Origin of the sequence: Promicromonospora sp. NPDC052451 (genome assembly GCF_044547525.1) — a bacterium.
Classification (GTDB): domain Bacteria; phylum Actinomycetota; class Actinomycetes; order Actinomycetales; family Cellulomonadaceae; genus Promicromonospora.
On record NZ_JBIUAP010000015.1, the window covers coordinates 1 to 55350 of the forward strand.

Consider the following 55350-nt stretch of genomic DNA (forward strand, 5'->3'; position numbering starts at 1 on the left):
GCACACTGTTGAGTTCTCAAACAACCGACGCACACCGTCAGAGCCACAATCTTCCGACCGTTTCCCTGCCCGGGGCAGTTCCTCTAACCTACCAGATTCTTTCGGCCGATCAAATTCGCTTCCGTTCTCAGAACTGGAAGGAATTGCACCTGCCTGCCGAATTCGGCGACTCACCGAATGAGGGGAACACAAAGTTCCTTGATCCTGCTCGGTGGGTTTCAGCCCCGGCGCGGCCACTCGGTCCCTTGCGGGCCCCGTGTCCGTCTGCCCGTCGGGCTGACCTGGAGAACATTACACACGATCCTGCGTACGCGCCAACTCGGCTGTGGTGGCCTGCGGCACACTGCGTTTCCGCAGGTCAACGGCCCTTTGAACAGTCCATGGGCCGCGCTGGGAGAGTGCATGTGACCGGGGCCACTGGCGGCATCCTGCACGCACGGCCCGCGCACCTCCCCCAGGCTGTTGGTTGCCCGGCGCCCCACCCGCATTTTCCGGTCCACCGCACCGCGCCGTCCCGCAGGCCGGGTGTCAGAGCCTCGTACTACGTTCGTGTCGTGACATCTGAGCCCGCCCCCACCTCCCCGGCCCCGGCGTCCGGCGACGGACGACAGGCGGCACCGCCCGGCGTCGTCCGCCGCGCGACCGTCGACGACGCGGCCGAGGCCGCGTGGCTCGCTGCGCTCACGTTCCCGCTCGCGTGCCCGCCGGGGACCACGCCGTCGGACACGGCCGCGCACATCGCTCGCAAGCTCACTCCTGCGCACTTCCGTGCGTGGGCGGGCAGCGATCGCCACGCGCTGCTGGTGCACGACGACGGCACCCGGCTGCTCGGTTACGTGCTCCTGGTGCTCGGTACGCCGGACGGGGCGGCGGAGGCCCGGGTGGTCCGCGCCGCGACCGGGCAGGAGGCGCCGTACGTCGAGCTGTCCAAGATCTACGTCCACCCCGACGTCCTCGGCGGCGGTGTCGCGAGCGCGCTCATGCGGGGTGCCGTGGCGGCCGCCGCGCAGCTCGGGCCCGGGCTGCCGCTCTGGCTCGGCACCAACGCGCTGAACCAGCGCGCGCAGGCCTTCTACCGCAAGAGCGGCTTCGAGGTGGTCGGCAGGCGCACCTACGTGGTGGGCGGCGTGGAGCACGACGACGTCGTGCTCGTGCGCGCCGGGTCCTGACCCGGGCCCGCCGCGGTGCGGTGTGGTGTGGCCGGCGCCGCAGGGCGCCGGCCACACCGCTCTCATGTCGTCCGGTCCGGCTCAGCAGTCCTTCGCGCGCAGCGAGCGGATCTCGACGTACGACCGCTCGGCGTTGCCGAACGAGTCGACCGGGTAGCCGGGCGCGGCCACCGTGGCGGCGTTGTCCTGCTCCCAGATGCCGTGCCGTCGGCCGGAGCCCGCGAGCGCCGACAGGAACTCGGTGTAGGGCAGGTCGCCGGCGCCGAACTCCACGATGTCGTAGCCCCCGGTGTTGGCCGGGTTCGCGTCCCCGTCCTTGAGGTGCAGGAGCGGGTAGCGGTGCGGGTTGCGCTTGACGTAGTCCACCGGCTCGAAGCCCGGGTAGCGGTGCTGCCCCACGAACGCCCAGTAGACGTCCATCTCGAGGAAGACCTTCCTCGGGTCGGTGTTGTCGTAGAAGACGTCGTAGAGGCGCACGTCGGGGTTGTCGGTGGCGAAGCCGAACTCACCGTCGTGGTTGTGCTGGTAGAACTTCAGGCCGCGGGCGGCAGCGGCCTCCCCGAAGCCGTTGAACTGCTCGGCCGCGGCGAGGTAGCCCGCGACCGTGCGGTTGCTGGTCGGCGCCTGGGCGGTGCCGACGTGCTCCATGCCGAGGATCTCGGCGATGTCGAGCTCGCGCTCCATGTTGTTCGCGAAGTCGGCGATGCCGCGGTGCGACCCGACGGCCCGCAGGCCGTTGTCGTCCAGGAGCTGCCTGATCTCCTCGGGCGTGATCGCGCCGACCTGTCCCTGGGTGTACCCGGCGAACTCGATCTCCGCGTACCCCATGTCGGCCAGCCGCTCGAACACGGTACGGAAGCCGAGCGAGGACACCTTGTCCCTGATCGAGTACAGCTGGATGCCGATGTGACCGGCGGGCACGAGCACCCGGCCGCGGCGGGCGGTCTCCGTCGCGGCCGCCGTCGTGGGGGCGAGGGTCGAGGCGGCGGCGCTGCCTGCGAGGCCGGCTCCGGCCAGCGTCGCCGCACCCACGGCCACGGTGCCGCCGGCCAGCCTCAGGAAGTTCCTGCGGTTGACGTCAGTGCGTGATTCCATCACTGCTCTCCTTCGGTCCGAGCGGCCCCGGTCGGGCCGGTCGAGTCTTGTGCGGCGGCCGGCGGCGTCCCGACGCCCTCACCCACCATGGTGATGGCGTCGAGGTCGAGGCTGCCGGTCGCGGTGACGTAGAGCGTCCCCGTGGCGGACCGGTCGCCGAACGACAGGCCGAGGTCACGCCACGTGCCCGCGGTCACCTTCGCGGTCGCGAACGGCTTGGCCGTGGGCGAGTCCCAGCGGAGCTGGAGCGTGCCCTTGCCGCGCACCGTCGCGGTCGCGCTGTCGATGCCGGCCAGGCTGACGCGGTCGAGGGCGACGGAGTCCCGCTTGCCCAGGCCGGCCACGTACGCGCCGGCCGAGGCCGCCTCGTCCTGGACCACCTCGGCGCCGGTGACCTCACCGTGCTCGGCCTCCTGCAGCTTCGGGTTCAGGCGCAGCGTGGCCTCACCGGCGGCCGGCGGCAGGCCGTTGGCCCCGTTGTCGGTGTAGGTGATGACGACGGCGCCGTACAGGTGCGCGCCCTCACCGTGCTCCGGGGAGTTGGGGTCGGTCGGGAACACGCCGGTGCAGCCCGTGCCGGAGACCTCGGGGTGGGCGTGCTCGTCGTGGCCGAGCCCGTAGGACCAGGCGACTCGCTCGCAGACGGTCTCGGTGCCGTCCTCGGCGTCGTCGGTGGTCACCTGGAAGGCGACCTCGTCGCCCCAGTCGAAGAACCCGCCGTCGGCCGGGAAGTCGACGGTCACCTCGGGCGCCTCGTTGCCGACGCTGATCGACGTCGAGGTGAGCGTGCGCTTGCCGCTGCCGTCGGTGACCCGCAGGCGTGCGGTGTAGACGCCGAGCTCGGTGTAGGTGTGCGTGACCTCCGGCCCGGTCAGGTCGAAGGTGCCGTCGCCGTCGACGTCCCACTCGTAGGTGAGCGCGTCGCCGTCCGGGTCGCTGGAGCCCGACGCGTCGAACGTGACCTCGACGGGCGCGGACGCGGACGACTCCGGCGTGGCCGTGAACTGCGCCTGCGGCGCCTTGTTGCCCTCGGCGTAGTCGATCCGGTAGAGCCCGGAGTCCGGGTTCTGGCGGAAGAACCCGTCGCCGTACTCCAGGACGTACAGCGAGCCGTCCGGGCCGAACTCCAGGTCGATCGGGTTGTCGTTGATCTGCATGCCCGCGGCGGTGAGCGCCGAGTTGGGGAAGAAGTCCTCGATCTCCCCCACCTCGAAGGTGGACCAGTCCACGCTGAACGCGGCGTAGTAGTCCTGGGAGAACTCGCCGAAGAAGGCCTTGCCGTCCCAGTACTCCGGGAGCTTGCCGGGCGCCGTGCTGTCGGCGTCGTAGTGGTAGACCGGACCGCCCATCGGCGCCTGGCCGCTGCCGGAGCCGAAGCTGACGAGCTCGTCGCGCGGCTGCTGGCCAGGCTGGTCGCCGTAGTACAGGGTGGCCGCCCGCGACGGGGGCAGGTTCGTCAGGCCCGTGTTCCACCGGGAGTTGTTGACGGGTGCCGCGCAGTCGAAGAACTCACGCGGCGTCGCCGTCTCGAAGTTCCACTCGTTGTAGGCGGCGTTCGGCCCGTGGCAGTACGGCCAGCCCGCGTTGTGCGGGTCGTCGAGCCCCACCGCGTTCCACTCCACGTAGCCCATGGGGCCGCGGTCCGCGTTCGCCGCACCGGCGTCTGGCCCGTAGTCGCCCCAGGTCAGGGAGTTGGTCTCCGGGTCCACCTCGATACGGAACGGGTTGCGCACGCCCATCACGAAGATCTCGGGACGCGTGCCCTCGGTGCCGGGGGCGAACAGGTTGCCCGCGGGGATGTCGTAGGTGCTGCCCTCGCCCGGCGCGGTGCCGGCGGGGATCTCGTCCTTCACGTCGATCCGCAGGATCTTGCCCCGCAGGTCGTTCGTGTTGCCCGCGCCGCGCCGCGAGTCGAAGCCCGGGTTCATGTTCGGGGCGTCGTTGTTCGGGGCGTAGCCGTTGGCGCCCGGCGTGCCGGCCGGGGCGTTGTCACCGGTCGACAGGTAGAGGTTGCCCTCGCCGTCGAAGTCGATGTCGGCGCCGACGTGGCAGCACTGGCCGCGCTGCACCTCGATGTCGAGGATCGGCTGCTCCGAGTCGAGGTCGAGCGCGTCGCCGGTCCAGGTGTAGCGGGCCAGGCGGTTCACGCCCACCCACTGGTCCCAGTAGCTCTCGTCCTCGCCCGCGGGGAGCGTGTTGGGCGCGTTGCCGGCCGGGGTGTCCGCCGCGCCGTCGCCGTCGGCGTCCCGCGGCGCGTACACGAGGTAGACCTGGTTGCTCTCCTCGAAGTCGGGGGCCAGGGCGATGCCCTGCAGGCCGTCCTCCGAGTTGGCGTACACGTCCAGGGTGTTGACGACCCGCGTGACGCCCGTGGCCGGGTCGGTCAGGCGGACGTCGCCGTTCCGGGCGGTGTGCAGCACACGCTGGTCGGGCAGCACCGCCATGTCGATCGGCTCACCGACGTCCTTGGTGAGCAGGATCTTCTCGTAGTTCCCCCAGTCGGTGTCCGCCGCCGTGGCGGCCGTGTCCTCGTGCCCGTCGTGGGCGGACGCCGGGGTGGCCAGCAGAGCCGTGCCGACCAGGGCGGTCGCGGCGAACGCCGCGAACGTCTTTCGCCGCGCACGCGCGCGAGCCTGGATAGTCTTCATACGTGATGCAGCTCCTCGTCGAGTTCGTCACGCCGGCCGGGCCTCGTGCGCATCCCATTCGTCCGGGGCCCGGTCTTCATGCGGGGTCGGCGTCGCGCGGCGACGCCGGGTGGTGCTGGTTGGTTCCCTGACGTACCTCCCTGTCAGCGGCCCGTGGCCGTCAGCGGGTCGAGAAGGCGGCGTCGAACGCGGAGTCCGGCGCGTCGTACGCGTGGGAGCGCACGAACTGGAGGGCCTCCGGCGCACCGACCAGGCGGTCCATGCCGGCGTCCTCCCACTCCACGGAGATCGGGCCGTCGTAGCCGATCGTGTTGAGCATGCGGAAGGCGTCCTCCCACGGGACGTCGCCGTGCCCGGTCGACACGAAGTCCCAGCCGCGGCGGGGGTCCGCCCACGGCAGGTGGGAGCCCATGCGGCCGTTGCGGCCGTTCGTCATGCGCTTCTTCGTGTCCTTGCAGTCCACGTGGTAGATCCGGTCCTTGAAGTCCCACAGGAAGCTGACCGGGTCCAGGTCCTGCCACACCATGTGGCTGGGGTCCCAGTTCAGGCCGAAGGCCTCCCGGTGGCCGATCGCCTCGAGCGTGCGGACGGTGGTCCAGTAGTCGTAGGCGATCTCGCTGGGGTGCACCTCGTGGGCGAACTTGACCCCCACCTCGTCGAAGACGTCGAGGATCGGGTTCCAGCGGTCGGCGAAGTCCTGGTACCCGGCCTCGATCGCGGCGTCGGAGACCGGCGGGAACATCGCCACGTACTTCCAGATCGCGGACCCGGTGAACCCGATGACGGTCTTGACGCCGAGCTTGGCGGCCAGGCGGGCGGTGTTCTTCATCTCCTCGGCGGCGCGCTGCCGCACGCCCTCGGGGTCGCCGTCGCCCCAGACGCGGTCCGAGACGATGTCCCGGTGGCGCTGGTCGATCGGGTCGTCGCAGACGGCCTGGCCCTTGAGGTGGTTCGAGATCGCCCACACCTTCAGGCCGTGCCGCTCCAGCAGCTCGAGGCGACCGGCGACGTACTCGTCGTCGTCCCACCGCCAGGGGTCCAGGTGGTCGCCCCAGCAGGCGAGCTCCAGGCCGTCGTAGCCCCACTCGGACGCGAGACGTGCCACCTCCTCGAGCGGCAGGTCGGCCCACTGGCCGGTGAACAGGGTGATCGGTCGTGCCATCTTTTCCTCCGTCGTTGGTACCAGGTCCCGTGGTGGGGGGGGGGGGGGGCCCCCCCCCCCCCCCCCCCCCCCACGACGGCGGGCGTGGCCGCCGTGGCGGGCGCACGATGAGTGCATGGACGCCGACAACCAGAGCATCACCCCGATGACCGAGGACGAGTGCTGGGAGTTCCTCGCCATGCAGCCCATCGGCCGCCTGGCCACCGCGGTGGGCGGCGAGCCGGAGATCTTCCCGCTGAACTTCGCCGTCGCGGACCGGAACCTGTACTTCCACACGATCCCGGGCACCAAGGTCGCCGAGGTGGCGATCAACGGGAAGGTGGCCTTCGAGGTGGACCAGTGGGGTCCCGAGATCGCGTACAGCGTGGTGGTCAAGGGCACGGCGGAGATCCTCGAGACGGACGCCGACATCGCGTCCGCCGAGGCCACCAACCTCATCAGCTATCTGGAGGAGACCCGGGACACGTGGGTGCGGATCACGCCCTCGCACGTGACCGGTCGCCGGCTGCGCCGCTGACCCGAGGCCGCGGCAGGTCGATGTCGGTGGCCGCGGTTAGTGTTGCGGCGTGAACGCACCGGGCTACTTCATCTCCTTCGAGGGCGGCGAGGGTGTCGGCAAGTCGACCCAGTCCCGCCTCCTCGGCGACTGGCTGGCCGGCCTGACCGGCCGTGAGGTCGTGCTGACGCGCGAGCCCGGAGGCACCGCGCTCGGCCAGGAGCTGCGGGCCGCCGTCATGCACGGGCAGGACATGGGGCCGCGCGCCGAGGCGCTCATCTACGCGGCCGACCGCGCCCACCACGTCGACACCGTGGTGCGGCCCGCGCTGGAGCGCGGCGGGGTCGTGATCACCGACCGCTACATCGACTCGTCGGTGGCGTACCAGTCGGGCGGGCGGGACCTGCCCGGCCACGAGGTGGAGCACATCTCGCTGTGGGCCACCCGCGGCCTGCGCCCGGACGTCACGGTGCTGCTGGACCTCGAACCCGGGGCGGCCGCCGAGCGGCGGGCCGCCGCCGAGGGCAAGGGTGCGCTCGACCGGCTGGAGCGTGCGGGCCTGGAGTTCCACACGCGCGTCCGGGACACCTTCCTCCAGCGCGCGGCGGCCGACCCGGACCACTGGGTGGTCATCGACGCGGCCGCGCCGATCGACGACATCCAGGCGCAGATCCGCGTGGACGTCGCCGCCCGGCTGGGGCTCACGCCGGTCGTCGTCGAGGCCACCGGCATCCACGGCCTGGGCAGCGAGGATCCCTCCGGGGACCGTGACGGCGAGGGCGCGTCATGACGGTGTGGGACGACGTCGTCGGGCAGGAGACCGCCGTGGCCACGCTCCAGGGCGCCGTGGCCAACCCGGCCGCGATGACGCACGCGTGGCTGGTGACGGGGCCGCCGGGCTCGGGCCGGTCGGTCGCCGCGCGCGCCTTCGCCGCGGCCCTCCAGTGCCCGCAGGGCGGGTGCGGCGTCTGCCAGGCCTGCACCACCACCATGGCGGGCACCCATCCCGACGTGACGCTGCTGGCCACCGAGAAGGTGGTCATCACGATCGACGAGGTGCGCGACCTCATCATGACGGCGTCGCGGTCGCCGTCCGGCGGCCGGTGGCGCGTGATCATCATCGAGGACGCCGACCGCATGGCCGAGCGCACCACCAACGTGCTGCTGAAGACCATCGAGGAGCCGCCGCCGCACACGGTGTGGGTGCTGTGCGCGCCGTCGGTCCAGGACGTGCTGCCGACCATCCGCTCGCGGTGCCGCGGCGTGGTGCTGCGCGTGCCGCCGCCGCAGGCCGTGGCCGACCTGCTGGTCCGCCGGGACGGCGCCGACCCGGCGACCGCGCTGAGCGCCGCCCGCGCCGCGCAGAGCCACGTCGGGCTCGCCAAGCGCCTGGCCCGTGACGCCGGCGCGCGCGAGCGACGCACGGCGGTCCTGAGCATCGCGCGCCGCATCCGGGGCGTCGGCGACGCCGTGCTCGCCGCGGGTGAGCTCGTCGACGTGGCCAAGGCGGAGGCCACCTCGGCCACCCAGGAGCGCGACGCCGCCGAGAAGGCCGAGCTGCTGCGCACCCTGGGCGTGGCCGACGGCGAGACGCTGCCCCCGCGCCTGCGCTCGCAGCTCAAGCAGCTCGAGGACGACCAGAAGCGGCGCGCCACGCGGCACCAGCGCGACGTGCTCGACCGGGCGATGGTCGACCTGCTGTCCCTGTACCGCGACGTGCTGGTGGTCCAGCTCGGCGCGGACGTCGAGCTGGTCAACGCCGAGCTCGCCGAGACGGTGCGCTCCCTGGCCGCCGACTCCACCCCGGAGCAGACCGTGCGGCGCATGGACGCGATCGGCGTGGCCCGCACGCGTCTGGGCGGCAACGTGGCGCCGCTCCTCGCGCTGGAGGCGATGGCGATCGCGCTGCGCCCGCAGGGATGACCCGTGGTCCTGTGAAGATTTGGCGCGGGTGACGCCGAACCACCGAGGCGCATTGTCCTGATTGCCGTCCCTGGTTAGAGTGCGGGGCGCCCCCAGAGCCTTTCCGTGCGACAAGGAGTCCACCGTCCGATGAGGATCCTCCTGCTGGTTTCTGCCTTCAACGGTCTTACCCAGCGGGTGTGGTGCTCCCTGCGGGAACAGGGCCACGACGTGGGCGTCGAGCTCGCCCCGACCTTCGAGTCGGGCGCCGCCATGACCCGCGCCGTGGAGCGGGCCGACCCGGACCTGATCCTGTGCCCGTTCCTCAAGCACCGGGTGCCCGACACGATCTACGACCGGTGGCCGACCGTCATCGTGCACCCGGGCCCGGTGGGCGACCGCGGCCCGTCGTCCCTGGACCACGCGATCCGGGACGGCCGCGACCGGTGGGGCGTCACCGCGCTGTCGGCGGTCGAGGAGCTGGACGCGGGTCCCGTGTGGGCCACCGCCGTCTTCGACATGCCGGACGAGCCCATCACCAAGAGCGCGCTCTACAACAGCCGCGTCGCGGACGCGGCCATGGCCTGTATCGGCGAGGTGGTCCGCAAGGTCGCCGACGGCGAGCGGCCCATCCCGGCGGAGGCCTGCCTGCGGATCGTGCCGGTCGACGGTGAGCTGCCCCTGCTGCGCCGCGAGGACTTCCGCGTGGACTGGAACCGCCCCGCGACCGAGCTGGAACGCCTCGTGGCCGCGGCCGACGGCGCCCCCGGCGCCCCCGCGACCGTGAACGGCCGCTCGGTCTGCGTGTTCGACGCCGTCGCTTCGCCCGAGCACACCGGCGCCCAGCCCGGCACCGTGGTGGGCCGCAACCTCGACGCCGTGGCGATCGCCTGCGGCGTGGGCACGCTCTGGGTCGGGTACGCCGCCGAGCTGAGCGGCCGTCGCGGCCCGAAGCTCCCGGCCGCGCAGGTCATCGACGCGAGCCACGCGCCCTTCCGCCGCGTCCCCGACGCCCTGGCGGAGACCACCTACGTGCGCGACGGCGCCGTCGGGTACCTGACGATCCGCTCCTACAACGGGGCGATGTACACCGAGCAGTGCCGTCGCCTGACGAGCGCCGTGGAGAAGGCCCTCACCGAGGACACCCGGGTGCTGGTGATCAAGGGCACCGAGCACGCGTTCTCCAACGGGATCCACCTCGGCACGGTCGACGCGTCGCCCGACCCGGCCGCCGAGGCCTGGGACAACATCTGCGCCATCGACGAGCTGTGCCTCGCCATCGCGACCGCGGAGCAGCTCACGGTGGCCGCGTTCACGGCCAACGCGGGCGCGGGCGGCGTGATGGCGGGCCTGTGCGCCGACGTCACCCTCGCCCGCGAGGGCGTCGTCCTGAACCCCTACTACGACATGGGGATCTACGGGTCGGAGCTGCACTCCTGGAGCGTCCCGGCACGGGTGGGCGAGCACCGCGCCTCGCTGCTGCTGAACCGCAAGCTGCCGATCTCGGTGGCGGAGGCGGCCCGCATCGGGCTGATCAGCGCCGTCGGGCCGCGGGAGTGGGGCGAGTTCAACTCCTGGCTGGCCTCGGCCGCCCAGGGCTACGAGGAGCCCGCGACGCTCGGCTGGATGCTCGCCGCCCGCGCGGAGCGCCGGGCCACGGACCGCCCGCTGTCGTACTACCAGACCATCGAGCTGGCCGAGATGGCGCGCGACTTCTTCGACGACCGCAACGCCTTCTCCGTCCACCGCCGGGCCTTCCTCCGCAAGACGCCCGCGGACGCCACCCCGGAGAAGCTGCGCTTCTCGACGGCGCGCGTGTGAGCCGCTGACCACCGGACGCCTCCGACCGCACGTGCAAGGAGTGCGGGCGTCGCCACACGAGGAGGGTGGGGGCACAGCCCCGACCAGCGAGTCTCAGTGGCGAGTGGAAGGATCTGGGCATGACGATCAGGCGGATGCAGTGGTCCGGTGGCACGGCGGGGAGCACCACACGAGCCCTGGTGGCCGTTCTCGGTCTTGGGATGACGGCGGCGCTCACCCTGTCCGGGTGCGCGCAGTCCGACGTCGGCGGGGCCGGCGGGAGCACCTCCGACGCGAGCGCGTCCGAGACGCCCCAGGAGAGTGACACGCCCAGTCCGAGCCCCTCGGAGAGCGACGGCGGGGGCACCCTCCCCGACGCGGCCGAGATGGACACCACGCCGGGGACGTCCGGCCGTGGCCTGCCGCCGGGGCTCGAGGGCAGCACCGACTCGACGGTCGGGGTGGCCTGGTCGCCGGAGGAGGGCCTGCTGTACGTCGTGACCAACGGGTCCAGCTCGTGCCCCACCCTCGCCGAGCCGGAGGCGACCTTCGGCGCGGGCGCCAAGTCCGACGCCGTGGCCGCCGCCGACGGCGTGCTGTCGGTGCAGCTCGTGCCGGCGGAGGACGGCATCTGCACCATGGACTTCGTGCCCACCACGACGGTGGTCCAGGTGCCGGCCGAGGCGGACACCGGCGAGGAGATCCCGGTCATGCTGGGTGACAAGGGCAAGGTCGAGCTGATGCCGCGACCTGCGGCGGGAGAGCCCGGACCGGTCGCGTGGCTCGAGTCGTGAGGGTCGCGTGTCGGTTCGCCGACGGGTAAGAAATCTACCCAGCACTACCGATAGGTTGTCCGGGTGATTCGCCCCGCCCGCCGTCGTCAGCCTGCGGCCGTCGTCGCCACGTTGCTCACCACAGCTCTTCTCCTCGCTGCCTGCGGCGCGCCGCCGAAGGTGCAGACGGCGCTGGAGGACGTGGGCCGGTCGGACGGTTCGGCGACGGAGGGCGCGCCCGAAGGTTTCGAGGACTACTACGGTCAGTCGCTCGAGTGGACCGAGTGCGGCGAGGGCTTCCAGTGCGCGACGGCGTCCGCACCGCTCTCCTGGCACGACGCCGGGTCGGGCAGCATCGAGATCGCCCTCAAGCGCATCCCCGCCGAGGGGCAGAAGGTGGGCTCGCTGCTGGTCAACCCGGGCGGGCCGGGCGGCTCCGGCGTGGACTTCGTGGGGGACCCGGCGCGGTTCGGCCAGTCGCTGCGCTCGTCGTTCGACATCGTCGGCTTCGACCCACGCGGGGTGGGGCAGTCGACGCCGGTGAAGTGCTACGACGACGCGGGCAAGGACGAGTTCCTCAGCACCGACTACCCGTACACGCCGGCCGGGCTGGCGGCCCGCCAGGACTCCGTCCGGGCCTGGGGCCAGGCCTGCGCCGAGAACACGGGCCCGCTGCTCGGCAACGTGGACACGCAGTCGGCAGCCCGTGACATGGACATGCTCCGGGCCGCCCTCGGCGACGACGAGCTCCACTACCTCGGCTTCTCCTACGGCACCCAGCTCGGCGCCACCTACGCCGGGCTGTTCCCGGACCGTTCCGGCCGCCTGGTGCTGGACGGCGCGCTCGACCCGACGCTGAGCTCGGACGAGGTGGCCCTCCAGCAGGCCGAGGGGTTCGAGAGCGCGCTGCGCGCCTACGTGACCGACTGCCAGGCGGGCGACGACTGTCCGCTCACCGGCGACGTCACCAGCGGCCTCCAGCAGATCCAGGCGATCGTCGAGGACGCCGAGCCCAACCCGATCCCGACGTCGTCGGGGCGGCCCGTGACCAAGAAGCTCGCCTTCTACGGCGTGGCGGTCACGATGTACGACGAGGCGTCCTGGTCGTTCCTGACCCAGGCCCTGCAGGAGGTCCTGTGGGAAGGCACGGGCGACGACCTGCTCTACCTCGCGGACGTCTACAACGACCGGAACGAGGACGGCACCTTCAAGTCCAACAGCGAGGAGGCGTTCCGCGCGATCAACTGCGCCGACGCCCGCGCCGAGGAGGACATGGGCACGATGCAGGAGCTCGCCACCCAGATCCAGGAGGCGGCACCGACGCTGGGCGAGTCGTTCGGCTACTCGGGCATCGAGTGCACCGACTGGCCGTACCCGGCGGCGGAGCAGGAGTTCGACCCGGCTGCCAAGGGCGCACCGCCGATCCTCGTGATCGGCACCACCAACGACCCGGCCACGCCGTACCGCTGGGCCGAGTCGCTGGCGAAGACGCTCTCCTCGGGCGTGCTGGTCACCTACGAGGGCGAGGGCCACACGGCCTACGGGCGGTCGAACACGTGCGTGGCCGGGGCCGTCGAGGACTACCTGGTGGAGGGCACCGTGCCCGAGGACGGGCTCACCTGCTGACCCCGATCGGGCGCTGTTCGGGCGCCGTTCGGGCGGATCGAGCACGTCACACGGTTTCGCTTTGGAACCTGGGTCGTGCATTGGGTACAGTTAGGGCCGCTCACCCATCCGGTCGTGGCCGGTGCGTGGTGTCAGCGCCGCCTTAGCTCAGTCGGCAGAGCGTCTCACTCGTAATGAGAAGGTCGTGGGTTCGATTCCCACAGGCGGCTCAGACAGGCCCGGAATCTCAACGATTCCGGGCCTTGCTGTTTCTGCTCCACGGTGCGGGCCCAGCGATAACCCCGGCGCAATCACCAGGGAACACCGACACACAGCTGTCGCCTCGTCGACCGACAGTGGGTGCATGACCGACACCACGAACCCGACGATCACGCCCAGCTCCACCGCCCGGCACGCGCTCGACGTGTGGCTGACGATGTGGAACACGGACGGCGACATCGCACGACAGATCTGCGCGGACGACTTCCGCATCCACTTCGCCGTGACGGAGCCCGACGGGTCGACACCCGCGGACGACATCCGCACCGCCGAGGACTTCGTGCGATATCTCGACTGGTGGCACGGGCAGAACCCGGGCGTCGTCTTCACGAGGATCGCCGATGCCATCGACGGCGACCATGGCCGGCTGCTGTGGGATGTCGACGCGAACGGCCAGCAGGCAGGCGGCGTGGACGTCTTCGACTTCGACGAGGACGGTCGGGTCACTCGCGTCTGGTCCGTGGGCGGGCAGCGCAGCATGCGCAGCTGACCTGCCCCGTCCGGCTCCTCTCGCCCTGGGAGAATGGGAAGCATGAAGCGAGCCGAGCGGCAGTACGCCCTGGTCGACCTGCTTCGCGGCGCACGGCGCCCCTGGTCCGCCGCTCGGCTCGCCCGCGAGTTCGGTGTGTCCGCACGGACGATCGAACGAGACATCGGCTCGCTCCAGGTGGCCGGCGTCCCCATCTATGCGGACCACGGGGCCGCGGGCGGCTACTCGATCCTCCGGGAGTACTCCCTGCCGCCCCTCAACCTCTCCGCCGCCGAGTCGTTGGCGGTGCTCGCCGGACTCGGGCTGCTCGAGTCCTCGCCCTACCAGGGCGCTGCGCGCCGCGCGAGCGCCAAGATCACTGCGGTCATGGACGAGGCGCACCGCGCGCCCGTGCGGGAGCTGCTCGGGACGATGCACGTCATCGACGCCGCCCCCGCCACGGGCGGCGCCGTGCCGCTCGGGATCCTCTCCGACGCGATCGCCGCACGTCGCGTGGTGCGGCTCACCTACGTCGGCGAGGGCGTCGACGGCAGCCCGGACCACTCCGCCACGACCGTCCGCGAGGTCGAGACCATGGGTCTTCTGCGCGCCGCCGACACGTGGCTGCTCTCCGGCTGGTGCCGGCTGCGTGACGCGATCCGTGGGTTCCGCATCGAGCGGATCACGCGACTCGAGATCCTCGACGAGGTGCCGCCGCGGCGCGACCCGGCGCTCCTTGAGGCGGACCTGGCCCGGTGGTCGGCGCGGCGGCTCCTGTCCGGACCGGGGTAGCCGGTGGGGCAGCAGGCCCTGGCCCTGTCAGACTGCCCGGATGTCGTTCAGCAGGATCTCCTTGGACGGTCGGCTCACGGTGATCGCCGGCCCGCGACCGCCGTCGGGCGACGGCTTCTGCTCGGACCGGCTCCAGGTGCTGCACTGGCGCGTCGACGAGCCGTACGGCGACGACGGCACCCACCTTCATCGCGCGAGTGACGAGGTCTACGTGGTGCTGGAGGGTGCGATCGACCTGGAGGTCGACGGGTCGCGGGTCACGGTGGAGGCCGGGGAGGCGGTCACGGTCGGTGCCGGCGTCCCGCATGCGCTCGTCGCCGTCCGGTATCCGGCCCGGGGCCTGACTGTCCGGGGGCCCGCGGTCGACGACAAGGTGATCACCGACCGGCGTGCTCCGTGAGACGGACGGCTCGCGCGCGGGCGAGCGCACCGGCCGCAGCGGCCAGCACCCAGCCCAGCGCCGCCCCCACCGCGTAGAACGGCAGGTCCGGTGCGTTGAAGGTCGTGCCGAGCACCAGGCGGGCGAGGGCGCTGTGGGCGCCCAGCGCGGCGGGTACGCCGGTGAGCTGGAAGAGCTCGACGGCCGTGCTCATCGCGAGGGCCACCGCCGCCGCCACCGGCCTGCGGGTGTGCGGCGCCACCACGAGCACGAGCCAGAAGATCAGCAGCGCGTAGAGCGTGTCCCCGGCGTACTTGCCCGCGGCGCCGTCGAGCACCGACCGCACGGACAGGCCGGCGGCCACCGTGAGCAGGGCCGCCAGGGCAGGGGCGGTCCGTCGTCGGACGGCCTGCCGAGCCGTCTCGCGGGAAGCGCCGATCGCCCGCCGGGACCTCACCCGCGTCCCGTCCGCCCGGCGGGCGCTGGCCGGCCGCTCCCGAGCTGGTGCAGCCGGCTGACCGCGCGGGCCAGGTCGGGCGGCGCCGGACGCCCCGGGGGCACCGAGAGCACCGCGTCCAGCGGGCCTGGCGCCGTCAGCACGAGCGGCAGGTCGCGGTCGTAGAGCACGTCCACGAGGCTGACGAACCGCTGCTGGGTGTTCACGTGGCAGTCGGCGAACGGCACGACGTCGGACAGCACCCACCGGTCGAACCGTTCCGCCAGCGACAGCATGTCCAGCGCGGACACCGGCGCCGCGCACAGCCCGGCGAAGTCGAACCAGACGGCGCCGTCGGCGGCGCGGAGAGCGCGGATGCTCCGGCCGCCGCTCAGCGGCACGTCGGTCGCCTCGTGCGGTGCGGGCCGGTCCGGGAGGCCCGTGCGCACCAGCGCGGCGCCGTCCCGCCACCGGGGAGCGGACGGCGCCTCCGGCACGGCGGTCCCGTGCACCGGGCGGAGCGTGCGGTAGTCCACCGGGCCGGCCACCTCCAGCACGTCCAGCGACGACTCCAGCAGCGCGATGAGCGGCTCCGCGAGCTCGTGGAACAGCGGGTCGGGCAGCAGGCCCTGCGGCGGGTAGTTGGACGTCGCCACGAGCGTGACCCGTCGGCCCAGCAGCGTGCGCAGCGCGCGGGAGAGCAGCATCGCGTCCCCGGCGTCGTGCAGGTGGAGCTCGTCGAAGCACAGCACGCGGGCGTCGCCGAGCAGGGCGTCCAGGGCACGGTCCATCGCGTCCGGGGTGCCGGTCCGTGCCCACACCTCGGCGTGCAGCGCACGGTAGAACTCGTGGAAGTGGAAGCGCGGGCCGCCGGACTGCTCGTGGAAGCGGTCCAGGAGCCAGGTCTTGCCGCGGCCCACCGGGCCCCAGAGATAGACGCCGCGCCCGGCCTCGCCCTCGCGGTCCAGGATGTCGAGGGCCCGTGGGCGCCCCGTCGTGCCCAGCAACGCTTCCAGCCGTCCCGCCGCGGCCCGCTGGGCGTCGTCGAGCACGTACCCCGCCGTGCGCGCCGCGTCACGGATCGGGGTGGGGTGCATGCGTCGAAGGTACCCTCTGTCCCATGGCATGGACCCGTCCCCGGCGGCGCAAGCCCGTCACCTTCCTGCTCGGCGAGCCGGTCGAGGAGTACCCCGCGATCGCCCCTGAGGTGGAGCGCGGCCGTGTGCTGCGCATCACCGAGATCGGCGAGCCGGTGCTGCACAGCCCGGCGCGCACCGTCGAGGAGTTCTCCACCCCGGAGCTGGCCCGGCTGATCGACGACCTGTTCGCCACCATGGAGTCGGCGCAGGGCGTCGGCCTGGCGGCGCCCCAGGTGGGCGTGGACCTGCGGGTGTTCGTGTACGACCTGACGGACTCGGCGGGCGACCGGCACGTCGGCCACGTGGTGAACCCGGTGCTCGAGATGGACCTCGACGCCGAGCCGGAGACGGAGGAGGAAGGCTGCCTGTCCGTACCGGGCGCCTACGAGCCGCTGGAGCGTCCGGGCCGGGCGACCGTGAAGGGCGTCGACCAGCACGGTGCGCCGGTCCAGCTCTCGGGCGCCGGCTACCTGGCGCGGTGCTTCATCCACGAGTCGCAGCACCTCGACGGCACCCTCTACTGGGACCACCTCAGTGCCGACCTCCAGACCGACGCGCTGAAGCAGCGCGACGAGGAGCGCGCGCACATCGTCGCGGAGCGCCGCGAGATCGCGATCGAGCTGGACAAGACCCCGCCCGAGTACCCGGAGAAGCCGGCGGGCGGGCGCTGACCGTCCGGCAGCGTCAGAGGGTCGCGACCCAGGCCGCCACGGCCTCGGCCACGGCCTTCTCGCGCCCGACGCCGCGCATGTCGTGCGCGCCGGACAGCGTCACCGAGGTGACCGGTCCCGGGATCGCCGCGACGTGCTCGGCGAGCTCCTCGGGGGTGCCGAACTGGTCCTTGTCGCCGGACACGAACAGCGTGGGCACCCGGATCCCGCCGAAGTGCTCCACGCGGAGCTTGTCCGGCCTGCCGGGCGGGTGCAGCGGGTAGCTGAGCAGCACCAGCCCCGCCGCCGGCAGACCCTCCGCCACGGCCATCGAGCACATCCGCCCGCCGTAGGACCGGCCGCCGAGCAGCAGGCGGTCCGTGGGCACACCGAGCTCGTCCGCCCAGGCCGTGGCCACGGCCCGCAGGTGCGCGACGGCGACCGGCGGCCGGTCCGGCATGCGCCGCCCCTCCAGGCGGTACGGGAAGTCGGCGCGCCGCGTGGGTACCGGCGGATCGGCGTCCGCCAGGGTGCGCTCCACCGCGACGAGCGCCGGGCTCTCCCGGTTCGCGCCCGCGCCGGGCGTCAGGAGCAGGCCTGCGGGAGTGGTCACGGGGCCAGTCTGCCGTGCGCGGACGACGCCGCACGCCGGAGCCCGGCCGACGCCGCACGCCGGGGCCCGGCCGATCGTCAGGTGAGGCGGCGCCAGAGCATGAGCAGGCCGCCCGCCGTGAGGGCCGCGCCGGTGGCGAGCACGGCCACCCAGCCGAGCGGCGTGACGACCTCCTGCTCCTGGCCCGCGTCGACGCGTGCCCGGACCGGAGACTGCGGCGGGATGCTCGGCATGAGCGCCCCGCTCAGCGCCGTCGGGGAGGGCGACGGGCTCGGTGACGCCGAGGCGGACGGTGACGCCGACGGGCTGGGCGACGGCGACGCGGACGGCGTGGGTGCCGGGCTGGACGGCTCGGCCTCGGCCGGGTCGCTGGTGACCGGCGTCGGCGTGGATCCCGGCTGACCGGCTCCGGGCCTGGGGGTGGCCGCCTGGGTGGGCCGGGTCTTCGTCGCCGTCGGCGTGGGGGTGGACGTGGGCTCGGTGCTCTCGGCCGGCTCCGTGGCGCTGCACACGGCCTGCTCGTCCGACTCGTGCCAGCTGCTCGCGTCCTCGACCTCGACCCACACCACGCAGTAGCCGTCCGGGAAGGACCGGCGGGCCTCCGTGAACGCGGCCCAGCCGCTGCGCTGCTCGTCCCGGGTCAGGTCACGGTCGTACGCCTGCCCGCCGTAGCGGGAACCGACGGGCCGCACGACGTACGCCAGCTCGTCGCTCTCCCGGCCGGGCTCGAAGGCGACACCGTCCACGCTCACCCAGATCTCGTCGCCCGAGACCTCGGCCGTCGCGGTGGTCCCGCCCACGGCGGTACCGGCGAGGGCCAGCAGTGCCGTCAGCAGGAGCGACAGGGTGCCGGCACGCCGGGTCCGGGCGCTGCGCGCCGTCGGCCGCGAGGGCGCGACGGGGGCGGTGGCACGGATCACAGCGGCGATCCTACCGCCGTACCGCCCGGGTTCCGGGGCCTTGCGCGGGTGAGGTGCGGGTCAGAACCGCGGCCCTTCCTCCCCGTGGAGCAGGTTGCGGATGGGCCGGGTGACGACGTCGACCCGGTCCACCAGGTCGGCGGGGCCGGTCACGACCACCGCCCGGTCGGCCGCCGGGGAGTACACGGCGGTCACGTTGCGCACCGTCACGCGCATGCAGCGCTTGGTCTCCCCGTCGACCCGGAACTGGCGCGTCTCGCACGGCACGTCGTCGACCTCGGCGACGATCGCGCGCATCGCGCTGCGATAGTCCTGGTAGGACTCCGCGAGGTCCGCGACGTCGGTGATCTCCGGCGGTGCCGCCGGGTCGACGTCGGCGTGCAGGGGCGCGACGAGCGCCCCGCTGCAGGCGGCGCGGACGATGTCCTCGATCTGGGCCGGGGTGGCCGGCACGCGCAGCGTCTCGACCTCGACGGTCTCGCCGGAGAACGTGCGGTAGGACCGCAGGAAGCGTTCCTCGGTGGGGTCGGCGCTGTCGGAGACACCGGTGACCTCCTCCTCGACGAGGTCCAGTCCCCACGTCAGCGGGTCGTCCACTTCGCCGACGACGCCGGAGAACCGGGCGAATCGCGCGACGATCTGTTCCCAGGACTCGGGGGTCGGGCTCGGTTCGTCCGCCATGTGGCCTCCCCGGGGCGGGTTCGCGTAGACACGAGACTGCCGGGTAGCGGGTGAGGCGTCAACGACCGCGGCCAGAATCGGCACGTAATCGGGGAAGAATCGGCCCGGACTCGCCGTCGGACCGCTGCGCCCGGGCGTGTCGCGCCGGGGCGGGACGTCCTGTGCCGCCCGCACACCCTCCATCGTCACGCCCCTGGCGAACATGGGCATCAACCGGTAGGTCGCCGCGTTGGGAGCGCATAGAGTCGTTGCGGTCAGGCCTGGTACCGCCGGTGCAGGTGCCCGCCGCCCGCGTGAGGAGCAGCACATGTTCGAGAGATTTACGGATCGCGCCCGTCGCGTCGTCGTCCTCGCCCAGGAAGAGGCGCGGATGCTGAACCACAACTACATCGGCACGGAGCACATCCTGCTCGGCCTCATCCACGAGGGTGAGGGCGTTGCCGCCAAGGCGCTGGAGTCGCTCGGGATCTCGCTCGACGGCGTCCGCACGCAGGTCACCGAGATCATCGGTGAGGGGCAGCAGGCGCCGAGCGGGCACATCCCGTTCACGCCGCGCGCCAAGAAGGTGCTGGAGCTGTCGCTGCGCGAGGCGCTGCAGCTCGGCCACAACTACATCGGCACGGAGCACATCCTGCTCGGTCTCATCCGCGAGGGTGAGGGCGTGGCGGCGCAGGTGCTCACCAAGATGGGTGCCGACCTCAACAAGGTGCGCCAGCAGGTCATCCAGCTGCTGAGCGGCTACCAGGGCAAGGAGCCCGTCTCCGCCGGTGGTCCTCAGGAGGGTCAGCCCGCGGGCTCGGCCGTGCTCGACCAGTTCGGTCGCAACCTGACCCAGGCTGCGCGCGAGGGCAAGCTCGACCCGGTCATCGGGCGCACGCAGGAGATCGAGCGGGTCATGCAGGTGCTGTCCCGCCGCACCAAGAACAACCCGGTCCTGATCGGCGAGCCGGGCGTCGGCAAGACGGCCGTCGTCGAGGGTCTCGCGCAGGACATCGTGAAGGGCGACGTCCCCGAGACGCTCAAGGACAAGCAGCTCTACACGCTTGACCTGGGCGCCCTGGTGGCCGGCTCGCGCTACCGCGGTGACTTCGAGGAGCGCCTCAAGAAGGTGCTCAAGGAGATCCGCACCCGCGGCGACATCATCCTGTTCATCGACGAGATCCACACCCTGGTGGGTGCGGGTGCCGCCGAGGGCGCGATCGACGCCGCCTCCATCCTGAAGCCCATGCTGGCGCGCGGTGAGCTCCAGACCATCGGCGCCACCACCCTCGACGAGTACCGCAAGTACGTCGAGAAGGACCCGGCCCTGGAGCGCCGCTTCCAGCCGATCCAGGTGTCGGAGCCGTCGCTCGAGCACGCCATCGAGATCCTCAAGGGTCTGCGCGACCGCTACGAGGCGCACCACCGCGTGTCCATCACGGACTCCGCTCTGGTCTCCGCCGCGACGCTGGCGGACCGGTACATCAACGACCGGTTCCTGCCGGACAAGGCGATCGACCTGATCGACGAGGCCGGTGCCCGGCTGCGCATCCGTCGGATGACGGCGCCGCCGGAGCTCAAGGAGCTCGACGAGTCCATCGCCGAGGCGCGCCGCGAGAAGGAGTCGGCGATCGACGAGCAGGACTTCGAGAAGGCCGCCGGTCTGCGTGACAAGGAGAAGCAGCTCACGCAGGTCCGTGCGGACAAGGAGAAGGCCTGGAAGTCGGGCGACCTCGACACGGTCGCAGAGGTCGACGACGAGCTGATCGCCGAGGTGCTGGCGATGTCCACGGGCATCCCGGTCGTCAAGCTCACCGAGGAGGAGTCCAGCCGGCTGCTCCACATGGAGGACGAGCTGCACAAGCGGGTCGTCGGCCAGGAGGCCGCGATCAAGGCTCTGTCGCAGGCGATCCGCCGTACGCGGGCCGGCCTCAAGGACCCGAAGCGTCCCGGTGGCTCGTTCATCTTCGCCGGCCCCACGGGTGTCGGTAAGACCGAGCTCGCCAAGGCGCTCGCCGAGTTCCTGTTCGGCGACGAGGACGCGCTCATCCAGCTCGACATGTCCGAGTTCTCGGAGAAGCACACGGTCTCGCGACTGTTCGGTTCCCCGCCCGGATACGTCGGCTACGACGAGGGTGGCCAGCTGACCGAGAAGGTGCGGCGCAAGCCGTTCTCCGTGGTCCTGTTCGACGAGGTGGAGAAGGCGCACGCCGACATCTTCAACTCGCTGCTGCAGGTGCTCGAGGACGGTCGCCTCACGGACTCGCAGGGTCGCGTGGTCGACTTCAAGAACACCGTGATCATCATGACCACCAACCTGGGCACGCGGGACATCGCCAAGGGCGTCCAGACCGGCTTCAACTCCGGCGGCGACCTGGTGACCTCCTACGAGCGCATGAAGGCCAAGGTCAACGAGGAGCTCAAGCAGCACTTCCGGCCCGAGTTCCTCAACCGTGTGGACGACACGGTCGTGTTCCCGCAGCTCTCGCAGGACGAGATCATCCAGATCGTCGACCTCGAGATCGCGAAGCTCGACCGTCGCCTGCGTGACCGGGACATGGGCATCGAGCTCACGCCTGCCGCCAAGCACCTGCTGGCGGAGAAGGGCTACGACCCGGTGCTCGGCGCCCGTCCGCTGAAGCGAGCCATCCAGCGGGAGATCGAGGACACGCTGTCCGAGAAGATCCTGTTCGGCGAGCTCACGGCGGGTCAGCTGGTGATCGTCGACGGCGAGGGCGAGGGCATCCTCGGCGAGTTCACGTTCCGCGGTGTGGAGCGCGACGAGCGTCGTCGGCCGACCCAGGCCGAGCCCCAGTCGGTGCCCGCGGGCGCCGGTCTGGTGCCGCGCGACCTGCCGCCGTCGGGCCAGATGGCGGCCGGCGGGGCGTGATCGCCCGGTAGGACCCGGTCCTGACACAAGGCCCGGCCATCCCGCGAGGGGTGGCCGGGCCTTTGTCGTGCCCGGTGGGGGCCTGGTCGACGGCGGTCTGGTGGATGCCGGCCTGGTGGATGCCGGTCCGGTCGATGCCTGTCCGGTCGATGGCAGCTCGGCCCCCTCGGACCGCCTCACCGGCTCGGCCTCGTCGGGAGGGGGTGTCAGTCAGGTTGCCGTCACGCCGTCGGCGGGATCGTCAGGCCCGCCGGGAGCAGCCCCGGCAGCACCTCGCGGAGCGCGCCGACCCGCTCGGCCCGTGACGCGCCCTGCAGCCGCTCGACCGGCGCCGTGATGCTGACCGCCGCGACGGCACGGCCCGCCCGGAGCAGCGGCACCGCGACGCAGGCGATGCCACGCTCGTTCTCCTCGGTCTCGCTGCCGACTCCGGTGCGCCGGGCCTCCGCGAGCACGTCGCGCAGGCGCTCCGCCGGGGTGCTGCCCTCGGCGAACCGCTCCAGCGCGGCGTCGTCCAGGTCCTGGGTCGAGAGCAGCGCCCGCCCCAGAGCGGTGGTCGCGGCCGCCCGCCGCCGTCCGACGGCGGACCACACCCGGACCGCGCGCTGCGGCTCCACCTTGTCGAGGTAGACCACCTCGCGCCCGGCGAGCACCCCGAGGTGCACCAGCTCGTCGACCGCCTCGCTGAGCGCCGTCAGGGCCGGGTGCAGCAGTGCGGGGAGGTTCTCCTCGGCCAGGTAGGAGCTGCCCAGGGCCAGGGCGGAGGGGCCGAGCCGGTAGGCGCCGTCCGGCGTCTGCTCGGCAAAGCCGCGGTGCCGCAGCGCGGCGAGGGTGCGGTGCAGCGTCGGCTTGCTGACGCCCACGGCTTGGGCCAGCGTGGCCAGCGGCGCGCCCGCGGCGCCGAAGCCCGCGAGGGTGTCGAGGGCCAGCAGCGCCTTGTCGACGCTGCCGAGCGGGCTGGCTTCCATGGGACTCCCTCACGTAGCATGCGTTTCGCAGTGAACAACAGGCGTTCACCATAGCGAAACGGAGCACGCATGTCATCCCCCGACAACCCGGTCCTCGACGCGCTGGCCGCGCACCGGCTCGTCCCGGTCGTCGTGGTCGACGGCGCCGACGAGGGCGCCCGCCTCGCCGACGCGCTCGTCGTCGGCGGCCTGCCGGTCGCCGAGATCACGCTGCGGCTCGCGGGCGGCCTCGACGCCATCCGCGCGGTCGCCAAGAACCACCCCGACGTCGTGGTCGGTGCCGGCACCGTCACCACGGTCGCGCAGGTGGACGACGTCGTCGAGGCCGGCGCGCGCTACATCGTCTCCCCGGGGCTGTCGGCCGCCGTCGTGCGCCGCGCCCAGGAGCACGGCGTGCCCGTGCTGCCCGGTGTCGCCACGCCGTCGGAGATCATGGCCGCGCTCGACCTGGGGGTCGACGTCGTCAAGCTGTTCCCCGCGTCCGTGGTCGGCGGGCCCGCCGCGATCAAGGCGTTCTCCGCGCCGTTCCCAGGCCTGCGGTTCGTGCCGACGGGCGGCGTCAGCGCCGCCAACCTCGGCGACTACCTCGGCCTGGCCCCGGTGCTCGCCGTCGGCGGCTCCTGGATGGTGGACCGCACGCTCGTCACCGCGGGGGACTGGGACGGGATCACCAGCCGCACCCGCGACGCCGTGGCCCTCGCCGCCCAGATCGACCAGGAGAAGAACCGATGAGCTCGCTGACCGTCCGCCCCGCCGCCGAGAGCGCCTACGACGTCGTCGCGCTCGGCGAGGTCATGCTCCGCCTCGACCCGGGCGACCGCCGGGTGCGCACCGCCCGCAGCTTCGACGTGTGGGAGGGCGGCGGCGAGTACAACGTGGCCCGCGGCCTGCGCCGCTGCTTCGGCCTGCGCGGCGCGATCGTCACCGCGCTCGCCGACAACGAGATCGGCCGCCTGGTCGAGGACTTCATGCTCACCGGCGGTCTCGACACGCAGTACGTGCAGTGGGTGCCCTACGACGGCATCGGCCGCACGGTGCGCAACGGTCTGAACTTCACCGAGCGCGGCTTCGGCGTGCGCGGCGCGGTGGGCGTGAGCGACCGCGGCAACACCGCCATCTCACAGCTGAAGCCCGAGGACGTGGACTGGGACGCGCTGTTCTCCCGCGGCGTGCGCTGGCTGCACACCGGCGGCATCTTCGCGGCGCTCTCCGAGAGCAGCGCGGACGTCGCGGAGGCCGCCATGTCCGCGGCCCGCCGACACGGCACCATCGTGTCCTACGACCTGAACTACCGGCCCTCCCTGTGGAAGGGCATCGGCGGCGAGGAGCGGGCGCGCGAGGTCAACCGGCGCCTGGCGCAGCACGTGGACGTCATGATCGGCAACGAGGAGGACTTCACTGCCTCGCTCGGCTTCGAGGTCGAGGGCGTCGACGAGAACCTCACCGACCTGGACACGGGCGCGTTCCGCGCGATGATCAAGACCGCGTCGGAGGCGTACCCGAACTTCCAGGTGATCGCGACGACGCTGCGCGGCGTGCGCTCGGCGTCCCGCAACGACTGGGGCGCCATCGCCTGGTCGCGCGCGGAGGGCTTCGCCGAGGCGACCCACCGGGCCGACCTGGAGATCTTCGACCGCGTGGGCGGCGGCGACTCGTTCGCCTCCGGCCTGGCCTACGGCCTCATGGAGCTCGGCTCGCTCCAGGAGGCCGTCGAGTACGGTGCGGCCCACGGTGCGCTGGCCATGACCACCCCGGGCGACACCACCATGGCGACGCTCGCCGAGGTGGCGAAGCTGGCCGGCGGGGGCAGCGCGCGCGTACAGCGCTGACCTGCTGCTGGACGTGGTTCGGGGGCGGGATCGGCGGGTGTCCGCACCTCGGACCGATCTTGCCCCCGACCAGCGCAGACAGGGTGCTCGGTGCAAGGATTGGGGGCATGTCCCAGAGCATCCTGTTCATCGGCGGAAGCGGAATCATCAGTCATGCCTCGGTGGCCCGGGCCGCGCGGCTCGGACACCGGGTGACCGTGCTCAACCGAGGCAGATCCACGACCCGTCCGGTGCCGGCCGGGGTGGAGACGCTCGTCGCCGACGCGAACGACGCGGAGGCCGTCGCCGCCGCTGTGGGCAGCCGGGAGTTCGACGTCGTGGCGCAGTTCCGGGCGTTCAGCCCCGAGCACGTGGCGCGTGACGTCGCCCAGTTCTCCGGGCGGACGGGGCAGTACGTGTTCATCTCCTCGGCCTCGGCCTACCAGACGCCGCCGTCGCGGCTGCCCGTCCGGGAGTCGACGCCGCTGCGCAACCCGTTCTGGCAGTACTCCCGCGACAAGATCGCGTGCGAGGACCTGCTCGTGCGCGAGTACCGCGAGAACGGGTTCCCCGCCACGATCGTCCGGCCGTCGCACACCTACGACCGCACGCTGCTGCCGACGTCGGGCGGCTGGACCGACGTGGCCCGGATGCGGGCGGGCAAGCCCGTCGTCGTCCACGGCGACGGCACGTCCCTGTGGACCATCACGCACACCGAGGACTTCGCGGTCGGGTTCGTGGGCCTGCTGGGCAACCCGCTGGCCGTGGGGGACACCTTCCACATCACCGGGACGCACGCCCCCACCTGGGACCAGATCTACACGTGGCTCGCCGAGGCGGCGGGTGTGCGCAGCCCCGACCTGGTGCACGTCGCGTCCGAGACCATCGCCCGCGTGCTGCCCGACCTGGGTCCCGGCCTGGTGGGCGACAAGGCGCACTCGATGGTCTTCGACAGCTCGAAGGTGCGCACGCTCGTGCCCGAGTTCGGCACCACCATCACCTACGACGTCGGGGCGCAGGAGCAGGTGTCCTGGTTCGACGCCCATCCCGAGGCGCAGGTCGTGGACACCGAGCTGGACGCGGCCTTCGACCGGCTCGCGGCGCACGCGCGCTCGATCTGACGGCCGGTCACCCCGCGGGCGCCGTCGACTCCCGCACGACCAGCTCCGTCGACAGGTTGAGCCGGCGCACCGTCGGCGACCGGCCCTGGGCGAGCTCCAGCAGGATCTGCGTGGCGGCCGCTCCCATCTCGCGGAGCGGCTGCCGCACGGTGGTCAGCGGCGGCCCGACCCAGGAGGCCAGCGGCAGGTCGTCGTAGCCCACCACCGACAGGTCCTCGGGTACCCGCAGCCCGAGCTGGTGCGCGGCGCGGAGCAGCCCCAGGGCCTGCATGTCCGACCCGGCGAACACCGCGGTGGGCCGGTCGGGGAGCGACAGGAGCTCCAGCCCGTGCTCGAACCCGGCCTCCACGTAGAAGTTGCCCTGGCGCACGAGCGCCGGGTCGACGGCGACGCCCGCCTCCTCGTGCGCCGAACGGAACCCGTCCACGCGCGCGCGGCTGCACAGCATGTCGCCGGGCCCGCCGATCATCGCGATGCGGCGGTGCCCCAGGGCGAGCAGGTGGCGCGTGGCCTGCAGCCCGCCGTTCCAGTTGTCCGAGCCGACGGAGGCGACGTCGGCGGGTGGCTCCCCGTCGGTGTCGATCACCACGTACGGGATGCCCCGGCGGTCGAGCTGGTGGTGCTGCCCGTCCGACAGGTTGGCCGCCACGAGCAGCACACCCAGCGGCGGCCGCGCCATCGTGGTGTCGAGCCACCGGGCGGGCGGGCGGTGCTCGCCGCCCAGCTCGGACAGGATGACGCTGAGGTGCGACTCGGCGGCCGCGTCCTCGACGCCGCGGATGATCTCCATGGACCAGGCCGAGCCCAGGCGGTGGAAGACGAGGTCGATCAGCCCGGTGCCGGCCGGTGCGCCGGTCTGTCGCCGCCGCCGGTACTGGTGCTTCTCCAGCGCGGCTTCGACCCGGTCGCGGGTGGCCGGGGCCACGTCGGCGCGGCCGTTGAGCACCTTGGAGACCGTCGGCACCGACAGGCCGAGCTCGTTCGCGATCGACGCGATGGTGGGGCCGGGCCGCGTGCCGGTCATTCCGTAGGCCTTTCGATCTCACGTCGAAACTTTCCCTGCTGACGGTACACCAGTACGGGAGCAGTCCCTGGCCGCCTACGGCGTGATCGCATCGTGACACCCGACGATCGAGGGATGCCCTTGACGTGACGGTGATTATCACCCTAATGTCCCAGCCACAGACTATCGGTAAAGGTGTCGATAGTTTCGAAAACGTTCCACGACGACGTGGCGTCCTCGGACGAGGCCCGGCACGGCGCGGTGACCGGAGGACTTGATGGCACGAGGCACGGGAACGGTCGATGCCGTACCGCGGACCGGTGGTGGGCTGCCCGGGGGCGCGGGTGGCGCCGTCGTCGGCGCAGGGCTCAGGCCGCCGCAGCAGCTCCGGAACAACGAGACGTGGCGCGTGTCCCTGCGCCGGCACTGGCGCCTGTACACGTTCGTGCTCCTGCCGGTGATCTTCCTCCTGGTGTTCCGCTACGTGCCCATGATCGGGAACGTGATCGCCTTCCGGAGGTACCGGCCGGGCGGGTCGATGTTCGGCGACGAGTGGGTCGGCCTCTACTACTTCCAGATGTTCATCCAGAGCAAGCCGTTCTGGGACGTCTTCTGGAACACGGTCGTCCTCGGCGGCCTGACCCTGGCGATCTGCTTCCCGCTGCCGATCATCCTCGCGCTCCTGCTCAACGAGCTGCGGTCGCGGCTGTTCAAGCGGGTGGTCCAGACCATCACCTACCTGCCGCACTTCATGTCGATCGTGATCGTGGCGGGCATGGTCTTCCAGCTCACCGCCGTGAACGGCACGATCAACCAGATCATCGAGGGGTTCGGCGGCGAGGCGATCCCGTTCATGCAGCGGGCGGACTGGTTCCGCACCATCTACCTGACGTCCGAGGTGTGGCAGACGGTCGGCTGGGGCACCATCCTCTACCTCGCCGCGCTGACCACCATCGACGACCAGCTCTACGAGGCGTCGCGGATCGACGGGGCCAACCGGTGGCAGCAGACCTGGCACATCACGCTCCCCGGCATCCGGCCCACGATGATGGTGCTGCTCATCCTCAACATCGGCACCTTCATGGCGGTCGGGTTCGAGAAGGTGCTGCTGCTGTACAACCCCCTCACCTACGACACGGCCGACGTGCTCTCCACGTACCTGTACCGCGTGGGGATCGGTGAGGGCGGCAACTACTCGTTCGCCGCCGCGATCGGCCTGTTCGAGGCGCTGATCGGCGTCGCCCTGGTCGTCACGGCCAACCAGATCTCGAAGCGAGCGGTGGGAGCCTCCCTGTGGTGACGACGAACACCCCTGACATCACGGCGGTCCGTCCCGCCACTACCACGGTCAAGGACACGCCCGGCTACCGGGCGTTCCGGATCGTCAACGGGCTCGTGCTGGTGGTGATCACGTTCCTCACGCTGTACCCCTTCCTCAACATGGTGGCGAAGGCGTTCAGCTCCCAGGCCTACATCGCTGCCGGCGCGGTCAACCTGTGGCCGCGCGGGTTCAACCTGACGACCTTCGCGAGCGTGATGGGCGACTCGATCTTCTGGGTCAACTACCGCAACACGGTCGTGTACACGCTGCTCGCCACAGCTATCGCGATGGCGCTCACCACGACCTTCGCGTACGCGCTGTCCAAGCCGTACCTGAAGGGCCGAGGGGTCCTCATCGGCCTCGCCATGGTGACCATGCTGTACGCGGGCGGGCTGATCCCGAACTACCTGCTCATCGACGCCCTCGGGTTCAAGAACACGATCTGGGCGATCGTCGTGCCGGGCGCGATCAACGTCTTCAACCTGCTCGTCATGAAGTCGTTCTTCGACAACTTCCCCCAGGAGCTGGAGGAAGCCGCAGAGATCGACGGCATGTCGCAGTACGGCGTGTTCTTCCGCATCGTGCTGCCGCTGTCCAAGGCGGTCATCGCCACGATGACCCTCTTCTACGCCGTGCAGTTCTGGAACTCGTGGTTCCAGGCGTACCTGTACCTGAACGACCGCGACATGTACCCGGTCACGCTCTACCTCCGCAACCTGCTCGCCGCGGCCACGTCCACGACGGACCTCGGCAGCGACACGGTGCAGATCCAGGCGAACGTCCAGTCCGTGGCGATGCTGCTCACGGTCCTGCCCATCGTCTGCGTGTACCCGTTCATCCAGAAGTACTTCGTGTCCGGCGTGATGCTCGGCTCCGTCAAGGGCTGACCGCACGCCGCAGGTGCACGACGACCACCCGAACCATCCTGACCGTCAGAGGCGACGGCGTTCACACCCTGAAGGAGAACCATGAGGATCACCCCGAGGAGGGCCGCCGCGGGCCTGGCGGCGTCGGCCCTGGCCGTCACGCTCACCGCGTGCTCGACCAGCGGCGGCGGCGCGGAGGAGTCCGGCGAGATCGACATGGAGTCGCAGGTCGGCTACATGGAGGACTTCGAGGTCGGCACCACGTTCAAGGCGACGGAGCCCGTCGACTTCAGCCTGCTGTACCGCGACCACCCGGACTACCCGTTCAAGGAGGACTGGCCGATGGTCGAGCACCTCAAGAACGACCAGAACGTCGAGTTCGAGTACGTCAACGTGCCGCTCGCCGACCTGGCGACGCGGCGGTCGGTGCTCATCAGCTCGGGGGACGCGCCCGACATCATGCCCTCGATCTACGCGGGCGAGGAGACGCAGTTCCGCAACGCCCTGCTGCCGATCTCGGACTACGTGGAGCACATGCCGAACTTCCTCGACAAGATCGAGAAGTGGGGCCTCGAGGCCGAGGTCGAGCAGCTCCGGCAGGAGGACGGCAAGTACTACATCCTGCCCGGCATCCACGAGATCGCGAAGCCGCAGTACTCCATCGCCGTGCGCTCGGACCTGTGGGAGAAGGCCGGGATCACCGAGGACCCCGAGACCTGGGACGAGTTCAAGGAGCAGCTCGAGGCCGTCAAGGAGGCCAACCCGGACATCAAGTACCCGTTCAGCGACAAGTGGTCCATCAACAGCCCGATGGAGCAGACGCTCAACGCGGCGGCGCCCAACTTCGGCACGTCGGCGGGCACCGGTTTCATCAACGGCCTGTGGTGGGACGAGGAGGCCGGTGAGTTCACCTACGCCGGCGCCTCCGACGGCTACCGGGAGCTGGTGACCTACTTCGCCTCGCTCGTGGAGGAGGGTCTGATGGACCCCGAGTCCGTCACCCAGGAGATGGAGCAGGGCGAGCAGAAGTTCGCGTCCGGCAGCGTCGCCGCCATCAGCTCGAACGACCAGGAGCTCGTGAAGTACCGCGACAACTTCGACCAGCTCGGCACCAAGGACGCGGAGGTGCACCAGATCGTCGTGCCCGCCGGCCCCTACGGGAGCTACCTGTCGGCGGGCTCGCGCCGCGAGTCGGGCATCGTGTTCGGTGCCGAGGCGGCCAAGCAGGACGACTTCCTCGCGATGCTGCAGTTCGTCGACTGGCTGTACTACTCGGACGAGGGCCTGGAGTTCGCCAAGTGGGGCGTCGAGGGCGAGACGTTCGAGTGGGACGGCGACAAGCGCGTCCTCAACGAGGACATCGACGTCAACGGCCTGAACCCCGGCGCACCCCAGGAGCTCCGTAAGGACTTCGGCTACCACAACGGCGTCTGGATGCTGGCCCACGGGTCCACCGAGGAGCTGGACAAGTCGATGCTGCGCGACGAGGTCGTCGAGTTCCTCGACGGGATGAACGAGAAGGAGGAGCTGCCCCTCCCGCCCGCCATCACGTACGACGAGATGGAGCAGGAGCAGGCAACCCTCTACCTGACGAACCTGCAGGACATCGTGTACCAGAACACCGCCCAGTTCATCGTGGGCGATCGGCCGCTCAGCGAGTGGGACGACTACGTGGCCGAGCTCGAGGCAGCCGGCATGACCGACTACGTGGAGCTCGCCAACAGCGCCGTCGCCGGCGGCGAGTGACAGCAGTCCTTCCCCGGGCCGGGTGCGCGGTGCGTCGACCACGCCCGCGCACCCGGCCGCGCTCGACCGAACGACCGAGGAGACACGTGCCCCGCACCATCGTGCCGACCGAGCCCGCCGGAACCCTCAGCGACGCCTGGCGCACGTGCGTCGGCACCGGGCGGTTCAACCTCGCGCTGCGGCGCGACTACCAGGACTCCCTGGCCCTGGTGCAGCGTGAGATCGGCTTCCGGTACATCCGCGGCCACGGCATCCTGCACGACGACGTCGCCGTCCACCGGCCGTACGACGTCGCAGGTCACCGGGGTACCGCCTACGTATTCACCTACGTGGACCAGGTGGTCGACGCGTACCTGGAGCTGGGGATCAAGCCGTTCCTGGAGCTCGGGTTCATGCCCCGGGCCCTCGCCTCGGGCGACCAGACGGTGTTCTGGTGGCTCGGCAACGTGACCCCGCCGCGCGACCACGCCGAGTGGGCCGCCCTCGTGCGCGCCCTCCTACGGCACCTCGTCGACCGGTACGGCCTCGACGAGGTGCGGACCTGGCCGGTCGAGGTGTGGAACGAGCCCAACCTGCCCCACTTCTGGGCCGGCGCGGACCAGGAGGCGTACTTCCGCCTCTACGAGGCGTCCGCGCTCGCGGTGAAGGACGTCGACGCCGAGCTCCAGGTGGGCGGCCCCGCGCTCTCCCCGGGTGCCGACGACTGGTGGAAGCCCTTCGCGGACTTCGTCGCCGAACGCGACCTTCCGGCGGACTTCCTGTCCGTGCACGCCTACACCTCCGGGCCCGCGCAGCACGTGCCGTTCGGCGTCTACCAGACCCTGGGGCGTCCGCAGGAGCTGCTGGACCAGTTCGCCAGGCCGCGGACGATCCTGTCGGGGACGGCGCTCGCGGACCGGCCGCTGCACGTCACCGAGTTCAACACGAGCTACCGGCCCGACAACCCGGTGCACGACACGGCGTACAACGCCGCCTGTCTCGCGCCCGTGCTCGCGGGCGGCGGACAGCACGCCGACTCGTTCGCGTACTGGACGTTCAGCGACGTCTTCGAGGAGGAGGGTGTCCCGGCGTCGTTCTTCCACGGCGGGTTCGGCATGCTGGCGCACCGTCAGGTGCGCAAGCCGACCTACCACGTGTACACGTTCATGGCGCGGATGGGGCGGGAGGTGCTCGCGCTCGGCGCCGACCACCTGGTCACGCGGCACCCCGGGACGGGACGGGTGACGGTGCTCGCCTGGCAGCCGGTGGGCGGCTCGGCCGACCCGGTCGAGCCCGACCGGCACGAGGTGCGGCTCAGCGTCCCGGTCGGCCCCGCCGGGGCGAGCCCCGCCACGGCGGGCGGCCGCGTGTTCGTCCTGCGGTACGACGTCGACGAGTCCGCCGGCAACGCCTGGGCCGCCTGGCGCGAGATGGGTCGGCCGGCGTCGCCGTCGGCCGGGCAGCTCGACGCGCTGCACGACGCGAGCGAGCCCGCGCGGCGGGCGTTCTCCCTGCCCGTGGTGCCGACGGCGGACGGCGGCCGCGCCGACCTCGACCTGACGCTCGGCCGCCACGGCGTGACCCTGGTGACCCTCGACCCCGTCCGCGACGAGACCCCGCCCTGGCTCGACGACGCGAGGATCGTGGCCCGTGGCTGAGCGCAGGGAGTACGGCGACGGCCCCCTGGGGCGCGGCGCGAACGCGGTCTACTGGTATCTCGTGGTCGAGCTGCTGCTCGTGCTGACCTCGCTGCCCGGCCTGGTCGCCCTGGCGCTGCTCGACCGGTCGGTCGGCAACGCCCCGCTGGTCGTGCTGTGCCTGGTGCCGCTGGGCCCGGCGGCGTCGGCGGGACTGTTCGCGCTCCGGGACCGCACCAGGACCGAGGGGCTCGCACCGGCCGCGTCCTTCTGGCGCGGATACCGCCTGAACTGGGCCGACGCGTTACGGGTGTGGACGCCCGCGGTCGTGGTGCTCGGCGTGGTGGCGGTCTCGCTCGCGAACCTCGACGCGGCCGGCGTGCCCGGCTGGTTCGCGCCCGCGCTCGTGGTGATCGGGGCCGGCCTTCTGCTCTGGTCCGTGAACGTGCTGGTCATCGTCTCGTTCTTCGGTTTCCGGACGCGTGACGCCGCACGGCTCGCCGCCCACTACCTCGCGGCCCGCCCGCTGGTCACGCTGGGGACCCTCTCCCTGCTGGTGCTCGCGGGAGGGGTGATCGTGCTGACGACGGAGGTGCTGTTCGGCCTGCTCGCGGTCGTCTGGCTCGCGCTCGTGCTGCGCAACGCCGGGCCACTGCTGACCGACGTCGAGGAGCGTTTCACCGCCGCGGCATGACCGTGCAACATTGTCCAATCTGTGGCACTTGCGCCAGGGTGTGCCCATGGTGATCAAGCAGGGGGACCCGGCACGGCTGACGTATCGCTACCTGCGCGTGGCGATCGTCGCGGTGGTGCTGGTGCTGTTCGTGTCGCTGGGCCTGCAGATCGTGGCCGACCACGGCCGGCTCGGGTCGGGCGAGGAGTGGTGGCACGCGTCGATCAGCGCGTACTTCTACTCGCCCGTGCAGAGCGTGTTCGTGGGGTCGCTCGTCGGCATCGGCACGTGCCTCGTCGCGATCAAGGGCCGGCACGGTGCCGAGGAGGTGCTCCTCAACGTCGCGGGCCTGCTGGCGCTCGTCGTGGCCCTGGTGCCGACGCCGCTCGACGCCGCCCTGTGCACGGCCGAGCCGTACTGCGTCGACATGCCCGAGCGGGTGGGCAACAACATCGGCACCCTGCTGCTCGTCGGCGGTCCGGTGCTCCTGCTGGCCACCTGGCCGCGCCGTCGTGACCTCGCCGGACCGGCGGGCTGGGACCTCTGGCTCACCTGGCTGACCTGGGCGGCGACCGGGGTCTGGCTCCTGGCCTGGCCAGCGAGCTTCCTGCAGGTGGCGCACTACGCGGCGGCCGTGCTGCTGTTCGCCTGCCTCGTGGCGGTCGCGTGGATCAACGGTTCCGACCGGGCGGTCACCGCGCAGGCCCTGGAACGGTTGCGTGGCATGTCGGCGGCCGCCTTCCGGGCCTGGTACCGGACGATCGCCGTGGTGATGGCGGTGGTGCTGGTCGGCGGTCTCACGATGATGGTCGTGCTCGACCGGTTCTTCCCCGCGGTCTTCCCGCAGACGCTGTTCGTGGTCGAGGCCGTGCTGATGCTCGTCTTCGCGCTCTTCTGGGTGCTGCAGACCATCCAGTTCTGGGACATCGGCCTGCCGGCCCGGGCCCGCGTCGAGGACGTGAAGGTCCCGGGCGACACGCCGCTCTGAGCGGTCCGTGCGTCAGCGGCCGGCGTCCGGCTCGTCGTCCGACGCCGGCGCGGGGCCCGCGTGCAGCACCGCGCGGGCCTGCTCGGCGGCCCGGACGATGCTCTCGCTGATGAAGTCGAGGAACCGCGCGATGTTCTCCAGCCGGTCGGCGGCGGGCGTGTGCGCACCGAGCACGGAGACGCCCTGCCGCGCCGTCGCGGCGAGCTGGTCGTTGGACCGGGCGCTGGCGAGCGTGGACTGGTACCAGACGTCGTTGTCGGCGAAGTAGCGCTCGCGTCGCCCCTCGCCCCGTTCCCGGCGGACGAGTCCCTGGCTCTCGAGGTACGTGATCGCCTTGGAGACGGACGCCGGGCTGACCTGGAGGCGACGCACGAGGTCGGCCGCGGTGAGGCTGCCGGCGTCGGTGGTGAACAGGCACGTCAGCACCCCGGCCGGGATCCTGGACAGGCCCGAGGCCATGAGCACCCCCGTCAGCGTCTCCTCGTAGACGGCCACCGCCGCGGCGTCCCGCCCGTCGGGCCGGGCGGGCGCCTGCGCCGGCCGGGGCGCGGCCGGCCGCTTGCGGCGGACGCGTCGCTCGGTCGCGTGGTGGGCCAGGTCGGCGCGGTACGAGGTGGGGCCGCCGTTGCGCAGCACCTCGCGCGTGACCGTCGACGTCGGCCGGTCCAGACGCCGGGCGATCTCGGCGTACGGGAGGCTGTCGGCCAGCCCCAGCGCGATCTGCTGGCGTTCCTGCTTGGTGAGCCTGCCTCCGGGCATCGCGGTCTCCTCGTCGTGGTCCTGCCGGCCAGCATAGCGTTCACGCCTGATCTATTGCAACGCGCTCGTTGGCGCATCGTTGCTTTAACATCACGCTCGTTGCAACAATATATACGTGTTGACCTGGTGCGACGCTCGTGCAACGCAACAAGTGTGTTGCCATGAAGTGGAATGCAACGTAGCGTTTCCCACATCAGAAACCACGAGCACCACCGAGCACAGGAGCAGGTCATCATGCAGAACTTCACCACCCCCGCCCCCATCTCCGCCGTCCTCGACATCCCGGCCGGCCGGGTCCAGATCATCGCCGCGGACCGCACCGACACCACGGTCGAGGTCCGGCCGGCCGACGCGGGCAAGAGCCGCGACGTGGCCACCGCCGAGGGCACCACGGTCACCCTCACCGAGGGTGTGCTGCGGGTCGCCACCCCCGAGCCGAAGAACAAGCTCGTGGGCACCGCGGGCGCCGTCGAGGTCACGGTCCAGCTTCCCGCCGGGTCGGCCGTCGAGACGCGGTCCGCCAGCACCGAGCTCCGCGTCGTCGGCCGCCTGGGCGACGTCGTCGCCGAGGGCGTCTACCGTCAGATCAAGATCGACGAGGCGGACAGCGTGCGGCTCAGCGCGGTGGACGGCGACGTCGAGGTGGGTCGGCTCAACGGTCCCGCCGAGATCAGCACCCAGCGCGGTGCCGTCCGGATCGCCGAGGCGGCGCGCGGCACGGTCGTGCTGAGCACGCAGCAGGGCGACATCTCAGTCGGGGCCGCGGCCGGCGTCTCCGCGACCCTCGACGCCGGGACCAGCCTCGGCCGCGTCAGCAACGCCCTGAAGAACGACGGCGCCCCGGTGCTCGACATCCGCGCCACCACGATGCAGGGCGACATCACGGCCCGCAGCCTCTGACGCCGTCCCGCACCACCGGGCCGTCAGGTCGCACGACCTGACGGCCCGGCTCCACGACCCACTGATCCAGGAGGCACCATGACGAACGACAGCACGTCCCCGAAGACCTCGGCGTGGTCCGGCATGGTGCCGGTCGACGACACGGCCCTGCACGTCACCGACACCGGCGGCACGGGCGTCCCCGTGATCTATCTCAACGGCCAGTTCGCCACCCAGGGCTACTGGCGGCGCACGGTCGCCGAGCTGGGCCCGGGCTGGCGGCACATCACCTACGACGAGCGTGCCCGCGGCAGGAGGTCGGGCGCCTCGGCGGACTACTCCTTCGAGGCCGCGGTCCGCGACGTCGACGCCGTCCTCGCGGCGCGCGGCGTCGAGCGGGCGGTGGTCGTCGGGTGGTCCTACGGCGCGGTCGTCGCGGCGCACTGGGCCCACCGCAACCCGGGCCGCGCCCTGGGCGCCGTGCTGGTCGACGGGGCCTTCCCCTACGACTGGCTGGACGACGCCATGGCGGACCGCATCCGCACGATGTTCCGCCGGATGCGCTGGATGACGGTCCCGCTGCGCATCACCGGCCTGACCCCGCGCATGACGGCGGACCAGCAGGCGGAGAGCAACATCGAGCTCGGCGTGCTCTCCCGGGAGGCCGAGCTGGGTCCGGTGCTGGACGGGCTCACCGTGCCCACGCGGTACGTGGTGGCCTCGGGCACGTCGCTCGGCAGCAAGGGCGACGAGCAGGAGCGCATCCGCACCAGCCTCGACGGCGTGACGGCCCGCAACCCGCACATCACCGTCGGTGCGAAGGTGTCGAGCAACCACGGCGCGATCCTCAGCAAGGACTTCCGGGCGATCGCCGCCTCGGTCCGCGAGGTGGCCTCCCTGGCCGCGCGCTGACCCCGGCACGCGCAGACCCTCAGGTCACTCCGGTGACCTGAGGGTCTGGCGCGTTGCCGAGGGCGTGCTGCCTCTGGTCGAGGGCGGTCAGGGTCGGTGAAGCTTCTCGGGTGGGTCGAACATCGACGCCAGCTGGTCGGCGATCCAGTCCAGCTCGGGATGATCGGAAGCGACCTTCAGCACGAGCGCCTCCTGCTCGTCGACCGTGCCGGCGAGGCCGGGGAAGCCGTTCACACGGTACGTCGCTGCGACGACGATCCACGCGAGGCGCTGGTTCCCGTCGATGAGCGGGTGGTTGCGGTTCACCGAGTCGAGCGTGGCCGCCATCTTCAGATGAATCCCGGGGTAGAGCTCCTGGCCGTACGACGTCATGCCTGCGCGGGTCAACGAGGACTCGAGCAGCCCCAGATCGCGGACCACCGGCTTGATCTGCTCGGCGGCCTCGAACATCCGCAACGCGATGTGCGGCGGGACCAGGTGGGTCACTGGGCGAGTCTGTTCAGGAGCTCACGGTCACGCGTGCCGACATAGTCGGCTGCGGCGAGCCAGTCCTCGGCGGTGGGGCGTTCCTCCGACCGGCGCCCGAGCTCCACCTTCGAGATCACCACCGTTCCGTCGACCACCGCGAAGTCCAGGGCGTCACCGACGTGCAGGCCAGCCGCCTCGGCGATCTCCTTGGGGACGGTGACCTGGTTCTTGGGGCGAAGAGTCAGGATGGTCATGCCGGCCTCCGGTGAGAAATTCCTACTGTCCGACCATCGTACTCCGCCGCATCGGCCCGGAGCGATGAGTCGCCGGGGCGCCCGTCGTCGGCCCTGGTATGACCGACCTCGCCAAGCAGGTGCAGACGCGCGCCCAGGCCCTCGTGGACCGGCTCGTGGCCGAGGGCGACGAGGTCGGCCTGCAGGTCGCGGTGGTGCACCGGGGCCGGCTCGTCGTCGACGCCGTGGGCGGCCCGGCCGACCCCGAGCGCGGCCTGCTTGTCACACCCGGCACCCTGTTCTTCGCCGCGTCGGCGGCCAAGAGCACGGCCTCCGCCGTCGCGCACGTGCTCGTGGAGCGCGGCGAGCTGGCCTACGACCTGCGTGTCGCGGACGTGTGGCCCGAGTTCGCGGCGCACGGCAAGGGCGGTACGACGCTGCGGCACGTGCTGATGCACACCGCGGGCGTGCCCGCGCCGCCCTACGGCACCACGGCCGAGGACCTGTGCGACTGGGACGGGATGTGCCGTGCCCTTGCGGCCGCGGAACCCTGGTGGGAGCCGGGCACGCGGTTCGGCTACCACGCCAAGACCTTCGGCTTCCTGCTCGGCGAGACGGTGCGCCGGGCCACGGGGCACACGTTGTCGTGGTGGCTGCGGACCGCCGTGACGGGACCGCTCGGCGTGCAGGACGACGTGCACTTCGGCGTCCCACCGTCCCTCCTGGACCGGGTCGCGCGACAGGTGCCAGGCGCCGTACCGCTGTCGGCCCCGGTTCCTGGGTCGCCCGCCGACCGGGCGCTGCCGCCCGGGATCCGGCCGGACGCCGGGTTCGCCAACCGGCGTGACGTGCTCACGAGCGACATCCCGTCCGAGGGCACCATGTCGGCCCGGGGTGCCGCATCGGTGCTGGGGGGCCTGCTCGGGGACAGGGACGTGACGCTCGTGTCGCCGGCCCGGCTCGCGGAGCTGGCCCGGCCCGCGTTCGAGGGGCCGGACGAGGTCATGGGCATGCGGGCGTCCTGGGCGTTCGGGTTCGCCCCGCTGCGGCCGGGCGGAACCGCCCGGCAGGGCTCGGCCTTCGGGATGCTCGGCGCGAACGGGTCGGGCGCCTGGGCCGACATCGACTCCGGGGTCGCGGTCGCCGTGCTGCGCAACCGGTTCACCCCCGACTGGACGGCCGCCGGCGAGATCGACCGGCTCGTCGCGGAGCTCTTCCCGGCCCCGTCCGCCGAACACCGCCCGTCCGACCGACCCTGAGGAGCAGGCCCATGGACGACCCGATCACCACCCTCGACGCACGGTTCAGCGACCCCGGCGCCGCGCCGACCACCTGGCAGGCGGCCGTCGAGGTGCTGGAGAACGCCCAGATCACCTGGCTGACGACGGTCCGCGCCGACGGCCGGCCGCACGTCACCCCGCTGGTCGCCGTCTGGCTCGACGGGGCGCTGCACTTCACCACCGGCCCCGAGGAGCAGAAGGCGGTCAACCTGGCCGTGAACCCGAACGTGGTGCTGACCACGGGCACGAGCGCCTGGGACCGGGGCCTCGACGTGATGGTCGAGGGCCCGGCGGTCCGTGTCACCGAGGCAGCGCAGCTGGCGCGCCTGGCGGGCGCCTGGCGCGGCAAGTGGACCGGTCAGTGGCAGTACGAGGTGGGTGACGGCGCGTTCCGCAACGACGTCGGCGGCACCGCGCTGGTGTTCGCGGTGGACCCGGCCAAGGTGCTGGCCTTCGGCAAGGGCACGTACACCCACACCCGGCACGTGCCGCGCGGCTGACCGGTCCCGCTCAGTAGATCGTGCGTCCCTGCTCGTCCGGGATGCCGGACTTCCGCAGGAAGTAGGTGTTGACCTGGTCCCGCCACTCGGTGGCGCTGCGGAGCTGTTCCGCGAACCGCTCCGCCACGCGCTCGGCGAGGCGGGGCTCGACCAGTGGTGCCGCCGCCGACCACGCGGCGATCATCCGCTCCACGCGGGACACACCCTCGAAGTGGGTGTCGTAGATGTGCTGGATCACGGTCCTGCCGCTGTGCAGCACGTGCGTGTACGGCACGTGGTGGAAGAACAGCAGCAGCTCGTCCGGGCACGTCGCCGTCGACCCGTACGTCTCGCGCCACGGCGAGGGGTACTGCCCCGCGAACCCGGTCCCCGTGCGCACCGTCCGGTCGACGCCGATCCCGTCGCGGTCGGCGAAGTGGTAGGTGCCCCACGGGGTGTACTCGTACCCGTCGACGTCGGGCCCGTAGTGGTGGCCGGGGCGCACCATGAAGCCGACACCCAGCGGCGCCGTGTACTGCTCGTACGTCTCCCACGACCGGTCGAGCACGGCGTGCAGCGCCTGCCGGACGGTGTCCGGCGCACCCGGGAACGTCAGGCCCGCCCACTCGTCGAGCAGGTCGGCCGGGTCCAGCGCCGGGTCCCAGCACAGCCGCCCGTAGGCGTAGAGGTTGGCCTGGGCGAACGGGTGGCCGGTCCAGAACTCGTCGTCGCCCGCGCTGGACACGGCGGCGAACCCGCCGGCGGGCTTGTGCCAGGTGCCGGTGCCCGGGTCCTCGACGGCCTTGGCGCGACCGGTGGCCAGGTCGGCGACCGTGGGGGAGCCGCCCGTGCGGTCGGCCGACCAGAACCGGAAGCCGAGGATCTCGCTCCACTGCGGGCCGAGGTACACGGCGTGCTGCTGCTGGCCGGTGTACTCCTGCGTGACCTGCAGCTCCAGCGCGATCCGGGTGCGCGGCATCGCGGCCAGGACGGGGGAGACGGGCTCGCGCACCTGGAAGTCCATGGGCCCGTACTTGATCTGCACGATCACGGCGTCCGCGAACGCGCCGTCGAGCGGATGGAAGTGGTCGTACGCGGCGCGGGCGCGGTCGGTCGACCGGTCGCGCCAGTCCTGGTGGTGGTCGTAGACGAACGCCCGCCAGTGGACCAGGCCGTCGTGCGGCGCGACGGCGGCGGCCAGCATGTTCGCGCCGTCGGCGTGCGTGCGGCCGTATGCGAACGGGCCCGGCTGACCCTCCGAGTCGGCCTTGACGACGAAGCCGCCGAAGTCCGGGATCGCCGCCCACACGCGTGCCGCGGCGCGCACCCACCAGTGGGCGACGTCGGGGTCCAGCGGGTCCGAGGTGGGCAGCCCGCCGAGCGTGATCGGGGACGCGAACGACACCGACAGGTGCACGCGGATGCCCCAGCGCCGGAAGACGGCGGCGATCCGGACGACGTCGCCCAGGTCGTCGGTGAGCAGGCGGGCCTCGCGCTCGTGCACGTTGACGTTGTTGATCGCGATGCGGTTGATGCCCACGGCGGCCAGCAGCCGGGCGTACCGCTCGACGCGCGAGAGGTCCGCGCGGACGAAACCGTTGTCGTAGAAGAGCGAGCCCCCGGAGTACCCGCGTTCGACCTGGCCCATGACGGGGTGCGGGGCCATGTTGTCCCAGTGGTCGAGCATGCGCAGGTGGGTGGCGGGCGCGTGGGTCTGGTCGGTGTCCGGCCCGGCGAATGCCGCCTCGCCCAGGCGCACCACGTGGAACAGGCCGTGCAGCAGCCCCGCGTCGCACCGTGCCTGCACGACGACGGCCCCCGCCTCGCGCGTGAACCGGAACGTCTCGTCGGGCACAGGTTCGCCGCCGGCGCCGTCCGGGTCGTCGGGCCCGGGCGGACCGTCGGAACCCGGCGGGCCGTCGGACGCGGCCGGTGCCAGCGTGAGCACGAGCTCGGCGTCGGCCACGCCGTCGCCCACCTCGAGGCGGGAGAACGAGCCACCGAACCGGGCGGTGGCCGCCGCCACCTCCTCCGCGACGGTGCCGGCCAGGACGCCGTCGCCCGCGACCACCACCCGGCGTCGGCCGAGCGCGGCGAACGCGTCGTCGGGCAGCCAGGCCGGGTGGGGCGCGGGGGCGGTGCCCGGTACGTCAGCGGTCATGAGGTCGTCGTCCTGCCCGTCTCGCGGTGATGTACGGATGTGCGCCTGTACCCGGCACTCTGCCTCAGCGGCGCCGCCGAGGTCCACCTGTCCTGCTGGGCAACCCGGTCAGGGGCGGGCATAGGCCAGCTTCGGGAGGTGGTAGGCCAGGTCGGCGGCGGTGTCGACGGCCTCGTCCAGGTCGAGCCGGTGCTCCGCGACCAGCCGGGCGAGGTACCCGGCGTCGACCCGGCGGGCCAGGTCGTGGCGTGCGGGGATCGAGCAGAACGCGCGGGTGTCGTCCACGAACCCCGACATGTTCGAGAAGCCGGTGGTCTCCGTGGCCGCCTCCCGGAACCGGCGCATCGCGTCCGGCGCGTCCAGGAACCACCACGGCGCACCCAGGCGGAGCGACGGGTACACCCCGGCCAGCGGCGCGAGCTCGCGCGAGTACACGTCCTCGTCGATCGTGAACGCGATCAGCCTGAAGCGCTCCGCGTGACCGAAGGCCTCCAGCACCGGCCGCAGGCCGCGGGCGAACTCGACCGCGACCGGGATGTCGTACCCCTTGTCGGGGCCGAACGCGGCGGCGACCGCGGGGTCGTGGTCGCGCAGCACGCCCGGGTGCAGCTGCATGACGAGGCCGTCCTCGGCCGACATCGCCGCCATCTGGAACAGCATGTGCGCGGAGAAGGCGGCCTCCTCCTGGGCGCTGATCCCGGGCTCGCCCGTCCTCGCGGCGTCGAAGGCCGTGCGGAACAGGGCGCGGGCCACGTCGTCGGGCAGCGGGGTGGTGTCCGCGGCCAGGTGCCCGTGGTCCGTGGCCAGGCCGCCCGCCGCGACGAAGGCCGCGCGCCGCTCGCGGAGCGCCGCCAGGTAGCCCTCGTAGGTGTCGGTGGCGATGCCCGACGCCGCGGCGAGCCGCTCCAGGTCGCCCCGCCAGGTCTTCCGGGCCGGGTGCAGCAGCGGGTCCGGGCGGAAGGTCGGCAGCACGCGTCCCGGCAGGTCGGCGGCGAGGCGGGCGTGGTCCTTCAGGTCGCTCCACGCCGGGTCGGTGGTGGTGATCGTCTCGATGCGGAACCGCTCCAGCAGCGCCCGCGGGCGGAACGCCGGGTCCGCGATGGCCGCCGCCACCTGGTCGTAGACCTGGTCGGCCGTCTCCGCGGACGGCCGTACGGTCACGCCGAAGATCTCGACGAGCTCGTGCTCCGTCCAGTACCGCGTCGGGGTGCCGCGGAAGTGCTTCCAGCCCGCGCAGAACCGCCGGAAGATCTCGCGCGGGTCCGTCTCGAAACCGGGTCCGTCGGCCGGGCCCACACCCAGCTCCGGGAGCCGCGTGCCCTGGGACACGAGCATGCGCGTCAGGTAGTGGTCGGGCACCACGAGGAGCTGGGCGGGGTCGGGAAAGGCCTCGTCGTCGGCGAAGGCCGTGACGTCGACGTGGCCGTGCATCGAGACGATCGGGAGGTCCCTCGTGGCGGCGTAGATCTCGCGGGCGATCGGCCTGGTGACCGGGTCGGCGGGCAGAGCACGGTCGGGGTGCAGCGTCCAGGTCTCGGTCACGGTGGTCCTCCTGAGGCATCGTCGCCGGGTGGGTAAGCGCTTCCACATCCTAGGGGCTGCCTGCGCGGCCCCCGGTTCCGGCCCGGTCTCAGGCGTCGCGCCGTCGGATGACCACCAGCCCCAGCACGACGAAGGCCGCGATCCAGGCGAGGATCGCCGCGACCGCCGGGCCGAGGGGAAGATAGCCCTCGCTCCCCGGCACGGACAACCCGGACAGGCTCTCGATCAGCGCGCCCGGCATCCACCGCGGCACGGTCTCGCCCCAGGCCGGCGGCAGGTACTGCGCGACCACGACGGGCAGGAGCGAGCCGAGGAACAGGATGATGGCGGCGGCCGCCGGCCTGCGGACCACCACGCCGAACAGCATCGCGAAGCTGCCCCACACGAGCATCTGCACCGGGATGAAGACGAGCATCACCCGGACCAGGCCGGGGTCGCGCAGGGAGAGCGCCGGGTACCCCGCCAGGTGCAGCATCCCCTGGGTCAGCGCGAAGTCGACGGCGGAGATCGCCAGGCCCGCCACGACCCCGAGGCCCGCCACGGACACCAGCTTGGCCAGCAGCACCCGGGCTCGGTCCGGCGTCGCCACGAACGAGTAGCGGATGACGCCGCTGCCGAACTCGCCGGCGCTCGTCGTGGCCCCGAAGAAGGCGAAGGCCCAGACGCCGAGCGTCGGCCCGAAGAACAGCACCTCGTAGGTGGCGCCGCCGCCCTCCGCCTGCCGTTCGTACAGGGTGCCGGCCCCGCCGCCGACGGTCACCAGCGCGGTCAGGCCCACGGCGATCGCGAGGGTGACCAGCAGCAGCACCCACAGGCTGGGGCTGTGCCGCACCTTGATCAGCTCCGCGCGGACGGTCGCGCCGAAGCCCGGCGCCGAGATCTGCTGGTCGGTGGTCATCGTGCCTCCCGGGTCAGGTCGAGGTAGGACTGCTCCAGGCCGCGACCGGCACTGAGCTCGGCGAGGGTGGTGTCGGCGGCGACGCGGCCGTCGTGGATGACAACGATGTGGTCGGCTAGCTGCTCGACCTCCAGCAGCAGGTGCGTGGACAGGAAGACCGTGCGGCCCTCGGCGGCCAGGCGGCGCAGCAGGTCGCGCAGCCACCGCATCCCGGCGGGGTCGAGGCCGTTCGCCGGCTCGTCCAGCACCAGCACCTCCGGGTCGGCCAGCAGCGCGCACGCGAGGCCCAGCCGCTGCCGCATCCCGAGCGAGTAGCCGCGGACCTTCTTGTCGGCCGCGCCCGCGAGGTCCACCTGGGCCAGCACCGTGCCGATGCGCGCCGCGGGCACGCCCGCGGCGGTGGCGTACCACTGCAGGTGCCGTCGCGCGGTCAGGTAGCCGGGCAGGTCCTCGGGGTCGAGCAGCGTGCCGACGCGGGCGGCCGCGGCCGGCAGCTCGGCGTAGGGGGCGCCGAGCACGGTCGCCGTGCCGGACGTGGGGCGGGTCAGGCCCACCAGCATCCGCATCGTGGTGGACTTGCCCGCGCCGTTGGGCCCCAGGAAGCCGGTCACCTGCCCGGACGGCGCGGTGAAGGACACCCGGTCCACCACCGCACGGTCGCCGTACCTCTTGGTCAGTCTCGTGGTTCGGATCATGCGTCCAGCCTCGGCGTCCGGCCGGGGCCGGCGACAGCGTCATCCGGACCTGTCGCATCCGTCGTCCGTCGGTCCTCGACCAGTACCTCCGGAGGGGGTCGCGGGGCTTGACCGCGGGTGCCCCGGGCTGCAAACGTTCGCAGTCAAACCCTGCTATAGGGTGCAAACGTTTGCAGCGTCGCAATCCGGTCACGAGGGGGTGCCATGGTCACGGTGCACGACGTCGCGCGCGCCGCCGGGGTCTCGATCTCCACCGTCTCGCGCGCCCTCTCCGACCCCGACCGGGTGGCCGCCGCGACCCGCGACCGGGTGACCCGCGCCGCCGCCGAGCTCGGCTACCGCCCCAACCGGGCGGCCAGCGGACTGCGGAAGGGGCGCACGCACGCCGTCGGGCTGCTGGTGCCCGACCTGGAGAACCCCTACTTCGCCGCCGTGACCAAGGCCGTCCAGGCGCGCGCCCGCGCCGAGGGCTACGAGATGTTCGTGGCCGACTCCGACGAGGACGCCGACGTCGAGGCCGAGCTCATCGGCGCCCTCGCCGCCCGCACCGACGGGCTGCTCGTCGGCTCGCCCCGCTGCGGCGAGGCCGAGCTGCGGGCGGCGCTCGCGGGCGTGACCGCCGTCCTGGCCAACCGGGAGCTGCCCGCCGAGCCGGGTACGACCGCGGTCCCGTCCGTCCACGTGGACGACGCCGACGGCGCCGCCCAGGTCATGGGCCACCTCTCCGCGCTGGGGCACCGGACGGTGGCGCTCGCGGCCGGACCGCCGTCATCGTGGTCGGGCCGGCGGCGCGTCGCCGGGCTGGTCGCTGCAGCCGCGCACCGGGACGTCGAGCTGGTCGAGCTGGGCACGTTCCAGCCCTACTTCGCCGGTGGCGTCCAGGCGGCCGACCACGCGGTGGCGAGCGGCGCGACCGCCGTCGTCGCGTTCAACGACCTCATGGCGCTGGGCATCCTGGACCGACTGCGGCAGCGCGGCGTCGACGTGCCGGGCCGGATGACGGTGGTGGGGTTCGACGACGTGCCCCAGGCCACCCTCGTCTCACCGGCGCTCACGACGGTGCGTGCGCCGCTCGCGCGGCTCGGCCGGCGCGCCGTCGACCTCCTGCTCGCCCGGCTGCGCGGCGATCTGCCGGCGAGCGTACAGCTCCCCGTGGAGCTCACGATCCGCGGGTCCTCCGGACCTGCCCCCGCCGGGGCGGCCGGCTGACGCCGGTCCCGGCGACCAACCCGGGCGACGATGCCCGAGAGAGGAAGGCACCATGCGCACCTCGAAGAAGGTCGCGGCGCTCGTCGGCGTCGCGGCGCTGTCCCTGCTGACCGCCTGTGCCCCGCCCGCGCCCCCGGGCGGTGACGGCGGCGCCGCCGTCACGGACCCGGCCGACGTGCCCGACACCCCGTCGGAGCCCGTCACCCTGAACATCCTCGACGTCGCGGGCAACCAGCGGCTGACCGAGGGCATGGTCGAGGAGTTCGTCGAGAACAACCCGGACGTCATCGAGTCGGTGACCTGGGAGACCGGCGGTGCCCCCGACGTCACGGGCATCGTCAAGCCCCAGGTGGACAGCGGCAACCTGTCCATCGACGTGGTCTTCACCGGCAACGACGGGCTCGCGGCGGGCATCAGCCAGGACCTGTGGCTCCCGATCGTGGAGGACTACGGCGACCGCGTGTCCAACCAGGACAACTACCTGGAGGCGGCCGCGAACATGCAGGAGCTCGCCCAGGGCTACGGCGTGGTGACCACGTACTACCCGTCCGGGCCGCTGCTGCAGTACGACCCGGAGGTGGTCGGCACGCCGCCGGCGACGCCGCAGGAGCTGCTGGAGTGGGCCGAGGCCAACCCGGGCAAGTTCGGGTACGCCCGCCCCGCCAACTCGGGCCCGGGCCGCACGTTCCTCATGGGCCTGCCCTACCTCCTGGGTGACGAGGACCCGGCCGACCCCGAGAACGGCTGGGACAAGACCTGGGCGTACCTCGAGGAGCTCGGTCAGTACGTCGACACCTATCCCACGGGCACCGGCCAGGTGATCACCAACATGGCCGACGGCACCTGGTCGATGATCCCGACCACGACGGGCTGGGAGATCGCGCCGCGCGCCGAGGGTCAGCTCCCGGACACGCTGGAGGCGGCCGCCTTCGACGACTTCACCTGGGTCACCGACGCGCACTACGCCGCGATCCCGAAGGGGCAGAGCGCGGACAAGATCAGCGCGATCATGCTGCTGCTGCAGGACATGCTCACCCCGGAGCAGAACGCCAAGGCGTACGACGCCGGCTACTTCTACCCGGGCCCGGCCGTCGAGGGTGCCACGCTCGACCTCGCGCCGCAGGAGTCGCAGGACGTGATCGAGGAGTTCGGCCGGCCCCTGTTCGACGAGCTCATCGAGTCGCAGGACGCCGTGGTGCCGCTCGACGCCGACTCCATGGTCACGGCGTTCGACATCTGGGACCGCGAGGTGGGCGGCGGCAAGGTGGAGGACGAGGAGTGAGCGGCTTCGAGACGCTGGAGCTGCGCGGCGTCGGCCGGCGCTTCGGCGGCGTGGACGCGCTGTCCGGGCTGGACCTGACCATCCGGTCGGGTGAGTTCGTCGCCCTGCTCGGCCCCTCGGGCTGCGGCAAGTCGACGGCGCTGAACTGCCTGGCGGGCCTGCTCCCGCTCACGCACGGCGAGATCCTGCTCGACGGCCGGCGCATCGACACGCTGCCCCCGGAGCGCCGCGGGTTCGGCATGGTGTTCCAGTCGTACGCGCTGTTCCCGCACCTGTCCGTGGAGAAGAACGTCGCGTTCGGCCTCCAGATGCAGGGGCTGCCGCGCGCCGAGATCGACACCCGGGTGCGGGCGGCGATCGAGCTGGTCAAGCTCGGTGAGCACGCGCGGAAGCTGCCCGGCCAGCTCTCGGGCGGGCAGCAGCAGCGCGTGGCCATCGCGCGGGCCGTGGTGCTCGAGCCGTCGCTCGTGCTCATGGACGAGCCGCTGTCGAACCTCGACGCCAAGCTGCGGCTCGACATGCGCACCGAGATCCGGCGCCTGCACCAGTCGCTCGGGCTCACCACCATCTACGTGACGCACGACCAGGAGGAGGCGCTGTCGCTGGCCGACCGCCTCGTGGTCATGCGTGAGGGCCGCGTGCAGCAGGTCGGCACGCCCGGCGAGCTCTACGAGAGCCCGGCGAGCTGGTACGTCGCCGACTTCATGGGGTACCGGAACATCCTGCCCGCGACGGTCGTCTCGGTGTCCGGGGGCGAGGCTGTGGTGGAGCTGCCGGGTGCGGCGGGTTCCGGCGGCGGCGTGCGGCTCACCGGGCGCGCGGTCGGTGGCCTGGGCGCAGGGGACCGGGTGCGGGTGGCGGTGCGGCCGGAGGACTTCTCGGTGGTGGCGTCGGGTCCGGTCAGCGGTGCGGGCTCGGCGGGTGGTGCGGGCGGCTCGGCCGGTGCGAGCGGCTCGGTCGGTGCGAGCGGCTCGGTCGGAGCAGGCGGCTCGGCCGGCGCCGTGCCGGGCACCGTGTCCGTGGTCGAGTACCACGGCCGCGAGTTCGCCGTCGGCGTGCAGGCCGGCGAGACCATGCTGCACGCGCGTGCGACGACGGCGCCCGACGTCGGCGGCGCCGTGCGGCTGACGGCCCCGGTCGAGCGGGTGCTGGTGTTCCGGGAGGCGCTGGACGCCGCCGTCGTGCCGCAGGGGGTGGCGGCGTGAGGCGCGGTCCGGACGTGGCCGGCCGGAGGGGCGTCGGGCGGGGGCGCCATGAGTAGCGCTCTCGGGCAGCGGCCGGTGCGAGCGACCGCGAGCCTGCGGCACCGGCTCGCCGAACGCGGCGTGGACCCGGCGCTCCTGCTGCTCGTGCCCGGGCTCGTGGTGGCGGTCGCGCTGTTCGTCTACCCGTTCTCCTACGGGATCGGGCTCACGATCCAGCCCACCGCCGCGATGCGGGAGCAGTGGGGCGGCGGCATCTTCGCCAACTACGTGGCGTTCTTCAGCGACCCGTTCGTGTTCGACTCCGTCGGGCTCACGATGCGGCTCGCCCTGCCCGCCGCGCTGTTCAACGTGCTCGCGTCCGTCCCGGTCGCGATGGTGCTGCGGCACCGGTTCCGGGGCAAGCGGCTGCTGACGTCGCTGCTCGTGCTGCCGATCACGCTCGGCACGGTGCTCACGGCGCAGGGCCTGCTGATCTTCGCGGGGCGGCAGGGCTGGCTCAACCGGGCGCTGCTGGCGTCCGGGCTGGTCGACGAGCCTCTCCAGCTCGTGAACAACTATCTGGGCGTGATGTTCTCCCTGGTCATCACGGGCTTCCCCTTTGCGTTCCTGCTCATCTCGTCCTACCTGTCGGGCATCGACCCGTCGCTGGAGCAGGCCGCCCGGACGCTCGGCGCGGGCTGGTGGCAGCGGTTCCGGCGGATCGTGCTGCCGCTGCTGGCCCCGGGGCTGGCCACCACGTTCGTGCTGACGTTCGTGCTCGCGTTCTCGGTGTTCCCGTCGGCGCGCCTGGTCGGTGACGCCATGGGCGAGACCCGGGTCATGTCGCTCATGGCGTTCCGGGCGTTCGGGGAGCAGAACGACTACGCGATGGCGTCCACCATCGCGCTCATGATGGGTGCGGTCGAGCTGGTGGTCGTGGTCGCCGTGCTGGGCCTGCGCTCGCTGCTGTACCGCGGCACCACGGGAGGTAAGGGCTGATGGCCGCAACCGTCGCACCGGGGGAGCGGTCGCTCGCCGCCCGCCCGTCCACCTGGTTCGTCTGGGCCGGCATGACGGCGTTCGGGGTGTTCCTGCTCGGCATCCTCGTCGCCGTGGTGGTCGACTCGTTCGGCCGCCAGTGGTTCGACACCTGGCTGCCCGACGGCCTCACCGTCGACCGCTACGTCGAGGCCTGGGACCGGTTCTCGCTGGGCGAGGTGGTCGGCGTCACCGTCGGCGTGGCCCTGCTCGTCGTCGTGATCTCCGTGCTCGTGGGCGTGCCCGCCGCCTACGTGCTGGCCCGCCGCGACTTCCCGGGCAAGCGCGTGGTCATGCTGCTGTTCCTGCTGCCCGTGCTCATGCCGCCCATCACGTACGGCATCCCGCTCGCGACCGTCATGTACTCGTTCGGGCTGGGGCGCACGCTCACCGCCGTCGTGCTGGTCAACCTGGTCCCGTCGGTGCCGTTCGTGATCCTGACGATGACGCCGTTCATCGAGCAGATCAACCCTGCCATCGAGTCCGCGGCCCGCATGTGCGGGGCCCGGACCCGGCAGATCTTCACGCGGATCCTCGCGCCGCTGCTCGTCCCGGGGATCCTCGCGGCGGCCATCCTGGTGCTCGTCCGGACGGTCGGGCTCTTCGAGCTGACCTTCCTCGTGTCGGGCCCTGGTTCGGACACGCTGGTCGTGGCGATCTACCGTGGCATGACAGCAGCCGGCGGCGGCGAGGCGAGACAGCTCATCTCGGCCATGTCGGTGATCTACACCGCGACCATGCTCGTCATGCTCGTGGTGGCGCTGCGGTTCGTGAACCCGACGCAGCTCGTGGCACAGGTGAAGGAGACACGCGATGACTGACCGCCTGCACAGGGACCATGTCCCCGCAGGGATCGACGCGCCCGTGACGCCGACGGCGGTGGGCATCGTCCACCTCGGCATCGGGGCGTTCCACCGGGCCCACCAGGCCGTCTACACGGAGCGCGCCGCGATAGCCACCGGCGACACCGTGTGGGGCATCCTCGGGGTGACCCAGCGGTCCGCGCGGGTGCGGGACCAGCTCCGTCCCCAGGGCGGGGTGTACTCGGTGCTGACCGCGGGGGAGAAGGAGTCGTCGGTCGAGCTGATCGGGTCCGTCGTCGACGTCGCGTACCCGGCCGAGGAGACCGGTCTGGTGCTGGCGGCGCTCGCGGCGCCGTCGACCCACGTGGTGACGCTGACCATCACCGAGAAGGGGTACGCGCGGCAGCCCGACGGGTCGCTCGACGTGACCGCCGTGGCGACGGACCTGGAGGCACTGACGGCGGAGCACGGCGGTGCCGTCGACGCGCCCCGGCCCGCGTCGTCGGCGATCGGGCTCCTGGTCCGCGGCCTCGCGGCCCGTGCCGCGTCCGGAGCGCCGATCACCGTACTGACCTGCGACAACATGGTGGACAACGGGCACGTGCTCGAACGTCTGGTGCGCGAGGCCGTCGACGCCGCGCTGCCGGGTGCCGAGGGCGACACGCTGCGCGGCTTCCTCGACGCGCGGGTCACGTTCCCGTGCTCGATGGTGGACCGCATCGTGCCCGCCACCACCCCGGAGCAGCGCGACGAGGTGGGCCGACTGCTCGGCGTCCGGGACGAGGGCCTCGTGGTGGGCGAACCGTTCGCGCAGTGGGTGATCGAGGACCGGTTCGCCGGGCCGCGACCCGCGTGGGAGGCCGCCGGTGCAACCCTGACCAAGGACGTGGCACCGTTCGAGCAGGCCAAGCTGCGGCTGCTCAACGGCACGCACTCCCTGGTCGCCTACTCCGGCTGGCTCGCCGGGCACGCGACGATCGCCGAGGCGGTGACCGACCCCGAGATCGCCGCCCGCGCACGGCAGTACCTGTTCGAGGACGCGCTGCCGACGCTCACCGCGCCCGAGGGCCTGGACCTGCGCCAGTACGGCGAGCAGATCCTGACCCGGTTCGCCAACCCGCACACCGGTCACACCACCGTGCAGGTGGCGATGGACGGCACGCAGAAGATCCCGTTCCGCTGGGGCGGCGTGCTCGCCGAGTCCCTGGCCGCGGGGCGGGAGCCGCTGGGGGTGGCGTTCGGCCTGGCCGCATGGGCCGAGTTCGTGCGACGCCGGCTCGTGACCGGGGAAGGCGTGGACGACCCGCGGGCCGCTGAGCTGGCGAACCTGGTGAACGCCGCCGACGTGCCGGGCGGGTCCGACGGCCTCGGCGACGTCGAGGGCCTGGCCGGCGCCGAGGAGGACCTGCGGGCGCTGCTGGCACTGCCAGGGCTGCTGCCGGAGGGGACGCCGGACGGGTTCGTGGACCGGGTGGCGGAGGAGCTGGAGTCGGTGCTGGGCTGAGGGGGTGCTGGGCTGAGGTGCGCTGGGCTGAGCTCGCGCTGGCCACGGCGTCCCGAGGCCTGCCGCGTCGTCGTGACGCGGGGCCGAGTGGAAGTGCGCTTCTACCCAGCGATCAGGCCCAGATCCAGCCTGGATCTGGGCCTGATCGCTGGGTAGAAGCGCACCTTGCCGGAGCAGGCTGCGGTCGTGCGTCGGCCGGCGCCGTGCCCGGTCACGCCGCCGCGCTCGACCCCCGCACCACCAGCGTCGGCTGGAACATCACGTGTTCCGCCGTGTCAGCCCCCGTGAGCAGCAGGTCCGCCGCGCGCACGCCCAGCTCGTGGGTCGGCTGGCGCACCGAGGTCAGGGGGGTGGACAGCTCGGCGGCGAAGGCGACGTCGTCGTACCCCACCACCGCCATGTCCGTGGGGACGGCGATGTTCTCGGTGCGGAGCGTGCGCAGCACGCCGAGGGCGACCAGGTCGTTGACGCAGAACACGGCGGTGGGCTGGTCGCCGGACTCCAGCAGCCCCCGGATCGCCGCCTCGCCGCCCTCGGCGTTGAGGCTGGTCACGGTGGTCTCGGTGAGTGCCTGCTCGGGGTCCAGACCGGCGGCCACCAGTGCCTTGACCACGCCCTCGTGCCGGTCGGCGCACTGCCGGATCGTGTGCGGACCGTTGAGGAACGCGATGCGCGTGTGCCCCTGGTCCAGCAGGTGGCGGGCGGCGAGCTCGCCGCCGCGCACGTCGTCGACGGCGACCGACGAGAGGCTCGGGTCGGGCGAGGGGCGGTCCAGCAGCACGACGCCGGTGCCGCGCCGGCGGACCGCCAGGAGGTGCTCGATCTCGTCGGTGGTCGGCACGACCATGATGCCCTGCACGCCGTGCTCCTCGAACAGGCGCAGGTAGCGCTGCTCCCGGCCGAGGTCGTCGTCGGAGGAGGCGACCATGAGCGTGAAGTTGTCGCGGTCGAGGCGCTCCTCGATGCCGCGGGCGACGTCGGTGAAGAACGGGTTGGCGATGTCCAGGACGATGGCGCCGATGGTCGTGATGGTGCCCGCCCGGAGCTGCCGGGCGGACCCGTTGCGCACGAAGCTCAGCTCCGCGATGGCGGCCTCCACGCGCTCGCGGGTGCCGGGCAGCACCCGGTCGGGCCGGTTGAGCACGTTGGACACGGTGCCGACGGAGACGCCGGCGGTCCGGGCGACGTCGGCGATGGATGCTCGGCGGTGAGCAGCCGGTCGGGTCATGGAGCACCTCCTGCTTCGGGCTACATTATGAACCGTTTCATGGGCGCCGGGTCGAGGAGGACCGACATGACGAGCGGGACGAGGGGCGGGCGTGTGTGCTTCACGTCCCGGGTGCGGGCGGACCGGCTGGACGAGTACCGCGCGGCGCACGCCGCCGTCTGGCCGGAGATGCTGGAGGCGCTGCGGGACACGGGCTGGCGCGACTACCACCTGTTCCTGCGGGACGACGGCCTGCTGGTCGGCATCCTGGAGACCGACGACTACGACGCGGCGCAGCGGGCGATGGCAGCCACCGAGGTCAACGGGAGGTGGCAGGCGGCGATGTCGGGCTTCTTCGTCGACGAGGGCAACCCCGACGAGGCGTTCGTGCTCCTGGACGAGGTCTTCCACCTGGAGTCCCAGCTGGCGGCGCTGCGCGACGACAGGTGACGTGCCGGACGTGCAGGTCACCTGGGTGATCCGCACGTCCGGCACCGGCGGAAGGGGCGACTAGTTGACCCCGCCCTCCGGCTCGTTGATCGCCTCCAGGTCGCTGATCTCGCTGCGCTGCCCCAGGAGGCGGTTGGTGATCCACGTCAGCACCCACAGCACGAAGCCGATGCCGAGCAGCCAGCCCGCGATCTGGTACTGGATGACGTCGCGCCCGGTCCACGGCCCCACGAGGAACAGGCAGCACAGCGCCCCGAGGATCGGCAGCACCGTGGGGGCCACGAAGTGCCGGCGCTCGATCGGGTCGCGCCGCAGCACCAGCACGCAGACGTTCACCACGGCGAACACGGCGAGCAGCAGCAGCGCGGTGGTGCCGCCGAGCGCGGCGACGACGTCGTTCTCCGGGTCGCGGCTGACGAAGTAGATCAGCCCGAACGAGATGGCGGTGGTCACCAGGATCGACACCCACGGCGTCTGCCGCCGGGCGCCCACGCGGCCCAGCGCGCCGGGCAGCACGTTCTGCTTGGCCATGCCGTACAGGAGACGGCTGGCCATGAGCATGTTGATGAGCGCGGAGTTGGCGACGGCGAACATCGAGATGAACGGCAGGATCGTCGCCGCAGGGATCCCCGGGGCGGCGGTCTCGACCACCGTGACCAGCGGGGTGTCGCTCTCGGCCAGCACGCCCACGGGGACGATCGCCACCGCGAACAGGGAGACCAGCACGTAGATGACGCCGGTGATGCCGATGCCGGTGATCATCATCTTGGGGAAGTTGCGGACCGGGTCGTGGGTCTCCTCCGCCATGTTGACCGAGTCCTCGAACCCGACCATCGCGAAGAACGCCAGCGAGGTCGCCGCGGTGACGGCGAAGAACGCGCCCTTGTCGCCCGGGTCGTCGAACACGACGGTCCGGGAGAAGTCGACGTTGCCGGCGAACGCTGCGTAGAAGCCGATCAGGATCACGAGCAGCAGACCCGACAGCTCCACGAGGGTGAGGAACACGTTGGCCTTGACGCTCTCGCCCACGCCCCGCAGGTTGATCGCCGCGACCAGGGCCATGAAGATCAGCGCCACCGTGATGATCAGGGTCGCGTTCGTCTCGTCGAGCCCGAAGCCCACCGCGAGGTTCGAGGCGAAGGCGCGGGCCGCCGTCGACGCCGAGGTGATGCCCGAGCACATGACCGTGAAGCACACCATGAAGGTGAACAGGTGGATGCCGAAGGCCTTGTGCGTGTACAGCGCGGCGCCGGCCGCCCGCGGGTACTTGGTGACCAGCTCCAGGTACGAGAAGGCCGTGATCAGCGCCACGAGGAACGCGACGATGAAGGGTGCCCACGCGGCACCGCCGACCTCGGCCGCGACGTCACCCGTCAGGGCGTAGACGCCGGTGCCGAGGATGTCGCCCACGATGAAGAGCAGGAGCAGCTTGGGCCCCATCACGCGCTTGAGCTCGGTGGGCTCCTCGCCGAGGGCTGCATGCTCCTCGGCCGTTGGCTGGCTCATCCGATCGCCTCCGTTTCTGAGGCGGCACGTCGTCGGGTCGCCTCGGTGAGCTGCGGGCAGTCGATCACCCCTGATCGCCCAAGGGTTCCGCAACTGCCACGGCACGGCAACGGGCGCGCCGGTACTTCTTGACGCTCTGACCTGGCGGGTCTATCTTCCCAACTACCTGTTTGAACGATTCAAACGAGTGGCAGGACAGCCTCGCGGTCACCGCCGACCGCCCGCACCCTCGACGGAGAGAGATGCCCGACGCCGCACCGACGCTGCGCCTCGACAGGGTGGCCAAGTCCTTCGGACCCGTGGCCGCGCTCCGGTCCGGGTCCCTCGTGGTCCGGCCCGGCAGCATCCACGCCCTGGTGGGGGAGAACGGGGCGGGGAAGTCCACGCTGGTCAAGATCGTGGGCGGGGTGCACCGTCGCGACTCGGGCCTCGTCGAGCTCGACGGCGAGCCCGTGGACTTCGCCGGGCCCGCCGAGGCCAAGGCGGCCGGCGTCGCCGTCATCCACCAGGAGCCCGCGACCTTTCCCGACCTCACGGTCACCGAGAACATCTTCCTGGGACGCGAGCCGCTCGGCCGGTTCCGGCGGATCGACCGCCGGGCCATGCGTGACGGCGCGCGCGAGCTGTTCCGCAGCCTCGGCGTCGACCTCGACCCGGACCGGCCCGCCGAGGGCCTGTCCATCGCGGACCAGCAGATCGTCGAGATCGCCAAGGCGATCTCGCTGGACGCCCGCGTGCTGGTCATGGACGAGCCGACGGCGGCGCTGAGCGCCGTCGAGGTGGCCCGGCTGTTCACCGTCGCCCGTGGCCTGCGCGACGCCGGCCGCGCCGTCGTCTTCATCTCGCACCGCCTCGACGAGGTCGCCGACCTCTG

52 protein-coding genes and 1 tRNA gene (1 of these 53 only partly in view) are annotated in these 55350 nt (G+C 72.1%); 34 read left to right on the plus strand and 19 right to left on the minus strand.

What is annotated here, in order from left to right:
• Window positions 1-554: 554 nt before the first annotated feature.
• Entirely contained in the window at window positions 555-1169 is a 615-nt protein-coding gene (locus tag ACIG47_RS22095; RefSeq protein ID WP_397433188.1) for a GNAT family N-acetyltransferase, read from the plus strand.
• 81 nt (window positions 1170-1250) lie between these two features.
• Here the strand turns inward: ACIG47_RS22095 and ACIG47_RS22100 are convergent, their stop codons facing one another.
• From ACIG47_RS22100 to ACIG47_RS22110, 3 genes are all read right to left on the minus strand, one after another.
• A complete protein-coding gene (locus ACIG47_RS22100; protein WP_397433189.1) occupies window positions 1251-2264 on the minus strand; it encodes a sugar phosphate isomerase/epimerase family protein in 1014 nt (337 codons plus the stop codon).
• Window positions 2264-4912: a PQQ-dependent sugar dehydrogenase gene (locus ACIG47_RS22105; RefSeq protein WP_397433191.1), complete on the minus strand. Its 2649-nt coding sequence runs from the start codon at window positions 4910-4912 to the stop codon at window positions 2264-2266. Before ACIG47_RS22105 ends, ACIG47_RS22100 begins: the two co-directional genes overlap by 1 nt.
• Before the next feature lie 160 nt (window positions 4913-5072).
• A complete protein-coding gene (locus ACIG47_RS22110) occupies window positions 5073-6074 on the minus strand; it encodes a sugar phosphate isomerase/epimerase family protein (protein ID WP_397415175.1) in 1002 nt (333 codons plus the stop codon).
• Window positions 6075-6189: 115 nt separating this feature from the next.
• Between ACIG47_RS22110 and ACIG47_RS22115 the strand changes: the two genes are divergently transcribed.
• The 10 genes from ACIG47_RS22115 to ACIG47_RS22160 all read left to right on the plus strand — a co-directional run bounded on the left by ACIG47_RS22115 (window position 6190) and on the right by ACIG47_RS22160 (window position 14590).
• A complete protein-coding gene (locus tag ACIG47_RS22115; RefSeq protein WP_397433192.1) occupies window positions 6190-6591 on the plus strand; it encodes a pyridoxamine 5'-phosphate oxidase family protein in 402 nt (133 codons plus the stop codon).
• A gap of 49 nt (window positions 6592-6640) precedes the next feature.
• Window positions 6641-7360 carry a dTMP kinase gene (gene tmk / locus ACIG47_RS22120; RefSeq protein ID WP_397433194.1) on the plus strand — a complete coding sequence of 240 codons (720 nt, stop codon included), beginning with the start codon at window positions 6641-6643 and terminating at the stop codon, window positions 7358-7360.
• Complete coding sequence (locus ACIG47_RS22125; protein ID WP_397413798.1) at window positions 7357-8493, plus strand: DNA polymerase III subunit delta'; 1137 nt, start codon at window positions 7357-7359, stop codon at window positions 8491-8493. Before tmk ends, ACIG47_RS22125 begins: the two co-directional genes overlap by 4 nt.
• Window positions 8494-8622: 129 nt before the next feature.
• The gene (locus ACIG47_RS22130) at window positions 8623-10293 is read left to right on the plus strand and encodes an enoyl-CoA hydratase-related protein (protein WP_397413800.1); all 1671 of its coding nucleotides are present in this window, start codon (window positions 8623-8625) and stop codon (window positions 10291-10293) included.
• 119 nt (window positions 10294-10412) lie between these two features.
• Window positions 10413-11066 carry a hypothetical protein gene (locus tag ACIG47_RS22135; RefSeq protein ID WP_397413803.1) on the plus strand — a complete coding sequence of 218 codons (654 nt, stop codon included), beginning with the start codon at window positions 10413-10415 and terminating at the stop codon, window positions 11064-11066.
• A 63-nt stretch (window positions 11067-11129) separates the two neighbouring features.
• Window positions 11130-12671 carry an alpha/beta hydrolase gene (locus ACIG47_RS22140; RefSeq protein WP_397433195.1) on the plus strand — a complete coding sequence of 514 codons (1542 nt, stop codon included), beginning with the start codon at window positions 11130-11132 and terminating at the stop codon, window positions 12669-12671.
• A 136-nt stretch (window positions 12672-12807) separates the two neighbouring features.
• Window positions 12808-12880, plus strand: a tRNA-Thr gene (locus ACIG47_RS22145).
• A gap of 134 nt (window positions 12881-13014) precedes the next feature.
• Window positions 13015-13419 carry a nuclear transport factor 2 family protein gene (locus ACIG47_RS22150; RefSeq protein WP_397433196.1) on the plus strand — a complete coding sequence of 135 codons (405 nt, stop codon included), beginning with the start codon at window positions 13015-13017 and terminating at the stop codon, window positions 13417-13419.
• Between the two features lie 42 nt (window positions 13420-13461).
• The gene (locus ACIG47_RS22155; RefSeq protein ID WP_397433197.1) at window positions 13462-14190 is read left to right on the plus strand and encodes a helix-turn-helix transcriptional regulator; all 729 of its coding nucleotides are present in this window, start codon (window positions 13462-13464) and stop codon (window positions 14188-14190) included.
• 40 nt (window positions 14191-14230) lie between these two features.
• Entirely contained in the window at window positions 14231-14590 is a 360-nt protein-coding gene (locus ACIG47_RS22160; protein ID WP_397433199.1) for a cupin domain-containing protein, read from the plus strand.
• Here the strand turns inward: ACIG47_RS22160 and ACIG47_RS22165 are convergent.
• On the minus strand, window positions 14568-15026 hold the full coding sequence (locus ACIG47_RS22165) for a DUF2809 domain-containing protein (protein ID WP_397433200.1): 459 nt from the start codon (window positions 15024-15026) through the stop codon (window positions 14568-14570). The genes ACIG47_RS22160 and ACIG47_RS22165 overlap by 23 nt on opposite strands.
• Window positions 15023-16102 carry a cell division protein ZapE gene (zapE, locus tag ACIG47_RS22170; protein WP_397433201.1) on the minus strand — a complete coding sequence of 360 codons (1080 nt, stop codon included), beginning with the start codon at window positions 16100-16102 and terminating at the stop codon, window positions 15023-15025. Before zapE ends, ACIG47_RS22165 begins: the two co-directional genes overlap by 4 nt.
• 23 nt (window positions 16103-16125) lie before the next feature.
• On the opposite strand from zapE, the gene def reads away from it, so the two are divergent.
• Window positions 16126-16815 carry a peptide deformylase gene (def, locus tag ACIG47_RS22175; RefSeq protein ID WP_397433202.1) on the plus strand — a complete coding sequence of 230 codons (690 nt, stop codon included), beginning with the start codon at window positions 16126-16128 and terminating at the stop codon, window positions 16813-16815.
• A gap of 13 nt (window positions 16816-16828) precedes the next feature.
• On the opposite strand, the gene ACIG47_RS22180 is transcribed toward def, so the two are convergent.
• From ACIG47_RS22180 to ACIG47_RS22190, 3 genes are all read right to left on the minus strand, one after another.
• On the minus strand, window positions 16829-17407 hold the full coding sequence (locus tag ACIG47_RS22180; RefSeq protein ID WP_397413859.1) for an alpha/beta family hydrolase: 579 nt from the start codon (window positions 17405-17407) through the stop codon (window positions 16829-16831).
• Between the two features lie 77 nt (window positions 17408-17484).
• Window positions 17485-18327, minus strand: a complete 843-nt coding sequence (locus ACIG47_RS22185) for a hypothetical protein (protein ID WP_397433204.1) — start codon at window positions 18325-18327, stop codon at window positions 17485-17487.
• A gap of 60 nt (window positions 18328-18387) precedes the next feature.
• Window positions 18388-19008 carry a hypothetical protein gene (locus ACIG47_RS22190; RefSeq protein WP_397413863.1) on the minus strand — a complete coding sequence of 207 codons (621 nt, stop codon included), beginning with the start codon at window positions 19006-19008 and terminating at the stop codon, window positions 18388-18390.
• 307 nt (window positions 19009-19315) lie between these two features.
• On the opposite strand from ACIG47_RS22190, the gene ACIG47_RS22195 reads away from it, so the two are divergent.
• Entirely contained in the window at window positions 19316-21877 is a 2562-nt protein-coding gene (locus ACIG47_RS22195; RefSeq protein WP_397413866.1) for an ATP-dependent Clp protease ATP-binding subunit, read from the plus strand.
• Between the two features lie 221 nt (window positions 21878-22098).
• Here the strand turns inward: ACIG47_RS22195 and ACIG47_RS22200 are convergent, their stop codons facing one another.
• Complete coding sequence (locus ACIG47_RS22200) at window positions 22099-22845, minus strand: IclR family transcriptional regulator (RefSeq protein WP_397433205.1); 747 nt, start codon at window positions 22843-22845, stop codon at window positions 22099-22101.
• Between the two features lie 69 nt (window positions 22846-22914).
• On the opposite strand from ACIG47_RS22200, the gene eda reads away from it, so the two are divergent.
• From eda to ACIG47_RS22215, 3 genes are all read left to right on the plus strand, one after another.
• Window positions 22915-23577: a bifunctional 4-hydroxy-2-oxoglutarate aldolase/2-dehydro-3-deoxy-phosphogluconate aldolase gene (gene eda, locus ACIG47_RS22205; RefSeq protein WP_397433206.1), complete on the plus strand. Its 663-nt coding sequence runs from the start codon at window positions 22915-22917 to the stop codon at window positions 23575-23577.
• On the plus strand, window positions 23574-24674 hold the full coding sequence (locus ACIG47_RS22210) for a sugar kinase (RefSeq protein ID WP_397413873.1): 1101 nt from the start codon (window positions 23574-23576) through the stop codon (window positions 24672-24674). Before eda ends, ACIG47_RS22210 begins: the two co-directional genes overlap by 4 nt.
• Before the next feature lie 107 nt (window positions 24675-24781).
• Window positions 24782-25774, plus strand: coding sequence for an NAD-dependent epimerase/dehydratase family protein (locus tag ACIG47_RS22215; RefSeq protein WP_397413875.1), 993 nt, complete (start codon window positions 24782-24784; stop codon window positions 25772-25774).
• 7 nt (window positions 25775-25781) lie between these two features.
• Here the strand turns inward: ACIG47_RS22215 and ACIG47_RS22220 are convergent, their stop codons facing one another.
• The gene (locus ACIG47_RS22220; protein ID WP_397433207.1) at window positions 25782-26798 is read right to left on the minus strand and encodes a LacI family DNA-binding transcriptional regulator; all 1017 of its coding nucleotides are present in this window, start codon (window positions 26796-26798) and stop codon (window positions 25782-25784) included.
• A gap of 256 nt (window positions 26799-27054) precedes the next feature.
• Between ACIG47_RS22220 and ACIG47_RS22225 the strand changes: the two genes are divergently transcribed.
• The 6 genes from ACIG47_RS22225 to ACIG47_RS22250 all read left to right on the plus strand — a co-directional run bounded on the left by ACIG47_RS22225 (window position 27055) and on the right by ACIG47_RS22250 (window position 33987).
• Window positions 27055-28077 carry an ABC transporter permease gene (locus tag ACIG47_RS22225; RefSeq protein ID WP_397433208.1) on the plus strand — a complete coding sequence of 341 codons (1023 nt, stop codon included), beginning with the start codon at window positions 27055-27057 and terminating at the stop codon, window positions 28075-28077.
• A complete protein-coding gene (locus tag ACIG47_RS22230; RefSeq protein WP_397413881.1) occupies window positions 28074-28985 on the plus strand; it encodes a carbohydrate ABC transporter permease in 912 nt (303 codons plus the stop codon). Before ACIG47_RS22225 ends, ACIG47_RS22230 begins: the two co-directional genes overlap by 4 nt.
• An 81-nt stretch (window positions 28986-29066) precedes the next feature.
• Window positions 29067-30710, plus strand: coding sequence for an extracellular solute-binding protein (locus tag ACIG47_RS22235; protein ID WP_397433209.1), 1644 nt, complete (start codon window positions 29067-29069; stop codon window positions 30708-30710).
• An 86-nt stretch (window positions 30711-30796) separates the two neighbouring features.
• Window positions 30797-32347 (plus strand): xylan 1,4-beta-xylosidase, encoded by a 1551-nt coding sequence (locus ACIG47_RS22240; protein ID WP_397433210.1) that lies wholly within the window; start codon window positions 30797-30799, stop codon window positions 32345-32347.
• Window positions 32340-33020: a DUF624 domain-containing protein gene (locus tag ACIG47_RS22245; RefSeq protein WP_397433212.1), complete on the plus strand. Its 681-nt coding sequence runs from the start codon at window positions 32340-32342 to the stop codon at window positions 33018-33020. The genes ACIG47_RS22240 and ACIG47_RS22245 overlap by 8 nt, the downstream gene beginning before the upstream one ends.
• 46 nt (window positions 33021-33066) lie before the next feature.
• Complete coding sequence (locus ACIG47_RS22250) at window positions 33067-33987, plus strand: hypothetical protein (RefSeq protein WP_397433213.1); 921 nt, start codon at window positions 33067-33069, stop codon at window positions 33985-33987.
• A 12-nt stretch (window positions 33988-33999) separates the two neighbouring features.
• Here the strand turns inward: ACIG47_RS22250 and ACIG47_RS22255 are convergent, their stop codons facing one another.
• Window positions 34000-34746 carry a helix-turn-helix domain-containing protein gene (locus ACIG47_RS22255; protein WP_397433214.1) on the minus strand — a complete coding sequence of 249 codons (747 nt, stop codon included), beginning with the start codon at window positions 34744-34746 and terminating at the stop codon, window positions 34000-34002.
• A gap of 234 nt (window positions 34747-34980) precedes the next feature.
• On the opposite strand from ACIG47_RS22255, the gene ACIG47_RS22260 reads away from it, so the two are divergent.
• Window positions 34981-35646 (plus strand): DUF4097 family beta strand repeat-containing protein, encoded by a 666-nt coding sequence (locus tag ACIG47_RS22260; protein ID WP_397433216.1) that lies wholly within the window; start codon window positions 34981-34983, stop codon window positions 35644-35646.
• Window positions 35647-35724: 78 nt separating this feature from the next.
• Window positions 35725-36537, plus strand: coding sequence for an alpha/beta fold hydrolase (locus ACIG47_RS22265; RefSeq protein WP_397433217.1), 813 nt, complete (start codon window positions 35725-35727; stop codon window positions 36535-36537).
• Between the two features lie 87 nt (window positions 36538-36624).
• Here the strand turns inward: ACIG47_RS22265 and ACIG47_RS22270 are convergent, their stop codons facing one another.
• The gene (locus ACIG47_RS22270) at window positions 36625-37023 is read right to left on the minus strand and encodes a type II toxin-antitoxin system death-on-curing family toxin (RefSeq protein WP_397433219.1); all 399 of its coding nucleotides are present in this window, start codon (window positions 37021-37023) and stop codon (window positions 36625-36627) included.
• A complete protein-coding gene (locus ACIG47_RS22275) occupies window positions 37020-37259 on the minus strand; it encodes an AbrB/MazE/SpoVT family DNA-binding domain-containing protein (protein WP_397413901.1) in 240 nt (79 codons plus the stop codon). The genes ACIG47_RS22270 and ACIG47_RS22275 overlap by 4 nt, the downstream gene beginning before the upstream one ends.
• A gap of 98 nt (window positions 37260-37357) precedes the next feature.
• Between ACIG47_RS22275 and ACIG47_RS22280 the strand changes: the two genes are divergently transcribed.
• Window positions 37358-38497 carry a serine hydrolase domain-containing protein gene (locus tag ACIG47_RS22280; RefSeq protein WP_397433220.1) on the plus strand — a complete coding sequence of 380 codons (1140 nt, stop codon included), beginning with the start codon at window positions 37358-37360 and terminating at the stop codon, window positions 38495-38497.
• Between the two features lie 11 nt (window positions 38498-38508).
• Window positions 38509-39018 (plus strand): pyridoxamine 5'-phosphate oxidase family protein, encoded by a 510-nt coding sequence (locus ACIG47_RS22285; protein ID WP_397433221.1) that lies wholly within the window; start codon window positions 38509-38511, stop codon window positions 39016-39018.
• A 10-nt stretch (window positions 39019-39028) separates the two neighbouring features.
• On the opposite strand, the gene ACIG47_RS22290 is transcribed toward ACIG47_RS22285, so the two are convergent.
• From ACIG47_RS22290 to ACIG47_RS22305, 4 genes are all read right to left on the minus strand, one after another.
• Window positions 39029-41158, minus strand: coding sequence for an alpha-glucuronidase (locus ACIG47_RS22290; RefSeq protein ID WP_397433222.1), 2130 nt, complete (start codon window positions 41156-41158; stop codon window positions 39029-39031).
• Window positions 41159-41266: 108 nt separating this feature from the next.
• Entirely contained in the window at window positions 41267-42700 is a 1434-nt protein-coding gene (gene uxaC, locus ACIG47_RS22295; protein ID WP_397433224.1) for a glucuronate isomerase, read from the minus strand.
• A gap of 88 nt (window positions 42701-42788) precedes the next feature.
• Window positions 42789-43598: a hypothetical protein gene (locus ACIG47_RS22300; protein ID WP_397433225.1), complete on the minus strand. Its 810-nt coding sequence runs from the start codon at window positions 43596-43598 to the stop codon at window positions 42789-42791.
• The gene (locus tag ACIG47_RS22305) at window positions 43595-44293 is read right to left on the minus strand and encodes an ABC transporter ATP-binding protein (RefSeq protein ID WP_397433227.1); all 699 of its coding nucleotides are present in this window, start codon (window positions 44291-44293) and stop codon (window positions 43595-43597) included. Before ACIG47_RS22305 ends, ACIG47_RS22300 begins: the two co-directional genes overlap by 4 nt.
• A 204-nt stretch (window positions 44294-44497) precedes the next feature.
• On the opposite strand from ACIG47_RS22305, the gene ACIG47_RS22310 reads away from it, so the two are divergent.
• From ACIG47_RS22310 to ACIG47_RS22335, 6 genes are read left to right on the plus strand one after another with little or no spacing between them, the layout of a single operon-like run.
• Window positions 44498-45502 (plus strand): LacI family DNA-binding transcriptional regulator, encoded by a 1005-nt coding sequence (locus tag ACIG47_RS22310; RefSeq protein ID WP_397433228.1) that lies wholly within the window; start codon window positions 44498-44500, stop codon window positions 45500-45502.
• Between the two features lie 52 nt (window positions 45503-45554).
• The gene (locus ACIG47_RS22315; protein WP_397433230.1) at window positions 45555-46784 is read left to right on the plus strand and encodes an extracellular solute-binding protein; all 1230 of its coding nucleotides are present in this window, start codon (window positions 45555-45557) and stop codon (window positions 46782-46784) included.
• On the plus strand, window positions 46781-47989 hold the full coding sequence (locus ACIG47_RS22320; protein WP_397433231.1) for an ABC transporter ATP-binding protein: 1209 nt from the start codon (window positions 46781-46783) through the stop codon (window positions 47987-47989). Before ACIG47_RS22315 ends, ACIG47_RS22320 begins: the two co-directional genes overlap by 4 nt.
• Before the next feature lie 48 nt (window positions 47990-48037).
• Window positions 48038-48967: an ABC transporter permease gene (locus tag ACIG47_RS22325; protein WP_397433233.1), complete on the plus strand. Its 930-nt coding sequence runs from the start codon at window positions 48038-48040 to the stop codon at window positions 48965-48967.
• Window positions 48967-49827, plus strand: coding sequence for an ABC transporter permease (locus ACIG47_RS22330; protein WP_397433234.1), 861 nt, complete (start codon window positions 48967-48969; stop codon window positions 49825-49827). The genes ACIG47_RS22325 and ACIG47_RS22330 overlap by 1 nt, the downstream gene beginning before the upstream one ends.
• Entirely contained in the window at window positions 49820-51313 is a 1494-nt protein-coding gene (locus ACIG47_RS22335; protein WP_397433235.1) for a mannitol dehydrogenase family protein, read from the plus strand. Before ACIG47_RS22330 ends, ACIG47_RS22335 begins: the two co-directional genes overlap by 8 nt.
• A 211-nt stretch (window positions 51314-51524) precedes the next feature.
• Here the strand turns inward: ACIG47_RS22335 and ACIG47_RS22340 are convergent, their stop codons facing one another.
• Window positions 51525-52541 (minus strand): LacI family DNA-binding transcriptional regulator, encoded by a 1017-nt coding sequence (locus tag ACIG47_RS22340; protein ID WP_397433236.1) that lies wholly within the window; start codon window positions 52539-52541, stop codon window positions 51525-51527.
• Between the two features lie 66 nt (window positions 52542-52607).
• Between ACIG47_RS22340 and ACIG47_RS22345 the strand changes: the two genes are divergently transcribed.
• The gene (locus tag ACIG47_RS22345; protein ID WP_397433237.1) at window positions 52608-52970 is read left to right on the plus strand and encodes an L-rhamnose mutarotase; all 363 of its coding nucleotides are present in this window, start codon (window positions 52608-52610) and stop codon (window positions 52968-52970) included.
• Between the two features lie 60 nt (window positions 52971-53030).
• Here the strand turns inward: ACIG47_RS22345 and ACIG47_RS22350 are convergent, their stop codons facing one another.
• Window positions 53031-54476 (minus strand): APC family permease, encoded by a 1446-nt coding sequence (locus ACIG47_RS22350; RefSeq protein WP_397413932.1) that lies wholly within the window; start codon window positions 54474-54476, stop codon window positions 53031-53033.
• Window positions 54477-54718: 242 nt separating this feature from the next.
• Between ACIG47_RS22350 and ACIG47_RS22355 the strand changes: the two genes are divergently transcribed.
• On the plus strand, window positions 54719-55350 hold the start of the coding sequence (locus ACIG47_RS22355) for a sugar ABC transporter ATP-binding protein (RefSeq protein ID WP_397433238.1). It continues 970 nt past the right edge of the window; the window shows 632 of its 1602 coding nt (coding positions 1-632); it begins with the start codon at window positions 54719-54721; its stop codon lies off the right edge, out of view.

What these genes read in the sequence shown, in the direction of transcription:
- ACIG47_RS22100 (WP_397433189.1), bottom strand. Translation starts at nt 2,264, where the DNA reads ATGGAATCACGCACTGACGTCAACCGCAGGAACTTCCTGAGGCTGGCC.
- ACIG47_RS22105 (WP_397433191.1), bottom strand. Translation starts at nt 4,912, where the DNA reads ATGAAGACTATCCAGGCTCGCGCGCGTGCGCGGCGAAAGACGTTCGCG.
- ACIG47_RS22110 (WP_397415175.1), bottom strand. Translation starts at nt 6,074, where the DNA reads ATGGCACGACCGATCACCCTGTTCACCGGCCAGTGGGCCGACCTGCCG.
- ACIG47_RS22115 (WP_397433192.1), top strand. Translation starts at nt 6,190, where the DNA reads ATGGACGCCGACAACCAGAGCATCACCCCGATGACCGAGGACGAGTGC.
- ACIG47_RS22125 (WP_397413798.1), top strand. Translation starts at nt 7,357, where the DNA reads ATGACGGTGTGGGACGACGTCGTCGGGCAGGAGACCGCCGTGGCCACG.
- ACIG47_RS22130 (WP_397413800.1), top strand. Translation starts at nt 8,623, where the DNA reads ATGAGGATCCTCCTGCTGGTTTCTGCCTTCAACGGTCTTACCCAGCGG.
- ACIG47_RS22135 (WP_397413803.1), top strand. Translation starts at nt 10,413, where the DNA reads ATGACGATCAGGCGGATGCAGTGGTCCGGTGGCACGGCGGGGAGCACC.
- ACIG47_RS22150 (WP_397433196.1), top strand. Translation starts at nt 13,015, where the DNA reads ATGACCGACACCACGAACCCGACGATCACGCCCAGCTCCACCGCCCGG.
- ACIG47_RS22155 (WP_397433197.1), top strand. Translation starts at nt 13,462, where the DNA reads ATGAAGCGAGCCGAGCGGCAGTACGCCCTGGTCGACCTGCTTCGCGGC.
- ACIG47_RS22160 (WP_397433199.1), top strand. Translation starts at nt 14,231, where the DNA reads ATGTCGTTCAGCAGGATCTCCTTGGACGGTCGGCTCACGGTGATCGCC.
- zapE (WP_397433201.1), bottom strand. Translation starts at nt 16,102, where the DNA reads ATGCACCCCACCCCGATCCGTGACGCGGCGCGCACGGCGGGGTACGTG.
- def (WP_397433202.1), top strand. Translation starts at nt 16,126, where the DNA reads ATGGCATGGACCCGTCCCCGGCGGCGCAAGCCCGTCACCTTCCTGCTC.
- ACIG47_RS22190 (WP_397413863.1), bottom strand. Translation starts at nt 19,008, where the DNA reads ATGGCGGACGAACCGAGCCCGACCCCCGAGTCCTGGGAACAGATCGTC.
- ACIG47_RS22195 (WP_397413866.1), top strand. Translation starts at nt 19,316, where the DNA reads ATGTTCGAGAGATTTACGGATCGCGCCCGTCGCGTCGTCGTCCTCGCC.
- ACIG47_RS22200 (WP_397433205.1), bottom strand. Translation starts at nt 22,845, where the DNA reads ATGGAAGCCAGCCCGCTCGGCAGCGTCGACAAGGCGCTGCTGGCCCTC.
- eda (WP_397433206.1), top strand. Translation starts at nt 22,915, where the DNA reads ATGTCATCCCCCGACAACCCGGTCCTCGACGCGCTGGCCGCGCACCGG.
- ACIG47_RS22210 (WP_397413873.1), top strand. Translation starts at nt 23,574, where the DNA reads ATGAGCTCGCTGACCGTCCGCCCCGCCGCCGAGAGCGCCTACGACGTC.
- ACIG47_RS22215 (WP_397413875.1), top strand. Translation starts at nt 24,782, where the DNA reads ATGTCCCAGAGCATCCTGTTCATCGGCGGAAGCGGAATCATCAGTCAT.
- ACIG47_RS22220 (WP_397433207.1), bottom strand. Translation starts at nt 26,798, where the DNA reads ATGACCGGCACGCGGCCCGGCCCCACCATCGCGTCGATCGCGAACGAG.
- ACIG47_RS22225 (WP_397433208.1), top strand. Translation starts at nt 27,055, where the DNA reads ATGGCACGAGGCACGGGAACGGTCGATGCCGTACCGCGGACCGGTGGT.
- ACIG47_RS22235 (WP_397433209.1), top strand. Translation starts at nt 29,067, where the DNA reads ATGAGGATCACCCCGAGGAGGGCCGCCGCGGGCCTGGCGGCGTCGGCC.
- ACIG47_RS22250 (WP_397433213.1), top strand. Translation starts at nt 33,067, where the DNA reads ATGGTGATCAAGCAGGGGGACCCGGCACGGCTGACGTATCGCTACCTG.
- ACIG47_RS22255 (WP_397433214.1), bottom strand. Translation starts at nt 34,746, where the DNA reads ATGCCCGGAGGCAGGCTCACCAAGCAGGAACGCCAGCAGATCGCGCTG.
- ACIG47_RS22260 (WP_397433216.1), top strand. Translation starts at nt 34,981, where the DNA reads ATGCAGAACTTCACCACCCCCGCCCCCATCTCCGCCGTCCTCGACATC.
- ACIG47_RS22265 (WP_397433217.1), top strand. Translation starts at nt 35,725, where the DNA reads ATGACGAACGACAGCACGTCCCCGAAGACCTCGGCGTGGTCCGGCATG.
- ACIG47_RS22275 (WP_397413901.1), bottom strand. Translation starts at nt 37,259, where the DNA reads ATGACCATCCTGACTCTTCGCCCCAAGAACCAGGTCACCGTCCCCAAG.
- ACIG47_RS22280 (WP_397433220.1), top strand. Translation starts at nt 37,358, where the DNA reads ATGACCGACCTCGCCAAGCAGGTGCAGACGCGCGCCCAGGCCCTCGTG.
- ACIG47_RS22285 (WP_397433221.1), top strand. Translation starts at nt 38,509, where the DNA reads ATGGACGACCCGATCACCACCCTCGACGCACGGTTCAGCGACCCCGGC.
- ACIG47_RS22290 (WP_397433222.1), bottom strand. Translation starts at nt 41,158, where the DNA reads ATGACCGCTGACGTACCGGGCACCGCCCCCGCGCCCCACCCGGCCTGG.
- ACIG47_RS22300 (WP_397433225.1), bottom strand. Translation starts at nt 43,598, where the DNA reads ATGACCACCGACCAGCAGATCTCGGCGCCGGGCTTCGGCGCGACCGTC.
- ACIG47_RS22305 (WP_397433227.1), bottom strand. Translation starts at nt 44,293, where the DNA reads ATGATCCGAACCACGAGACTGACCAAGAGGTACGGCGACCGTGCGGTG.
- ACIG47_RS22310 (WP_397433228.1), top strand. Translation starts at nt 44,498, where the DNA reads ATGGTCACGGTGCACGACGTCGCGCGCGCCGCCGGGGTCTCGATCTCC.
- ACIG47_RS22315 (WP_397433230.1), top strand. Translation starts at nt 45,555, where the DNA reads ATGCGCACCTCGAAGAAGGTCGCGGCGCTCGTCGGCGTCGCGGCGCTG.
- ACIG47_RS22325 (WP_397433233.1), top strand. Translation starts at nt 48,038, where the DNA reads ATGAGTAGCGCTCTCGGGCAGCGGCCGGTGCGAGCGACCGCGAGCCTG.
- ACIG47_RS22330 (WP_397433234.1), top strand. Translation starts at nt 48,967, where the DNA reads ATGGCCGCAACCGTCGCACCGGGGGAGCGGTCGCTCGCCGCCCGCCCG.
- ACIG47_RS22335 (WP_397433235.1), top strand. Translation starts at nt 49,820, where the DNA reads ATGACTGACCGCCTGCACAGGGACCATGTCCCCGCAGGGATCGACGCG.
- ACIG47_RS22340 (WP_397433236.1), bottom strand. Translation starts at nt 52,541, where the DNA reads ATGACCCGACCGGCTGCTCACCGCCGAGCATCCATCGCCGACGTCGCC.
- ACIG47_RS22345 (WP_397433237.1), top strand. Translation starts at nt 52,608, where the DNA reads ATGACGAGCGGGACGAGGGGCGGGCGTGTGTGCTTCACGTCCCGGGTG.
- ACIG47_RS22350 (WP_397413932.1), bottom strand. Translation starts at nt 54,476, where the DNA reads ATGAGCCAGCCAACGGCCGAGGAGCATGCAGCCCTCGGCGAGGAGCCC.